The sequence below is a fragment of the Cupriavidus basilensis genome, assembly GCF_029335485.1.
Taxonomy (GTDB): Bacteria; Pseudomonadota; Gammaproteobacteria; order Burkholderiales; family Burkholderiaceae; genus Cupriavidus; species Cupriavidus basilensis_E.
The window spans coordinates 1-47,782 of sequence record NZ_JARJLM010000531.1 but is presented as its reverse complement, the minus strand read 5'-3'; the positions used below and the strand labels follow the sequence as shown (position 1 = coordinate 47,782).

Sequence of the window (47,782 nt, the reverse complement as noted above, 5' to 3'; positions counted from 1 at the left end):
CTTGGCCTTGTAGGCGGCCAGTTCGGCGCGGGTGGGGAGCTTGCCGTGCACCAGCAGGTGGGCGATCTCTTCAAACTCGCAGGTCTCGGCGATGTCGAGGATGTCGTAGCCGCGGTAGTGCAGGTCGTTGCCGGTACGGCCGACCGTGCACAGGGCGGTATTGCCGGCGGTCACGCCCGACAGGGCGACGGATTTCTTCGGCTTCGGGGCGGCTAGCGGTTGCGCTTCGGACATGAGGGAGTCTCCTTGGGGATGCTGTGCTGACTGACTTGGCTTGATACGTGGTTGCGGACGTGATGGCCGTCGGGCCGCCGCGCTTACTTGGCCTTGCCCTGGGCGAACAGGGCATCCAGTTTTTGCTCAAAGGCGTGATAGCCGATGCTTTCGTACAGTTCGGCGCGGGTCTGCATGGTGTCGACCACATTCTGCTGCGTGCCGTCGCGGCGTATCGCAGCGTACACGTTTTCGGCAGCCTTGTTCATCGCACGGAAGGCCGACAGCGGGTACAGGATCATCGACACGCCGGCACTGCCCAGTTCATCGCGGGTGAACAGTGGCGTGGCGCCAAATTCGGTGATATTGGCCAGCACCGGCACCTTCACCGCTTCCACGAACTTGCGGTACATGGCGAGGTCGGTCATGGCTTCGGGGAAGATCGCGTCGGCGCCGGCTTCCACGCACGCCACGGCGCGCTCGATGGCCTTGTCCAGGCCTTCCACGGCCAACGCGTCGGTGCGCGCCATGATCACGAAGTTTTCGTCGGTGCGGGCATCGACGGCAGCCTTGATGCGGTCCACCATTTCGCCTTGCGAGACGATTTCCTTGCCGGGGCGGTGGCCGCAGCGCTTGGCGCCGACCTGGTCTTCGATATGCATTGCGCCCGCGCCGAACTTGATCAGCGATTTGGTGGTGCGCGCCACGTTGAAGGCCGAGGCGCCGAAGCCGGTGTCGACGTCCACCAGCAGCGGCACGTCGCACACGTCGGTGATGCGGCGGATATCGGTCAGCACGTCGTCCAGGTTGGAAATGCCCAGGTCCGGCAGGCCCAGCGAGCCCGCGGCCACGCCGCCGCCCGACAGGTAGATCGCGCGGTAGCCGGCGCGCTTGGCCAGCAGGGCATGGTTGGCATTGATGGTGCCGACCACCTGCAGGGGGTGTTCGTCGGCCAGGGCCTGGCGGAAGCGGGCGCCGGCGGAGCGGGCGAGGTCGGAGGTGGAGAAGGTCATGATCTTCGCTTTAGGAGTGGACGGCTGGTAAGCGCAAAGGGTATGCCAGGGCGCGCAGGACGTACATCCAGGCTTTCACGGCGACCGCCCGGCAGGCAGTCAGCCCTTGTCGGGCTTGGTCTGGCGGCGATTCTCAGGCTTCAGTCACGAAATCTGGTGATGTTTTTTGCTCATGTGTTGCATTTCAATAATGAAATTACGTATTTCAAAATTGAAATGCAGGCAGCCGGCGCGCATAATGGCAAGATTAGCCTTCCCCAGGCCTCCGCACCGTTTTTTTCGCTGCCATGACGCTCGGCCTTCCAGCGCCCCTCAATGCGCCTGTCACTGTCAATGCCGCCCGCCCGCGCATCTGGGCGATCGGTATCAGCCGCCTGTCGCGCGCTTTCGCCGACCTGATCCCCGGCTATGCGGCCCAGGCCGAATTCCGCATCGTGGGCAAGGGCTATGCGGCTGCCGCCAGCGCCATCGCCCGCGAAGCCCGCGAGGGCCGGCTCGATGCCGTGGTCGCGGGTGGCTCCAACGGCGCCTATCTGCGCCAGCACGTGGACGTGCCGGTGGTGTTGGTCAAGGTGACCGGGTTCGATGTGATGAGCGCGCTGGCCACGGCAAGGCGCATCTCGCCGAAGGTGGCGCTGGTGACCCATGCCGCGGTCTATCCGGAGGTGGACGAGTTCGTGCGGGCCTTCTCGCTGTCGGTTCCGGCCTACACCTACCTGACCGAGGACGATGCCGCGGCGCGCGTGAAAGCCCTCAAGCAGGAAGGCGTCCAGGTGGTGGTAGGGCCCGGCATGGTGACCGACCTGGCCGACCGGATCGGCCTGATCGGCGTGTTCCTGTACTCGGGCAATTCGGTGCGGGGCGCGCTGGAGGATGCGATCGAAGCGGCCCGCCTGCGCCGTATCGAGTCCGCCCGGCGCGACTACGTCAATACCATCCTGGCCCACCTCAACGAAGGCGTGGCCGCGGTCGACTCGGAAGGGCGCATCCAGACCTATAACCCGGCCATGGAACGTTTCCTCGGTACCGCGCCGGCCGCCGCGCTGGGCCGCAAGCTGCAGACGCTGGCGCCGGCGCTGTCCCTGGACGGCGTGATGCAAAGCGGTAGCAAGGAACTGGAGGCCATCCACAAGCTCGGCGACAAAATGGTGGTGGTCAACCGTATTCCCATCGTGACCGAGACCGGCACTGCCGGCGCCGTGCTCACCCTGCAGGATGCCAATGCCATCCACCGGGTCGACCGCAACCTGCGCTCGCGCAGCCGCGCGCGGCCGGCGGGGGTGCGCTACAGCCTGGACGACCTGGCCGGCGCCTCTCCCGCCATGCACCAGCTGCGCGAGCTGGCACGGCGCTACGCGGCAGTGGACTCCACGGTGCTGGTGGGCGGCGAAAGCGGCACGGGCAAGGAAGTGCTGGCCCAGGGCATGCACGATGCCAGCCCGCGCCGGGTTTTCCCTTTCGTCGCGGTCAATTGCGCGGCCTTTCCCGAAACCCTGCTGGAAAGCGAACTATTCGGCTACGAGGAGGGCGCCTTCACCGGCGCGCGCCGTGGCGGCAAGGCCGGCCTGTTCGAATCCGCGCACAACGGCACGCTGTTCCTGGATGAAGTCGGCGATATGCCGCCTGCCTTGCAGACCCGCCTGCTGCGCGTGCTGCAGGAAAAGCAGGTGTTGCCGATCGGCGGGCTGGACGCGGTGCCGGTCAATGTGAGGGTAATCGCCGCCACCCACCGCGATCTTGGCGAACTGGTGCGCCAGGGCAGCTTCCGCCAGGATCTTTACTATCGCCTCAACATCCTGCGCATCGAGATGCCGCCGCTGCGCGAGCGTGCCGGCGATCTGCCCGAGCTGGCCGAACTGCTGTACCGGCGGGCCCAGGAACGGTTGGGCCAGCCGGCGCCGCAGCCGCTGCCGCAGGCCGTGCGGGCAAGGCTGTCGGGCTATGCCTGGCCAGGCAATATCCGCGAACTGGAGAACGTGACCGAGCGCATCGCCGTGCTGGTGGCAGGCCGCAGGCTGGTCCCGCGCGACCTGCTCGCGGAACTGCAGGCCGCGGCGCCGGAGCTGTTCGGCACGGAACCGGCTGGCGAGCCGGCGCCCGGGCAAGGCGGCCCACGGGGGATGGCAGCAAGGGATGGCCACGGCGAGCCGGCAGCGGGCTCGCTGGCGGGCGTCGCGCGCGCCAGCCAGGCCGAGCATATCCGGCGCGTGCTGGCCGAATGCGGCGGCAACCGTGCCGCCGCCTGTCACCAACTCGGCATCAGCAGCACCACATTGTGGCGGCGCCTGAAAGGGGCGGGTTAGCCAGCAGCCAGGGCGGCGCTCAGTGCCGCGCCCCGACGGGCGGTGCCTGCCGCGGCACCAGCCCCTTGGCGGCCAGCCAGACCGCATTGAACAGGCGCCCGGCATACAGGTCGCCGCGGTCGCAAAGCAGCGTGACGATGGTGTGGCCGGGCCCCATCTCGCGGGCCAGCCACGCTGCGGCCGCTACGTTGATGCCTGACGAGCCGCCCACCCACAGGCCTTCCTCGCGCAACAGCCGGTAAACCATGTCGACGCAGGTCTGGTCGTCGATTCGTACCGCATCGTCGATCGGCGTGTCCGCCAGGTTGGCGGTGACCCGGCTGGAGCCGATGCCTTCGGTGATGGAGTTGCCCTCCGCCTTGACCACATGGTGCTTGACGAACTGATAGAGCCCGCTGCCGTGCGGGTCGGCCAGCACGATGCGGACGGGCGGATTGCGTTCCCGCTCCTTCAGGAAGCGCGCGACGCCCGCCAGCGTGCCGCCGGTGCCGGTTGAGCAGACAAAGGCATCGACCTTGCCCGCGGTGTCATGCCAGATCTCGGGGCCGGTGGTTTCGTAGTGGGCCTGGCGGTTGGCCAGGTTATCGAACTGGTTCGCCCAGATGGCGTTCTCGGTCACCTTGGCCAGGCGGCCCGCCACTTTCTGGTAGTTGTCGGGATCCGCGTAGGGGGCTGCCGGCACCGGCCGTACCTCGGCCCCCAGCAGGCGCAGGCGGTCCATTTTTTCAGGCGACTGGGTATCGGGTATGACCACGATGCAGCGGTAACCCCGCGCCGCGCAGATATGCGCCAGGCCGATACCGGTATTGCCGGCGGTGCCTTCCACCACCGTGCCACCGGGCTTGAGCACGCCGCGCCGCTCGGCGTCGCGGATGATGTAAAGCGCCGCCCGGTCCTTGACCGATCCGCCCGGATTGAGGAATTCCGCCTTGCCGAGGATCTCGCAGCCGGTCTCGGCGCTTAGTCCTGCCAGCCGGATCAACGGCGTATGGCCGACGGTACCGACGAATCCGTCCCTGAGGTCCATGATGCACTCCGAGTATTGCGCTCCTTACGCACTGGAGCGTTACTCAAAGTGATAGATCGGCATTGGGGGAATGACAAGCCGGGGCCGGAAGCCCGGGTGGAGTTGGGCTCGGCTGCAATTGAAAGTGTTTTTTGAGTTGCTTGCTGGGGCGGCAGATTGCGCAGCGACGTCAGGCCGCGTTCAACCACCGGAAATTGATATCGCCTTCGAGGAATTCCTGGCGAGTGGCGTGAAAGTCACGCACGTATTCGCTGTTGAGGTGCGATTCGAGCGCGTGCCTGGAATTCCATTCCATGTAAAGCACGAAGACTTCGGCATCCTCGGCGTCTTCCCCCACGTGGTAGCGCAGGCAGCCCGGCTCCATGGCGCCGCGCAAGCGCAGCGCGGCGAGCTTGGCTCCCAGGACCTCACGGCGGTGGGCCTTGGCGCGAGCGATACCGACGAGCGTGTACGTTGTGGACATTGTGTGACCGGCAAGCGTGTGGCGTGCCATTGTAGCCGCGCGGCCGGGGAGGGGGGCGAATGCCCGAGGGCGCCGGCTGGCTATTTGGGCGGCTTGACAAGCCGGCTGGCGGGTGATGGCGGGGTGCGGGGCGGTCGCGGCAACGCTGGCATAATCGCCTGTGCTTGCCACCCGTAACGCACATGGATGCGTGGGCATGACGCGGAACGGGCCCGCAACTGTCATGGAAATGCTGTCAAGGATCGTCAATGAGCCAGATCGACCGTCTTCGTCTCCCCGAGAACGATCCCGTTTTCGGCAGCAACAAGGTTTTCGACCTCTTCCAGTATTCCCCCGCCGTCACTGCCAACGGACTGGCCTTTATTGCCGGACAGGTCGGCATCCGCCCGGACGGCTCCATTCCCGTAACGCCCAGGGAGCAGATCCAGGTGGCGTTCGAACGCCTGGAAGCCATTCTCGGGCATCTCGGGCTCGGCTTCACCGATCTGGTGGAACTGGTGTCCTATCACGTCAACCCGGCCGAACAGCTTGCCGATTTCCGTGCCGTCAAGGCGCAGTTCATCCGGTCCGACTTTCCCGCCTGGACGATCCTGGGGGTGGCGTCGCTCGCCCGCCCTGAATTCGTGATCGAAATCAAGGCGGTGGCCGCGGTCCGCAAATAGGCGTGCCGGCGCCGTTACCGCCGCTCAGGAGACGGCCGTTCCTTGCCGGGTGATGACCTGCCCGTTGCGCGCGCCGCTATGTGTGCCGTGCCGCCAGGTGATGGCGCCATTGACGATCACGGTGTCGATGCCCTCGGCCGGGCGGGTGGGCGTCTCATAGCTGGCGGCGTCGCGCACGGTCGCGGCATCGAAGATGGCGATGTCGGCGTGGTGGCCCACTGCGAGCGTGCCGCGCTGGTGCAGGCCGAAATTGCGTGCCGTGAGGCCAGTCATCTTCCAGACCGCCGTTTCCAGCGGGAACAGGCCGATCTCGCGGCAGTAGTGGCCCAGTACGCGCGGGAAGGTGCCCCACAGGCGCGGATGCGGGCTTTCGCCAACCGGAATGCCGTCCGAGCCGATCATGGTCTCGTCGAAGGCGAGGATGCGCTGCACGTCGTTCTCGTCCATCAGGAAATAGACCGCGCTGCCCGGTTGCAGGCGGCGCGCGGCCTCGTCCTTGGGGACGCCCCATTCCCGGGCGATATCGTCGAGGTCGCGGCCCGCGCATTCCGGATGCGGCTGGCTGGCGGAGATCAGCACCCGGCCTTCCAGCATGCCGCGGTCGGCGCGGATCATGGTCGAGCCGGCCGTGTACGGGTAGCAGTCGAGCGAGACGCACTGGTGCCGCATGGTCTCCCGGATGAAGGGCAGCGTGACCTGGCTCCTGCCGAAGTTGGCCGTGTTCTGTACCTTGTGGTGCGACACCACCACCGGCACGTCGAGTTCGCGGCCGATGCGGAAGGTTTCTTCCAGCGACTGCATCACCTGGTCGGACTCGTCGCGCATATGCGTCACGTAGAGCGCCTTGCGCGCGCTCAACGGCCGGCACACCGCGATGATCTCCTCGGTCGTCGCCTTGGCGGCGGGCGGGTAGAAGGTGCCGGTCGACAGGCCGATCGCGCCGGCCTGCATGGCTTCCTCCACCAGCGCCTGCATGGCGGCGATCTCTTCGGCGCTGGCGGCGCGGTCGAGCGCCGGCATGGTGACCGCGCGCAGCGTCGAATGGCCGACCATGGCGGCCACATTGACCGAGCTCGGCGCGGCGCGCAGCGCATCGAGATAAGCCGCGAAGGTGGTGAAGCGGCCTTCGGCCGGCGCGTCGATCAGGCTCAGCGGCATCGGCAGGTCCATGTCGGCGCGCAGCGGCGCGGCGCTGATGCCGCAGTTGCCGGCGATCACGGTGGTGACGCCCTGCGAGATCTTGAAGGGCATGGTGGCCTGCGACAGCACGGCCTGGTCGTCGTGCGTGTGCGCATCGATAAAGCCGGGGGCGACGATGCGGTCCGTGGCGTCAAGCGTGCGCTCGGCCGTATGGCCGGCCAGATCGCCGATTGCCGCGATGCGGCCGCCGCTCACGCCGATATCGGCGCTGAAGCGCGGCGCCTTGGTGCCGTCGATCACGGTACCGCCGGCGATCAGCAGGTCGTAGTGGGTGGAAGCGTTGCCTGGCATGGGATTCCTTTCCTTTCGTGATCGTGATGTTGCGAGGTCGTAAGGTCGCGAAGTTGCGATCAGGGTCAGCCGCTCAGCGGAAGTGGCAGGCCACCTGGTGGCTGCCGCCCGAAGCCGAGGGCCGTCCGGCAAGCTCGGGCGCCTGCTCCTTGCATACGGCCTGCGCAAGCGGGCAGCGCGTATGGAAGCGGCAGCCCGCAGGCGGGTTGGCCGGGCTCGGCGGATCGCCCTGCAGCAGCAGGCGCCGGGCTGGCGTGCGCGGGTCGGGCACCGGCACGGCGGAAAGCAGGATTTCGGTGTACGGGTGGAGCGGCGCAGAGAACAAGGCGTCGCGGTCCGCCAGTTCGACGATCTGGCCGAGGTACATCACGGCGACGCGATGGCTGATATGGCGCACCACCGCAAGATCGTGCGCGACGAACAGGTAGGCGATGCCGAACTCGGCCTGCAGGTCCATCAGCAGGTTGACCACCTGCGCCTGCACCGAGACGTCGAGCGCCGACACCGGCTCGTCGCAGACGATCAGCTTGGGGTTGAGAGCGAGCGCGCGCGCGATGCCCAGGCGCTGCCGCTGGCCGCCGGAGAACTCGTGCGGATACTTCTTGACCGCTTCGGGCCGCAAGCCGACCTTGCCGAACAGCCACTGCACGCGCTCGGCGCGTTCCGCGCGCGAGTGCATGCCGAAGTTGCGCAGCGGCTCGGCGACGATCTCGCCGGCCGTCAGGCGCGGGCTCAGCGAGGCATAGGGATCCTGGAAGATGATCTGCAGGTCGCGCCGGCGCAGCCGCATGGCGTGCGCCGAAAGGCCCAGCAGTTCTTCGCCGTCGAGCTGTACCGAGCCCGAGCTGGGCTCGACCAGGCGCAGCACCGATTTGGCGGTGGTGGTCTTGCCGCAGCCGGATTCGCCCACCAGCGAGAGCGTCTCGCCGCGCGTCACGGTGAAGGAGACGCCGTCCACGGCCTGGATGGGGGGCTTGCGCGGCGTCAGCCAGCGCTGCGGCGCGGTGTAGTGCTTCTTGAGCCGTTCGACCCGGAGCAGGGGCGCGGGCGCTGCGGTGGCGGTTGCGGTGTTCATGCGATGGCTTCCTGTTCGGGTTCGATGCGGGATGCTTCCACCGCGAAGCAGGCCACGAGGTGGTCGCCGCCGTGCCGCGTGAGTGGCGGGATATTGCTGTGGCAGCGTGCGTCGGCATGCCGGCAGCGGGCCGCAAACGGGCAGCCGCGGTGCGCCTCCTGCGGCGAGGGCACCAGTCCGGGGATTTCGGCGAGCCGCTGGCTGCTGGTATTCATCGACGGCATCGAGGCCATCAGCGCGCGGGTGTACGGGTGCAGCGGACGGTCGAAGAGCGCCATCACGCCGGCCTCCTCGACCTTGCGGCCGGCGTACATCACGATCACGCGGTCGCAGCTCTCCGCCACCACGCCGAGATCGTGCGTGATCATCACCACGCCCATGCCGAGTTCCTTCTGCAGCCGGCGGATCAGGTCCAGTATCTGGGCCTGGATGGTCACGTCGAGCGCGGTGGTCGGCTCGTCGGCGATCAGCACCTCCGGGTTGCATGCCAGCGCCAGCGCGATCATCACGCGTTGCCGCATGCCGCCCGAGAGCTGGTGCGGGTACTCGTGGACGCGGCGCTCGGGCTCGGGGATCTGCACCAGGCGCAGCATTTCCACCGCGCGCCCGAGCGCTTCGGCCCGGCTCGCGCCCTGGTGCACCTGCACCGTCTCGGCGATCTGCCGGCCGATGGTCAGCACCGGGTTCAGGGAGGTCATCGGCTCCTGGAAGATCATCGAGATGCGGTTGCCGCGGATGCGGCGCATCTCGCGCTCGCTGAGTTGCAGCAGGTCGGTGCCGCGCAGCCGCACGGCACCGCGGATGCGCGCCGGCGGTGTCGGCAGCAGCCGCATGATCGACAGGGCCGTCACGCTCTTGCCGCAGCCGGACTCGCCTACCACGCCGAGAGTCTGGCCGGCGCGCACGGTGTAGGAGACGCCATTGACGGAACGGGCGGGGCCGGTGAGCGTGTCGAAATGGGTGTGGAGATCGTCGACTTCGAGCAGCGGCTCGCCGGTGGCCAGGGCAACGCGGGGCAGGGTCATGGTGTGGCTCCCGGGGTTCAGAGTTGCCGTGCCAGGCGCGGATCGAGCGCGTCGCGCAGTCCGTCGCCCAGCAGGTTGATCGCCAGCACCGTCGCGGCCAGCAGGATGCCGGGGTAGAGGATGATGTGGAAGGCCACGGCGACGAAGTTGCGGCCCTCGGCCATCATATTGCCCCAGCTCGGCGTCTGCGCCGGAACCCCGACGCCGAGAAAGGACAGCGCTGCTTCGGTCAGCACGGCCGCCGCCGACACGAAGGTGGCCTGCACGATCAGCGGCGCCACCATATTGGGCAGCACGTGGCGCACCAGGATCACCGGCAGGCGGGTGCCGACCGCATGCGCCGCCTCGACAAAGAGCTGCTCGCGCAGCGTGAGCGCGAGCGAGCGCACCAGCCGCACCACGCGCGGCACTTCGGGGATGGTGATGGCCACGATCACGGCCGTGAGGCTGGCCTGCGTGACCGCCATCAGCGCGATCGCCAGCAGGATGCCGGGGATCGCCATCAAGCCGTCCATCACCCGCATCACGAAGGAATCGGCCCAGCGCACGAAGCCCGCGGTGAGCCCGAGCAGCACGCCGAGCGCGGTCGCCAGCAGGCCGACCGAGAGGCCGACGATCATCGATACGCGTCCGCCCCAGAGCGCGCGGCTGAACACGTCGCGGCCCAGCGCGTCGGTGCCGAACCAGTGCTCGGCCGAGGGCGGCTGCATGCGCGCCAGCGGGTCGATGTCCTGGGGATCGATGGAGGCGATCCAGGGGGCGCCGATGGACAGCGCGGCGATCACGATCAGCAGCAGCGCGCCGACGATCAGCGTGGGATGCTTGCGCACCCAGCGCCAGCGCGGCAGCACGAAGGGGGCATCGTCCGGCGTCGCCGCGGTGGCAGCGGCATCGGTCGCGGGCAGGGAGGTCGGCATGATGAAAGCGCCCGGGGGCGACGGAAGGTTCAATGAAGGTTCGATTTCAATACTTGATGCGCGGGTCGAACAGGCCGTAGCTCAGGTCGATCAACAGGTTGATCAGCACGTAGACGCCGGCCGAGATCAGCAGCACGCTCTGGATCACGGGGTAATCGTGGCGCTGCACGGAATCGATCACCAGGCGGCCGACGCCAGGAATGGCGAAGACGGTCTCGGTGACGACCACGCCGCCGATCAGCAGCGCGATGCCGATGCCGACCGTGGTGGCGATCGGGATGGCGGCGTTGCGCAGCGCGTGGCCCAGCACCGGCAGCACGCCCAGGCCCTTGGCGCGCGCGGTGCGGATGTAGTCCTCGTGCAACACCTCGAGCACGGTGGCGCGCGTCATGCGGGTCACCAGCGCGATATAGACCATGGCGAGGTTGACGCAGGGCAGCACCAGGCTGCGCAGCCATTGGCCGATGCCGTCGGCAAAGCGCGCGTATCCCTGTACCGGGAACCACGGCAGCTGGATGGCGAAGGCATAGACCAGCAGGTAGCCGACCAGGAACACCGGCAGCGAAAAGGCCAGCACCGCGAACAGCATCACCAGCCGGTCCACCCAGGTGCCGGCGCGGTAGGCCGCCAGCGTGCCCAGCGGCACCGCTACCAGCAGGGTCAGCAGCATGGTCAGCGCGGCGATGGAGGCAGTCGGTTCCAGCCGCTGCGCCAGCAACTCGGCGACCGGCACCTGGGTGAAGATCGAGGTGCCGAGATCGCCGGTCGCGAGCCTGCCGAGCCATAGCGTGAACTGCTGCCAGAGCGGCCGGTCCAGGCCCAGCGCCCCGCGCAGCCTGGCGATGTCGTCGGCGGTCGCGAGGTCGCCGGCGATCAATGCCGCGGGGTCGCCCGGCGTCAGGTGGATCAGCAGGAATACCACGACGGCCACCACTGCCATCACGGGGAGCGTCGCGGCCAAGCGTCGGAGAAAATAGCCCATGTCGTCGTGTCGCCTCGGTCGGTGGTCCTGTTTTTCTTGTCTTACTTGTCGAGCATCCACACCGTGGGCATGCCGGCCCACAGCTTGTCCACGCCCTTCAGGCTGGCGCGTGCCGCGAAGGCGGCCGAATACTGACCCGCGTTCACATAGGGCACCGCCTCGTAGGCGCGTTTCTGGAAGGCCTCGAGCAATTCCTTGCGCTTGGCCGGCACGGTCTCGCGGATCCAGGCGGTGCGCAGTTCGTCGAGCGGCTTGTCGCAAGGCCAGCCGGGCAGGCTGCCGCCGCAGGCGGCGCTGAGATAGGCATTGGTGACCGGCGAATTCGAGTCGAACTCTCCCGCGACCGTCACATACATATTCCAGCCGCCGGCCTCGGGCGCATCGCGCTTGGCGCGGCGCGCGCCGATCGAGGCCCAGTCCATGTTCTGCATGTCCACGTTCATGCCCATGCTGCGCATGGTCTGCGCCGCCATCAGGGCCTCGGCGTTGAGCTGGGGCACGTCGGTCGGCACCAGCAGCACCACCTTTTCGCCCTTGTAGCCGGATGCGCCAAGCAATTGCTTGGCGCGGGCGATGTCGGCCTTGCGGTAGGGCTCGGCGCCGGCGGTGGTCGCGTTGGGGCCGCCGCAGATGAAATAGGTGGCGCAGTAGGGCATGCGCATGTCGAGCGGGTAGCCCATGGCGGCGGTGAAACGGTCCTGGCTCACTGCCTGCAGGAAGGCCTGGCGCACCTTGGGATTGTTGAAGGGCGGATGCAGCTGGTTCATCACCAGCACGCCCTGGTAGGCGCCGCCCGAGCCGATCTTGATGCCGGTGTCGGCGCGCAGCGGGGCGATATAGTCCGGCGGCACCTGTTCGATCACGTCGACCTCGCCGCGCTTGAGCGCCGCGATGGCGCTGTTGGCGTCCGGCAGGTAGAGCCATTCGACGCGGTCGAAATGGCTCTTCTTGCTGCCTGCGAGACCGCTGGGCGGCTCGCTGCGCGCCACGTAGTTCGGGTTGCGCACGAACACTGCCTTGTTGCCTGGCACCCATTCGTCGCGCTTGAAGATGAAGGGGCCGGAACCCAGCACCTCGGGCAGCGGCGAGGTGGCGGGCATCCTGGCCAGGCGCTCGGGCAGGATCACCGGTGGGAAGCCCGACGGCTTGGCCAGCGCGTCGAGCACCATGCCGAAGGGCTGTGCGAGCGAGAGCGTGAAGCTGCGCGCGTCCACTGCCTTCCATTCGGCACCGGCGTCGCCCATGGCGCGGCCGAGGTTGTCGCGCGCGCCCCAGCGCTGCAGCGAGGCGACGGCGTCGGCGGCGGTGACGGGGCTGCCGTCCGAGAACTTGAGGCCGGGCCGCAAGGTGAAGCTCCACTGCTTGCCGTCCTTCGAACTGCTGTACTTCTCCACCATCTGGGGTTGCGGCCTGCCATTCGCATCCTGCGCGAACAGCGTGTCGTAGACCATGTAGCCGAAATTGCGCGTGATGTAGGCGGTGGTGAAGGTCGGGTCGAGGATCTTCAGGTCGGCGTGCGCCACGACCTTCAGCGTCTTGGTCTGCGCCAGGACGGGGAAGCTGGCGCCGGCGAGGACAAGGGCGCTCGCGGCGAGGGCCGCTAGCAGGGAGCGATTCGGTTTCATCTGCAGGTCTCCGTTGTTGTCGTTGTGATATCGAACCGGCGGGCGGCGCTCAGGCCGCGGCGCCGTCGAGCGGCCATTTGGGCCGGCGGACCTTGCGATAGGGCAGGGTCGACAGGTCGAGCGTCACGGCGCCGGGCGCCCCCGCGTAGATCACGTGTTTCGCCACCTTCGAGAAGGACGCATAGAAGTGCTGCGAGGACTTGACCACGACGATCTTCTTGCGCGCGAGGTCGCAGCCCAGCTGTGTGAAGAGGTCCGTGCCCATGGCCTGGTTGCGCAGGGTGATCAGCACGATCTCGATGCCGCCTGCTTCCACCAGCGCGCAGTCGCCCATCTGCACCGGCGTGTTCGACAGGCCGGTCATGACCATGTCGGCCCGCAGCGCCTTGACCGTGCAGTCCAGGTCCAGCGGATCGCCCGAAAGCGGGCTGATCTTGCCGCCGATGCGCATGGCCAGGCGCGCGCCGGCGCCGGCATCGAAGGCGATGCGCACCGCGATCGGGTCCCAGAGCGGGCCCACCGCGGCGCTGCCGATGCCGCGCTCGATCATGCGCCGCAGGATAAAGGTGGAATCGCTGGCCGCGCCGCCGCCCGGGTTGTCGGCGCCATCGGCCAGCACCACCGGGCCGCCGTCGAAGGCCAGCGCCTCGTCCAGCGCGGTGTCGATATCGGGGTAGCGTACCGCGAGCGCCTCGCGCATGCCGATGAGTTCGTCCGCCAGCCGGCGGGCCAGCGCATTGGCCTTGGCCTGGTCGCCGTCAGTGTAGACCAGCACCTTGGTGCCCATCTCGGGCACGTCTCCCCAGGAGAAGCCATGCGCGATGGAGACCGACAGCACGCCGTCCCGGCCTTCCAGCGCCTGGATGCGGTCGACGAAGCCGCGCGCCGGTTCGCGCGAGGTGTGGACGGTGACGATCATCTCGCAGTCGACCACCGAGGCCACCGGCCGGATCTTGCCCTCCACCTTGGCCGCGCACAGGTCGACCAGCTCCAGGGCGCGCTCCAGCACGTCGGTATGCGGGTATTCCTTGAACGCGATCAGCAGGTCGGCGTGGTTCACCATGTCCGGCGTCAGGTGGCTGTGCGGATCCAGCTCCGCGCCAATCACCACTGCGGGGCCGACGATGGCGCGCACCCGCCGCAGCAGGTCGCCCTCGCAGTCGTCATAGCCATCCGCCACCATCGCGCCGTGCAGGCCCAGCAGCACCATATCGACCGGCAGCGCGGCGCGCAGGTCCGCCAGCAGTTCCTCGCGCAGGGTTTCGTAGGCGTGGCGGGTGGTGGTGCCGCTGGGCTGCGCGCCGGCCACCAGACCCTCGAGCAATTGCCAGCCGCGCTCCTTGCCGCGCATCCGTGCGGCCCACAGCGGTCCCGAGAAGAACGTCATCTGGTCCGGATGCTGCCCGGCCGGGAAGTAGCCGCGATCCCGGAACGAGGCAAGGCCGGTGGGCATCGGGCCGAAGGTGTTGGTTTCGGTAGCGAGGGAAGCACTGAAGACACGCACGATGGTGAACTCCTGTGTGTGGAGGTTGGGGGGAGACGCTGAGGTATCTGGCGAAGCGTTCCGGCTCCGCCGCCCGGCCCGGTGCGACGGATGCGCTGGCGATGCAGCCACCGGTTACCGGCAAGCGGCGAAGACCATGCGCATGGAAGCGGCGGGGCTCGGCGGACTCATGGGCCCGCCTGCTTTGGAATGGGACTGAGTGTATTTAAGAATTTGCGAATATGCAAATTGCGAATGCGCAAATTCTGGTCTAGAGTGCGCTTCATCAGGGTTGTTCCCGATGTGGCCGGCTGATAGCATCCGATCCTCGCATCCCGTCCAACGGCAAAAAATGGAAGCACGCTTGAAAACACAGATCGGTCCAGGGCGCAAGGGCGAGGAGGGTGGCGACAGCGACGAATCCCGCACGCTCGATCGGGAGACCTTCGGCAAGCGCCTGCGCAGCGCGCGCAAGGGCTTCGGCTGGACGCTCGCGCATCTGGCGGCGTTGTCGGGCGTGTCGATCACTACCATCTCGCGTGCCGAACGCGGGCAACTTGCGCTTGGCTATGAGAATTTCGCTGCGCTGGGCCGGGCGCTGCAGATGGACATGGGCTCGATGTTCGCGGGCGCCGGGGTGCAGCCTGCGCCGTTCCAGGGGCCGGTGGTGACGCGGGCAGGCGAGGGCGTGACTTACCGTGGAACGTCGTTTTCCTATGAGTTCCTCGGCACCGAGGCGGTGGGAAAGCAGATGATCCCGGTTGTCAGCACGGTCCATGCACGCCGCATCGCGGGGCCCGAGGACTTCGCGCGCCATCCCGGCGAGGAATTCGTCTACGTACTCTCCGGCGAGATCGAGGTCCATTTCGACAACGGCGAGATGGTGCACCTGGCGCGCGGCGATTCGCTGTATTTCGATGCCGGCCAGGGGCACGCCTATATCAGCCTGAGCCGGCAGCTTGCCCGGATCGTGGGCGTGATGACCAGCGAGAGCAGTTTCATGAAATCGGCGCAGGCCGGAGAGAGGGAGGCCATGCCGAAGCGCATTGCCGAGCCGGCTTCGGAGAAGGCCGCCGGCGGCAAAGGCAAGGGCCGGGGCAAAGCGCGATGAGCCAGGCATGAGCGCTCTCGCGCAGACGCCGCCGCGGTATCCGGACGAGTCCATTTGCAGGCAGCGTTCCCGCCGTCTTGCGCGGGGTGCCTAAAGTTCTCCCGCCCCCTGCCGTTAAGCGGCCACGCCCTATTCAATCCTTACATGGGGACGCGAGGAGCTGGCATGCTGAAACGGATCAGGACCCAACAGCTACAAGTCGGAATGTTCGTGGCCCGGCTGGGCGGACCGTGGATCGATCACCCGTTCTGGCGTTCGCGTTTCCTGGTTAGCAGCCAGGAGCAGATCGACCAGATCGTGGCCTCCAAGGTCGACGAGGTATGGATCGACCTGCTCAAGGGCCACGGCATGCCCGTCACCACGCCACTGGCCACGTCCGGTTCGCTGGCGGTCAGGCCGGTGCCCGACGAGCCGGTTGGCGCGGTGCCGCAATCGGCGGTACCGCTGGAGGTGGAGTTCGGGCTGGCCCGGGAGGTGCTGAAGAACGGCAAGACGGTGGTCGGCTCGATGTTCACCGACGCCCGCATGGGCCGCGCGCTGGAGGTGGAAGGCGCCCTGATGCTGGTCGACTCCGTATCCAATTCCCTCACGCGTCATTCGCAGGCCCTGATCGCGCTGGCACGGCTGAAGGTCCGGGACGACTACACCTATCTGCACTCCTTCGCCGTTTGCGCGCTGATGATAGCGCTCGGGCGCACCCTTGGGCTGGGCCATGGCGAGGTGCAGCAGCTCGGGCTGGCGGGACTGGTGCACGATATCGGCAAGATCGCGGTTCCCGCGCAGGTGCTGCACAAGCAGGGCGAGCTGAGCGCAGCCGAGGTGGAGATGGTGCAGCGCCACCCTTCCGCCGGCTACCGCGTTCTCAACGAGGCCAGGCTCTATAGCAATATCCCGCTGGATGTCTGCGTGCACCACCACGAGCGGATCGACGGGCGCGGCTATCCCTTCGGCCTGCACGGGCACGAGATCAGCATCCATGCCAAGATCGCGGCGGTATGCGACACCTATGATTCGCTGACCTCCAGCCGCCCCGGGCACGAAGCCTGGACGCCGGCGCGGGCGCTCGAGTACATGGCGGTGCGGGTGGATACGCTGTTCGACCGCACGGTGTTCCAGGGCTTTACCCGTTCGATCGGCATCTACCCGCTGGGCACCGTGCTGCGGCTGCGCTCCGGGCGGCTGGCCGTGGTGTTCGCGCAGAACGACAACGAGCCGCTGCGCCCGCGCGTCAAGGTGTTCTACTCGGTCAGCGAGGCCACCCACCTGAACGCGGAAACGCTCGACCTGAGCCGGGCCGAAGACACCGTGGTTGGCTTCGAGGATCCCGCGCAGTGGGGCTTTCGCGACGAGCAGTTGCTGGAGCTGTGCGCGGCGTGACGGCGTGGCAGCGGGCCGCTCAGGGCGAGGGACCCGCCGCCCGGCCCGCGCGCAGCACATGCTTCATCAGCTTGCCGCTGGGCGTGCGCGGCAGTGTGGCGTGGATCTCGAACAGGCGCGGGATCTTGTAGCGCGCCAGGCGCGGCGCGAGGAAGTCGCGCAGCGCGCGGAAGTCCTCGTCCGCGAGCATGGCGGGATCCTGGCCAGGTTTTGGGACGATGCATGCCGCCACCGTCTCGCCCCATTCCGGATGGGGCCTGCCTACCACGGCCACGTCCTGTACCAGGGGGTGCGCCGCGAGCGCGTCTTCGACTTCCTTCGAGTAGACGTTTTCACCGCCGGTGATGATGACATCCTTGCTGCGGTCGACGATGTAGAGGAAGCCCGCGTCGTCGAGCCGGGCCAGGTCGCCGCTGCCGTACCAGCCGTCGGCGCCCAGCGCGGCGCGGCTGGCGGCGGGATCGTCCAGGTAGCCCTGCATCAACGCCACCGAGCGCATCTGGATCTCTCCGACCTGGCCGGGCAGGGTGGGGCTGCCGTCGGCCGAGCGGACCCGCAACTGCACGCCCGGCATGCCGATGCGGCCGATCGAGCCGGCCCGCTCGAGCGCGTCGCCGGCGTACAGCGCCGTGCCGAGCGGCCCGGTCTCCGACATGCCGTAGACCTGGATGAAGTTGGGCGAACCATAGGCTTCGATCAGCAGGCGGGCCTGTTCCGCGCCGATGGGGCCGCCGCCGTAGATCCACTTGCGCATGGAGCCCAGCCGGTAGCGGCGGAAATCGGGCACCGCGTGCAGCGGCGCCAGCAGCGCGATGGGCGCGCAGAAGGTGGCGGTAACCGCCTCGTCCTCGATGATCTGCAGGAAGGCCGCGGGCTGGTACTCGCGCAGCAGCACCACCGTGCCACCCATCAGCAGCGTGGCCATGGTCCAGTTGTTCAGCGGCGAGGCGTGCCAGATCGGCATGGCGATCAGCATGCGCTCGTCGTGGCCGATGGCCATGCCCGCGGCGGTCGCCAGCGCGGCGGCAAAGACGTTGCGGTGCGAGTGCAGGCAGCCCTTGGGCTTGCCGGTGGTACCGGATGTGTAGAGGATCTCCGCCAGTACGTTCTCGTCCCGCGCATCGCCTTGGGCGGGCGCCGCCGGCCAGGGCTCGGCAACGCTTGCCAGCGTATCGAACGAGGGCGTGCCGGCGCATTCGCCGCCGGTGGCCAGCCGCGCGAAGTCGCCGGGCACGCGTGCCAGCACCGGTGCCAGGCTGGCGTCATGGACACAGGCCCTGATGCCCGCATGCCCCACGATGTATTCCACCTCGGGCGCCTGCAGCTTGTGGTTGACGGGCACCACCACCGCGCCCAGGCGCAGCGCGCCGAACATGGCGGCCAGGAAGCCTGGCGTGTTCAGGCACATCAGCGCCACGCGGCCGCCCGCACGCACGCCGTGCGCATGCAGCACCGTGGCGGCGCGGCGGGACAGGTCGCTGAACTCGGCATAGCCGATGCTGCGCCCCTGGTAGCGCAGCATCGCCTTGTCCGGATGGTTGCGCGCGGACGCTTCCAGCATGGAAACCAGATGCAAGGTGTGTCTCCCCAAGCCGCGTGGACGCGGCGTTCTTTCCAGTGGATGGCGGATGGGTGGCGGTGGCCCGGCTTCAGGCGGCCCAGGCCAGCTCCAGCAGGCGCGCGGCGTCGCCGTTGCCCGCGCTGATCCCCATCACCGCGCCCCAATCCGGGTCGAAACGGCTGGCAATGAAAGCCTGCGCGGTGGCCGCGTCGGCGTGCTGGAGCATCAGGCAGGCCTGGGCCGTGAGCACCAGCCGCGTGGTGGTGCGGCGGGCCTCGGCCTGCTGTTCGTCTTCAGGCAGGCGCAGTGCCGCGCGCAGCGCGGCCACGCTGGCCTGGATACGCGGCTCGCCCGCGCCGACGGTGCTCATCTGTTCCAGTACGCGCAGGTAATCCTCGGGGTTGCGGCCAATGGCGCGCAGCACGTCCAGGCACATCACATTGCCCGAGCCCTCCCAGATCGAGTTGACGGGCGCTTCGCGGAACAAGCGGCCCATCGGGCCGTCCTCCACATAGCCGTTGCCGCCGAAGACTTCCATGGCTTCGCCGGTCATCTCGACCGCGCGCTTGCAGATCCAGAATTTGGAAGCGGGCGTGAGGATGCGGCGCCAGGCCAGCCGGGCGGGATCGTCGGTGGCTTCGAAGGCGGTGGCGAGATCCATGGCGAGCAGCATTGCGGCTTCGCTTTCCAGCGCCATGTCGGCCAGCAGCCTGACCATCAGCGGCTGGCGGATCAGCGGCTTGCCGAAGGCGCTGCGATGGCGCGCGTAGTGCAGGGACTGCACCAGCGCATGGCGCAGGAAGCCCGCACTGGACAGCGAGCAGTTCAGGCGGCTATAGGTGGCCATCTCCAGGATGGTGGGAATGCCGCGGCCTTCCTCGCCCACCATGACGCCCCAGGCTTCGCGGAATTCCACTTCGCTGCTGGAGTTGGAGCGGTTGCCGACCTTGTCCTTGAGGCGCTGGATCTCGATCGGGTTCTTGTTGCCGTCCGGCCGCCAGCGCGGCACGAAGAAGCAGGAGGAGCCGGCTTCGGTATTGGCCAGCACCAGGTGGGCATCCGACATCGGCGAGGAGAAGAACCACTTGTGACCGGTGATGAGGTACTCGGCGCCGCGCCCTTCGCCGCGGCTGGGCACCGCGCGGGTGGTGTTGGCGCGCACGTCGGAGCCGCCTTGCTTTTCGGTCATGCCCATGCCGACGTTGATCGAGCGCTTGTGCTCGATGGGGATATCGCGCGGATCGTAGGCCTGGGTCAGCAACTTGTCGCCGAACTGTGCGAACAGTGCGGGCTCCTTGCGCAGCACCGGGATGCAGGCCTGGGTCATATTGGTGGGGCAGAGCGAGCCGGACTCGATCTGGCAATGCATATAAAGCGAAGCCGCGTACGCGGGCCAGGCCGAGGGGCGCGTGTCGGCAAACGGCAGGTTGGCCAGCCCGCTCCTGCGCGCAATGGTCATCATCTCGTGCCAGCCCGGGTGGAAGCGCACCTGGTCGATGCGCTCGCCGGTGCGCGAGTGCGTGTGCAGCTCGGGATGGTAGCGGTTGGCATCCTCGGCATGGCGGATGGTTGCCTCGGCACCAAGCACCGCGCCCTGGCGCTCCAGTTCCGCCTCGCTCCAGTCCGCGCCGGCGCGCGCGACAGCGCGGCGCAGACCGGGATCGCTGGTAAAGAGGTTGTAGTCCTTGAGTTCGGGTACCTGGTTGGTGATGGCGTGGGTAGCGTGCATGGCGAGCTGTCTCCTTGGGCCGGGCCGGCGGGGCTCGTTGCCGCCCCGTTGTCGCCCGTTAGATTCGAGAGATCATTCTAGATACAATGCCCAGCCTGCATGTTCGGCTTTCGGAGCACCATGAACCCACAGCAGAAAGGCCCGGCAAAGCCGCGGCGCAGGCCGGTGCAATCCCGTTCCTGGCAGACATCGCTGGCCATCCAGGAGGCCTTTGTTCGGCTTTTGGCCGCGCACGATTACGCGCAGGTGACGATCCGCGCCATCGTCGACCTGGCCGGCGTGGGTCTGGGTACCTTCTACGAGTACTTCGGCAGCAAGGAAGAACTGGCGCGGGTGTGCCTGCACCTGCGCGCCAAGCGCATCGTGCTGGCGATGGACGAATGCCTGGCGCAACGCCGGGGCGAGCCCATCGTGGACATCGTGGATGCGCTGATCTCCGTCAATGTGGAACACCACAGGGAGACGCCCGAGCGCTGGGGGCCGATCTACCTGCTGGAGCGGCATCATTCGGGGCGCGCGGCGTATCGGGAGATGTATGGGCGATTCGTGGCGCGGTGGAGCCGGGCGCTGCTAGGCGCCGCCGACGCGCCGCATGCCGCCGTGGTCGAAGAGGCCGCTGTGACGCTGCAGGCCATCGTCTATGGCCTGATTTCGCATGCTTGCATCGATGAGGGGGAGGGGATCGATTTTCCCGGGCTGATGAGGCGGCTGCGCGGCGCGGCACATGGTTACCTGGCTACGCTGGGCGCGCGGGATGGCTGAAGGGAGCGTCCCGCAGCGCATGGCGACGCTGCCAGGATGCGCCAAAGCCGTCTGAAATGGCGACGGCAGGCAGCAAACAAACGGTTGAGGGGGCTCGCTCCGGCTGCCGGCACCTGGTGCCGCCGCCACGGGCCACCAAAACAAAACCGGCGCCATCGGCGCCGGTTTTCCTGTCGCAGGGCAGCGCAAGCCAGCTTACTGGATCTTGGCCTTTTCCTTGAGCGCCTTCATCATCGCCTGGAACTGCTCGCGCTGCCAGTTCTGGTCGCCCATCAGCATTTGCACCAGCTGCGGCTTGACTTCTTCGAACGTGGGGATCTTGGCGTCGCGTACGTCGTCGAGCTGGATGATGTGCCAGCCGAACTGGGTCTTGACCGGGGTGTCGGTCATCTGGCCCTTCTTCAGGGCCGTCATGGCCGCCGAGAATTCCGGCACGTAGCTGCTGCTGTTGGCCCAGTCGAGATCGCCGCCGTTGGCCGCGGAGCCCGGGTCCTTGGACGAGGCCTTGGCCATGTCCTCGAACTTGGCGCCGGCCTTGATCTTGGCGATGATGGCGCGCGCGTCGGCTTCTTTCTCCACCAGGATGTGGCGGGCGTGGTATTCCTTGCCGCTGCCGAACTGGGACTTGATCTTCTCGTACTGCTTGCGCAGTTCGTCGTCGCTGGCGCCGTGGGTCTTGACGTAGTCTTCGAACACCGCACCGGCCAGCACGTTCAGCTTGGCCTGTTCCAGTTGTTCCTGCAGGTCGTCGCGCTGGGTCAGGCCCCGCTTGTTGGCTTCCTGCAGCAGCAGCTCACGGTCGATCAGCATGGTGCGGGCACGGTCGCGCAGCTCGGCGCTGGGAGGCTGGCCGGTGCTGGCAATCAGCTTGTCCAGCTTGGCCGAGGGGATCGCCTTGCCATTCACGACGGCGGCGTTCTGGGCGAGGGCGGGCAAGCTGCCAGCGGCAAGCACAGCCGCCAGGCTGAACGAGAGGACGGTGGTCTTCATGGAATCAGGTCTGAGAGTTGCTCGAGGAATCGCGGGAGGTTTCGCGGGATTCAAGTTCTTGGTCGGTCAGCGCGGTCACGGCCAGCGCGTGAATTTGTGCGGGGAACAGATCGCGCAGCGCATCATACACCATGCGGTGGCGTGCCACCCGGGTACTGCCGGCAAATTGCGCGCTGACAATGGTCACGTGATAGTGCCCGCCACCCGAGGCGGCACCGGCGTGGCCGGCGTGCAGCGCGCTGTCGTCGCGCACCGTAACACTGGAGGGGGAGAGGGCTGCGCGCAGCAGGGCTTCGATTTGTGCGGGTTCGGCGGCCATCGGCGGTTGTGCGTGTCCTGGTGGGAGATCCGGCCGGGGCCGGACAGTCGATCGGGGGCGGGCATGGCCCGCCGGCGGGCTTACTCGGTGGTGTTTTCCTGCATGTGGCGCGACAGCCAGACGCTTTGCGCCAGGATGAACACCAGCATCAGGCCCATGCTGCCGAACAGCTTGAAGTTGACCCAGGCGTCGGTGGAGAACTGGTAGGCCACGTAGAGGTTGACCACGCCCATCACGGCGAAGAAGGCGGCCCAGGCAGCGTTGAGCTTGCTCCAGGCGGCGTCCGGCATGGTCACCTGCTTGCCCAGCATGGCGCGGATCAGGTTCTTGCGCCATACCAGTGCCGACAGCGTCAGCGTGGCGGCAAACAGCCAGTACAGCACGGTGGGCTTCCACTTGATGAAGGTCTCGTTGTGCAGCAGCAGCGTGGCGCCGCCAAACACGGAGATGATCACCAGGCTGACCCACTGCATCGGCTCGACCTTGCGGTGGCGCAGCCAGACCCAGCCGATCTGCACCACCGTGGCGGCGATGGCCACCCCGGTGGCGGCGTAGATGCCCTGGAACTTGAAGGCGACGAAGAACAGGATGACCGGAAACAGGTCGAACAGGAATTTCATGCGGACAGGATTTATCGACGCGAGGTCGAGGGCTGGGTTGGCGGCGAACCGCCGCGCGGGCGGTTCGGGCCTAGCGCGGCGTGTCGGGCGATGTCGGCGCGGCGTCACCCGCTTCGAAGTCGGCGGGGTCGCGCTCGTCGAATTTTAGCGCAGCCGAGTTGATGCAGTAGCGCAGACCGGTGGGAGCGGGGCCATCTTCGAAGACATGGCCAAGATGGCTGCCGCATTCCTTGCAGCGGACTTCCACCCGCACCATGCCATGGGTGCGGTCGGTGTGCTCGTCGATCACTTCGCCGTTGATGGGACGGAAGTAGCTCGGCCAGCCGCAGCCGGCGTCGAACTTGGTGCTGGCTTCGAACAGCGGCGTGCCGCAGCCGACGCAGCGGTAGGTGCCGCGCTCCCAGTGATCCCAGTAGCGGCCGGTGAAGGGGCGTTCGGTGGCGGCCTCGCGGGTCACGCGGTATTCGATATCGGAGAGTTGCTCGCGCCACTCGGGTTCGGTCTTTTGCGTGGTCATCTTCGGCTTTCCTTTCTGCTTTCTGGTTGGCTGGGCACGAACCGGGCGCGTCGCATCTTGCCCGTCTTTCGTCACCCGAGGCCCTTGGTCGTTTCCTGACCGTCAAACCTTACATGCTGCCACCCGCTTATGACGAGCAGCTCACTTCCAGCCCCGCCGCCCAGTCCGGCGGCAGCGCGGCGTAGGCGTCGGCCTCCGGCTGCTCGTCGAAGGGGTGCGACAACACGGCGAGCAGGCGGTCCACCTCGCTGTAGTCGTTTTCGCGCGCACGCTGGATGGCGGTCTCCGCCAGGTGGTTGCGCAGCACGTATTTGGGGTTGACCGCCAGCATGGCGGCGGTTCTTGCCGCGTCGCTGGAATCTTCCGCGCGCAGACGGGCGCGGTAGTTCCCGGCCCAGGCGTCCCAGGCCGCGCGGTCCATGAACAGGTCGCGCACCGGTGCATCCTGGCTGCCGTCGGCAGAGGAGATGCGGGCCAGGTTGCGCCAAAACAAGGTGTAGTCCACGCGCTGGGTGTGCAGCAACTGGAACAGATCGGTCAGCAGGGGCTCGTCCTCCTCGTCGCGGCCGCCTGTCGGGCGCAGGCCGAGCTTGTCGCGGTAGCGCTGGAAGAAGGCACCCGCATAGCGCGCCCGGAACGGGTCGAGGGCGGCGCGCGCGGCTTCGACCGCGGCATCGGTGGCGGCCTTCCCGGCTTCGGCTTCGCCATCGGCCTTGCCATCGGCTTCGCGCCACAGCGGCATCAGCGCCTGGGCCAGGCAGTGCAGGTTCCAGAACGCGACCTGCGGCTGCTGGCTGTAGGCGTAGCGGCCCTGGGTATCCGAGTGGTTGCAGATATGGTTGGCGTCGAAGGCATCGAGAAAGCCGAAGGGGCCGTAGTCGATGGTCAGGCCGAGGATCGACATATTGTCGGTATTCATCACGCCATGGCAGAAGCCCACCGCCTGCCACTGCGCCATCAGGTCGGCCGTGCGCAGGGAGACTTCGCGCAACAGGGCCTGGTAGGGCTGCCTGTCCTCGCGGCATTCCGGCATGAAGCGGTCGATCACGAAATCCGCCAGCTGGCGCAGCGAGCCGATGTCTTCGCGGGCGGCGAAATGCTCGAAATGGCCAAAGCGGATAAAGGATGGCGCCAGGCGCGTCACCACGGCGGCGGTCTCGATGGTCTCGCGCCGTACCGGGGCGTCCGAGGCGACGATGCACAAGGCGCGGCTGGTGGGCACGCCCAGCGCGAACATGGCCTCGGAGCAGAGGTATTCGCGGATCGACGAGCGCAGCACGGCGCGGCCGTCGGCCATGCGCGAGTAGGGCGTCATGCCGGCGCCCTTGAGCTGGATTTCCCAAGGCCCGGTGGCGGTATGGGCCTCGGCCAGGCGGATGGCCCGCCCATCGCCCAACTGGCCCGCCCAGACCCCGAACTGATGGCCCGAATAGACGCTGGCGAGGGGGGCGGCCCACCCGGGCACGTGATTTCCTGCAAAAGTTTCGATGAAGTTACGCTGCGTTGCGGCATGCGCATCCCAGCCGAGCAGCCCGGCTGCGGCGGACGACATGCTGACCAGCCGGGGCGAGGGCAGCGGCGTCGGGGCCAGGCGCGTGAAGAAGCGCGAGCCCAGTTCGGCGAAGCCCGGTGCCGTGACGAAAGGCGGCACCGGCGCCTCGGCATCCGGCTGGGTGGGATTGGCGCCTTCTGGCAAGGCGTGGCTGGCTTCGGTAGGCGCGGAAGGGTTCACTGGAGCGTCACTGTGGGTGGCTGGGCGGCGCGGCACCGGCCTGTCGAATTTCCCGCAAGCGCGCTTGCAGGCTAGGGAAAACGACATGTTGAGGTGCAACATGGCAGGCGTTATTGTACTTCCACGCCGTCATTTGCATGTCTGACCGCAGTTGTCGCCACAATGTTTCCGGATATCCCTTGAATCCCGCTTCCCGCCGCACCGGCGTGGTGCGGGCAGGCAACCACCCGGTATCGCGGATATGGCAGCGCACAACGGAATCCCGTTGACGTTTCATCAAAGGATGGGAACAATCGGCCAAAAAATAGAACGGTTGTTCGTTTTTTGGCGGTTTTTTTGACGGATCTACAAAATCACAGGAGACTATTCCATGGCATTGATGGGTCAAATGATGAGCGAACCCTTGCTCATTTCCTCCATCATCAAGCACGCCGCACGCCACTACGGCGGCACGGAAATCGTCTCGCGACGGACCGAAGGCGATCTGCACCGCTATACCTACCGCGATTGCGAATTGCGCGCCCGCAAGCTGGCCCAGGCCATCGCCGCGCTGGGGGTGACAGCGGGCGAGCGCGTCGGCACGCTGGCCTGGAATGGCTATCGCCACCTGGAGATCTACTACGCGGTGTCGGGCTCGGGCGCGGTATGCCATACCGTCAATCCCCGCCTGTTCCCGGAGCAGGTCGCCTATATCGTCAACCATGCCGAGGACCGGTACGTCTTCTTCGATGCCACCTTCCTGCCGCTGGTGGAAGGCGTGGCGCCGCATTGCCCGAACGTGAAGGGCTGGGTGCTGATGAGCGACCGCGCCCATATGCCGGCCGACGCCAAGGTGCCGCTGATCTGCTATGAAGACCTGATCGACGCGCAGGACGGCAACTACGCCTGGCCGCAGTTCGACGAGAACACGGCATCCAGCCTCTGCTACACCTCCGGCACCACCGGCAACCCCAAGGGTGCGCTGTATTCGCACCGCTCGACCGTGCTGCACTCCTACGCATCCGCGCTGCCGGACGCGCTGGGCTGCTCGGCGCGCGATGTGATCCTGCCCGTGGTGCCGATGTTCCACGTCAATGCCTGGGGCCTGCCGTACTCGGTGCCGCTGGTCGGCGCCAAGCTGGTATTGCCCGGCGCCAGGCTCGACGGCGCCTCGCTCTATGAACTGTTCGAGCAGGAGAAGGTGACCTTCTCCGCTGGCGTGCCGACGGTCTGGCTGGGCCTGCTGCAGTACGTGCAGGCCAATCAACTCAGGTTCTCCACCTTCCGCCGCACCGTGATCGGCGGCTCGGCGGCGCCGCCGGCCATGATCCGTGCCCTCAAGGCGCTCGACGTGGAAACCATCCACGCCTGGGGTATGACCGAGATGTCCCCGCTGGGAACGACCTGCAAGCTGCTGGCGCGCCACGCCAGCCTGCCCGAAGAGGAGCAGCAGAAGATCCAGGAGAAGCAGGGTCGCGTCATCTTCGGCGTCGATATGAGGATCGTCGACGGCGACGGCAATGAACTGCCCTGGGACGGCAAGGCGTTCGGCGACCTGCACGTGCGCGGTCCCTGGGTGATCGAACACTACTACCGCAACGATGCCTCGCCGCTGGTGGATGGCTGGTTCCCCACGGGCGACGTGGCCACCATCGACCCGGACGGCTATATGCAGATCACCGACCGCAGCAAGGACGTGATCAAGTCCGGCGGCGAGTGGATCTCCTCGATCGATATCGAGAACGTGGCGGCGGCCCATCCGGCGGTGCATATGGCGGCCTGCATTTCCTGCTATCACCCCAAGTGGGACGAGCGCCCGCTGCTGGTGGTGATGACGAAGCCGGGCGCCGAGGTGACGCGCGAGGAATTGCTGAAATTCTTCGAAGGCAAGGTCGCCAAATGGTGGATTCCCGATGACGTGGCCTTCGTCACCGAGATTCCGCTCACCGCCACCGGCAAGATGCAGAAGCTCAAGCTGCGCGAACAGTTCAAGGACTACCGCCTGCCGGCCGCCTGACCTGATGACCTGACTGACGCCAAGGCGGCCGCAGAGCCGCCAACCCTTTGCCGGCCAGCGGCCGGCATCCGTAGGACAGGTTTGCAGCGCGTTGAGGTAACGGAGAGGGCGTCGCGGCGAATCGGGATCAAAGACAGCCAACTATAAAACCGAAGGAGACAAGCATGATCAGAATGCGTTCGCTGGTGGCCGCCACGGCTATTCTTGCGGCAATGGGTTCCGGGGTGGCGGCGGCCGACACGGTGAAGATCGCCTTTATCGATCCGCTGTCCGGCCTGATGGCGCCAGTGGGTCAGAACCAGCTCAAGAGCTGGCAGTTCGTCGCCGACATCGCCAACCAGAAGAACTGGGGTGGCGGGCACAAGTTTGAAGTGGTCGGCTTCGACAACAAGCTCTCGCCGCAGGAAAGCCTGACCATCCTCAAGCAGGCCGTGGACCAGGGCATCCGCTACATCGTGCAAGGCAACGGCTCCTCGGTGGGCCTGGCCCTGGAAGACGCGGTGGCTAAGCACAACGAGCGTAATCCGGGCAAGGAGATCGTCTACCTGAACTACGCCGCGGTGGACCCGGACATGACCAATGGCAAGTGCAACTACTGGCATTTCCGGCTCGACGCCAACTCCGACATGAAGATGGAGGCCCTGACCACCTTCCTGGCCAAGGACCCCAGCGTCAAGAAGGTCTACCTGATCAACCAGAACTACTCCTTCGGTCACCAGGTGGCGCGCGCCGCCAAGGAATACCTGAAGCGCAAGCGTCCGGACATCCAGATCGTCGGCGACGACCTGCATCCGCTGGCCCAGGTCAAGGACTTCGCCCCGTACGCGGCCAAGATCAAGGCCTCCGGCGCCGACACCGTGATCACCGGCAACTGGGGCAGCGACCTCGCGCTGCTGATCAAGGCCGGCAAGGACGCGGGCCTGTCCACCAACTACTACACCTACTACGCCGGCACCACCGGCGTGCCGACCGCCATGGGGCCGTCGGAAGCCGGGCATGTCAAGTATGTCGGCTACTACAACCCCAACAACAAGGGCTTCAAGGGCGCGGATGTCATCGAGGGCTTCAAGAAGAAGTACAACGACGACTTCTACGTGATGGCCGCCTACACCGGTATCGCCATGCTGGGCAAGGCGTTCACCGACACCAAGTCGACCGATCCGGTCAAGGTGGCCAAGGCGCTGGAAGGCATGAAGGCCGAAAGCCTGAACGGCGCGGTGGAGATGCGCGGCTCGGATCACCAGGCCCAGCAATCGCTGGTGGTGGCGACCTGGACCAAGGCCGACGGCAAGGAGGTCAGGTTCGACCAGGAAAACACCGGCTTTGGCTGGAAGACCGATGCGCTGCTGGACCAGTACGTGGCAGCGCAGCCGACCTCCTGCCAGATGAAGCGCCCGGGCGGAGCCTGAGCGCGGCGGGGAGCGCGGCCAGTTCCGGCGCGCGCCCCGATCCTGCATACTTCGGTCGGCCCGGGGCGGCGCATGCCACCCCGGGTGGGCAGCGCTCACCCGCGCGCGCCCGATTTCCGACCGGCCGACCGCTGGCCCGCCAACTGGCCGCGAGCGTCAGAATGAAGGATATGTTGTGGAATTCTTCGTCATTTCCATGTTGAACGGCGTCAGCTACGGGCTGCTGCTGTTCATGCTCTCTTCCGGGCTTACGCTGATCTTCAGCATGATGGGCGTGCTGAACTTCGCGCACGCCAGTTTCTACATGCTGGGCGCCTACTTTGCCTACACCATCGCCAGCAAGATCGGCTTCTGGCCCGCGCTGATCTTCGCGCCGCTGCTGGTGGCCGGTGCCGGGGCGCTGGTGGAGCGCTTCGGCCTGCGCACCGTGCACAAGTACGGGCATGTGGCCGAGCTGCTGTTCACCTTTGGCCTGGCCTACCTGATCGAGGAAGGCGTCAAGCTGGTATGGGGCCTGGCCGCCGTGCCTTACCGCATCCCGGCCGAGCTGGACGGGCCGCTGTTCACGGTCTTCACCTCGTCCTTCCCCAAGTACCGCGCGTTCATGATGCTGGTGTCGCTGGCGATGCTGGTGGCGATCTACCTGGTGCTCACCCGCACCCGCATCGGGCTGGTGATCCAGGCCGCGCTGACGCACCCCGAGATGGTCGAGGCGCTGGGACACAATGTGCCGCGCGTGTTCATGATGGTATTTGGCGGCGGCGCCGCGCTGGCGGGGCTGGCCGGGGTCATCGGCGGCAACGCCTTTGTCACCGAGCCGTCGATGGCGGCGGCCGTGGGGTCGATCGTCTTCGTGGTGGCGGTGGTGGGCGGCATGGGCTCGCTGGTGGGCGCCTTTATCGCCTCGCTGCTGATCGGCGTGCTGCAGACCTTTGCCGTCACGCTGGACGCCTCGCTGGCCGGCCTGCTGGGTTCGGTCGGCCTGCATGTGACCGACAGCACGCCGCTGTCCTCGCTGTGGAGGCTTACCGTGGCGCAGGTCGCCCCGGTATTGCCGTATCTGTTGCTGGTTGTGATGCTGATCTTCCGGCCGCGTGGTTTGATGGGTACCCGGGAGAGCTGACAGCATGGAGACGACAATGCAACAACGCCGCGAGGCGGCCGCGACGGGCCGCACCATGCGCTATCGCCCGCTGAACCTGGCGCGCTGGCTGATCTGGGGCCTGACCGCGGCCCTGATGCTGGTGATGCCGCTGTTTTTCACCGGCGGCTTCGCCATCACGCTGATGTCCCAGATGGGCATCATGATCATCTTCGCGCTGTCCTACAACATGCTGCTGGGGCAGACCGGCATGCTGTCGTTCGGCCATGCCGTGTACGCGGGACTGGGCGCCTTCATCGCCATCCACGTGCTGAACATGGTGGGCGCGGGCAAGGTATGGCTGCCGGTCTCGCTGCTGCCGGTGGTGGGCGGCCTGGCCGGCGCCTTCTTCGGCGTGCTGTTCGGCTATGTCACCACCAAGAAGTCCGGCACCACCTTCGCCATGATCACCATGGGCATCGGCGAAATGGTGTTCGCCAGCTCGCTGATGTTCCCGGATTTCTTTGGCGGCGAAGGTGGGATATCCACCAACCGCATGGTGGGCGAAGCCGTGTTCGGCATCACCTACGGCCCCGGGCGGCAGGTGTACTACCTGATCGCGGTGTGGTGCCTGCTGTCGATGGTGGCCATGTATGCCTGGACCCAGACGCCGCTGGGCCGTATCGCCAACGCAGTGCGCGACAATCCGGAGCGGGTGGAATTCATCGGCTACAACACCCAGCGCGTGCGCTACCTGGTGCTGATCCTGTCGGCCTTCTTCGCCGGTATCTCGGGCGCGCTCTCGGCCATCAATTTCGAGATCGTGTCGGCCGAGAACGTCAGCGCGGTGCGCTCCGGCGGGGTACTGCTGGCGGCGTTCATCGGGGGCGCGGGCGTATTCTTCGGCCCGGTGATCGGCGCCGTGGTGTTCATCCTGTTCGCGGTGGCGCTGTCCGACCTGACCAAGGCATGGCTGCTGTATCTCGGCCTGTTCTTCGTGCTGATGGTGATGTTCGTGCCGGGCGGCATCGCCAGCCTGCTGACGATGCAGGTACCGCTGCTGGCGCACCGCAAGCTGGGCCGCATGCTGCCGGACTACGGCCGCGCCGCGGCTGCCGGGCTGGTGCTGCTAGCGGCGGTGATCCTGACCGTGGAGCTGGTCTACAAGGTACAGGTGGACAGCGCCAACGGTACCGACATGTCACTGATCGGCATCGGCTTCGATGCCGGCACCGTCGCGCCATGGCTGGTGGCAGCGGTGCTTTGGGTGGGCGGCCTGCTGGCCTGCCGCGCCGCGAAGGCGCGCGTGCGCGCCACCTGGGACAAGGTACAGGCCGAAATCACGGGAGGTACGGCATGACCGCGGCATTGGAACTGAACGATGTGCGCAAGAAATTCGGCCAGACCGAAATCATCCGGGGGGTGAACCTCACCATCCCCAAGGGCGAGCGCCATGCGCTGATCGGCCCCAACGGGGCCGGCAAATCGACCACCTTCAACCTGATCTCGGGCCGCTTCGCGCCCAGTTCGGGCACGGTCAGGCTCAACGGCCAGGAGATCGGCGGGCTGCAGCCCTTCGTGATCAACCGCATGGGGCTGTCGCGCAGCTTCCAGATCACCAATATCTTTCACCGGCTGTCGGTGTTCGAGAACCTGCGCTGCGCGGTGCTGTGGTCGCTGGGCTACAAGTATTCTTTCTGGCATCGCCTGTCCGAGCTGCGCGACGCGCGCGAGCGGGCGGACGAAGTGCTGGAACTGATCGGCCTGCAGCACCGCCGCAACACCCAGGCCAGCCTGCTGACCTACGCCGAGCAACGCGCGCTGGAGATCGGCATCACCATCGCCGGCGGCGCCGAGGTGATCCTGCTGGACGAACCCACCGCCGGCATGAGCCGCTCGGAGTCCGACCACGCGGTGGAGCTGATCCGCCGTGTCACCGTGGGCAAGACCCTGGTGATGGTGGAGCACGACATGAGCGTGGTGTTCGGCCTGGCCGACCGCATCTCCGTGCTGGTCTACGGCGAGGTCATCGCCACCGACACCCCCGAGGCCATCCGCGCCAACCGCAAGGTCAAGGAAGCCTACCTGGGCACGACCCTGGACGAACCTGCCACTGAGGGAGCGCACTGATGGGCAAGCGCATGCTGGACGTGCAGGGATTGCACGCCTACTACGGCAAGAGCCATATTCTCCACGGCGTCGACGCGCATATCGACGAAGGCGAGATCGTCGCCCTGCTGGGCCGCAACGGGGTGGGGCGCTCGACCATGGCCAAGGCCATCCTCGGCATGGTCAAGGCGGAGGGCTCGGTGCGCTTTCGCGACGAGGAGATCCTCGGGCGGCGCACCTTCGAGATCGCCCACCTGGGCGTGGGCTACGTGCCGGAGAACCGCGACATCTTCCCCACGCTCACGGTGCGCCAGAACCTGCAGCTAGGGGAGAAGCGCAATCCGCGCCAGTCCAAGCCCCGCTGGACGGTGCAGGACATGTACAACATGTTCCCGCGCCTGAAGGAGCGGGAGAATACGTCTGCCGGCGTGCTCTCCGGCGGCGAGCAGCAGATGCTCACGCTGTGCCGCACCCTGATGGGCGACCCCGACCTGGTGCTGATCGACGAGCCCACCGAAGGGCTGGCCCCGATGATCGTCACGCTGGTGGGCGACTACCTCAAGGTCCTGAAGGAGCGCGGCGTGTCGGTGCTGCTGATCGAGCAGAAGCTGGCCATCGCGCTGGATATTTCCCAGCGGGTCTATGTGATGGGGCACGGGCATATCGTGTTCGAAGGCACGCCAGGGGATCTGAAGGCGAATGCCGCCATTCGCAAGGAATGGCTGGAGGTGTAGGGGGGCCGCCGCCAGGATGGCCCGGAGGCCTTCGGCCATCCGGCGCCTTCCTCACGCCCGAGCCGAGCAGCGGGCGGCGGCACGCTAGAACGACACCTTCAACCCCAGCTGCCCGCCGAGACTGGTGAGGCCAGAACCGTCGACGCTCTGTTCGACGCCGATCCGCGCATTGACCACGACGTTCTTGCGAACCTGGCCTTCAATCCCGGTCTGCAAGCTCAGCGCCGTGCCCGGCAGGTCATTGCTGAAGCCGACGTCGCCCTGGGTCGGCGTGCTGAAGCGCGTACGGGCATGGGCACCCACGCGCTGCAGCAGATTGCCGCTTACCCAGGCAGTACCCGGCGCTTGATCTGACCACCGCAGGTCCTTGCTCAGCCGTGCCCCCAGGCGCAGCAGCGCGGTGTCGGTGCTGGGGAACATCACCCTGCTGGCAGCATCCGCGCTATCGTGCAGGTCCAGAGGTTGATACACCAGCTGGGCCTGCGGCTGGACATGCAGGCCGGGCGCCAGATCGTAGCGGCGACCGGCTTCCAGCTGCCAGAGGGCAATCTGCCGATAGCGCCGGCGGGATACGCGTGGGAGATTCGCCCCCACACAGCCCCCTGCCGGAGGCTGCGAACCGCCGTGCCTGGCACATTGGGCAAGAGGTCGACGATTGTGGAGCTATTGCCATCGGATAAATCCTGAGGATGCGCCGAACAATCTGATCGTCCTGCGGGCAGGTTCCCCAAGGGCTGGGACCATGACATCATGGCGTTCCTCAGGATCCTCATACGATCGAGCATGCGTCCGGAAGCTGATAACAAGCCCAGGCTCTTTGAAGTGGCCTTCTTTTTCTCCTTCTATGGCTTCTCGATCTTTTTCGCCGGAGGCTGGCTCCTGTTCGACGCGCTTGACCTGAGTGCCAACTGGCCAAGGTGGCTGCGCCTCTCCTGCGTCAGCGCATTCGCCTGCGTCGGCGCCTATGTCATTGGACGCCTGTTCCGGTCGCTATTCCACCTATTGGCGGTCGGCCTCGTGTTGGGCGTTGCGGCGGCAATCGGCCTTCTTTGGTGATTCCGCCGCAATGGGATCGCGTACCGCCGTCTCGCCCTGACTCAGTTCGCCATGGGTGCAATTCCGGCTTGCGGGGGGGCGGGGATGAGGCTGCGCACAAGCGCCAAGCCGGATGGAGGCAGCACAGGTGGTCAGTCGCTGACCGGGGAGGGGGAACAGCGGCAATGCTCGTGGCGGCTGCGTGACGCTTGCCAACGGCGCCATGTACAAGGCAGCGCCTGTTTCATCCGCAAGGACCGGCGCTGCGCAAAGCGCGCCGCGCCGGCCAGGCTCAACGGGCCTTCAGGAACTCCCCGACCTCGAGCAGCACCAGCTCGTTGTCGTCCGCCTTGTTCGGCTCGCGGCTGCTGGAGAAGGGCAGGTTGTTGTCGTTGCCGACCACGATATGGGTGGGGTCCACCACATCGACGTTCTCGATGGTGAAGAACGGGAACTTGAGCACGCCGTCGTTCAGCGGCTTGCGGGCCAGGTGATCGGGGTCGGCGATATTGAGCAGGTCGATATAGCCGATCTTGCGTACTGGGCCGCCGGCATTGGCATCGGTCAGCTCGATCTTGTAGACACGCTTGAATTTGGCGATATCGGAGAAGCAGTCGTTGCGCTTCTGGCCTTCCGGGCAGGCTTTGTCGGCCGTGCCTTCGCCGTTGTCGCGCTCGATGATCAGGCCGGTGGTGGCGTCGATCATGTTGAAGTCGCCGATGGCGTTGCCGTTGGCTTCCAGCGGGTACTTCCACGAGCGGCCCGTCCATTTGCCAGCCTGGGTGTCGAACTCCAGTACGCGCAGGGCTTCCTTGCCGTCGACGCGTTCGAAGTCCTTGGCTTCGGCATGCCACACCGGACCTTCGAGCAGTGCGTAGAGCCTGCTGCCGTCCGGCGACGAGGCCATGCCTTCGAAACCCTTGGAGCGCTTGATCTGGAAGTCCACGACACCGCCCGGCACGCCGGGCGTGGTCACGGCGGGGTGGTCGGGCGAGCGGACGACTTTGCCGTCGACCAGTGTGTCGTACACCGCCTGCACCTTGCCATTCAGGTCGGCCTTGATCAGGAAGGGACCGAACTCGTCGCCGATCCAAAGCGAGCCGCCGGCGAACTGGAAGCTCTCGGTGTCGAAGTCCGAGCCCGTCAGGTAGCGTTGGCTGGTGCCTTCGTGGACGATGCGGAAGGGAACCTTCTTGTCCGGGTCGTGCAGGAAGACGGTGCCCAGGCGCTGGAGCTTGCCGTTCTTGAAGTCCACCTTGTAGTGGTTCAGGTAGAGCATGAAGTCCGGCGAGTTGGCCTTGCTGCCGGCGCCGTTGTCGGTCAGCACCCAGAAGGTGCCGTCGGGCATGTGCTTGATGCCGGAATGTCCTTGCAGCGGCTGGCCCTTGAAGGGCAGCGAGACGCCGGTCGGCCGGTTGGCCGACATGCCTTCCACGGCGCCGATCTTTTCCACGCGCGCGCCGGTGGTGAACTTGCCGCTGACCTGCAGGTCTTGCGGCGCATCCTTGGGCGCGGCGACAAAGCTCTGCGCCGGCAGGATGGCATGACCGGAAAGGGTGGCGGGATAGGCCGGTGCGGCGGCCGTCTCGGCGGCAGCGGGCAGGGACCACGCTGCTGCGGTGATGGCGATAACGGCAATGACGGTCGCGGACGGGAGCGTGCGCATATAGGCGATGAAGGTGATGACTCGGAACGAAAGATCGCTACGATGCATGGTCTGCGTGACGACAGCATGACAATTCGCTGGGGGCGGAATTCGCCGCCGGCCATGGTCTTACCGGGGATTACGGGCGCGTCAGCCGCCCTCGGAATCTGCCCCGGCCTGCGCAGCAGCGGCAATGGCGCCGCTGGCCGGAACCGGCCCTGCGAGACGCGCGCGGACGGTCGACTCGATATGTGCATTGTCTCCGGCGGACAACACTCCGATGCCTGAATACCGCCGCCGGCATTGCCAGTTTCGCTGCGCGGCGTTACGATCACTTCCCTCAATCAACCGCACTGCAAAGGAGAGCACATCATGAAACAGTCGATGCATCTTTGCAGGCCGCGCCAGAATTAATCGTTCCGCCCGCTAGCGCCATTGGCGCCATTGCAGCACTGCACGCATCGCGTCGCATGCTTCGCGCGGGGAATCGCATTGCTCGGCCTCGGCCTGCCACATCAGATTCTTCTCTTATCTGGATGGGTATATGGGCAACTGCATCAAGCATCTGTCCGAACGCGTATCGCTGATCGCGTCGGACGACACCTGGATCGAAGGTAACGCGATCCATCAACTTCATCACACTGCAAGTCTTGCCGGCATGGAGCAGGTCGCCGGCATGCCGGACCTGCATCCGGGCCGGGGTTATCCGGTCGGCGCGGCATTCTTCTCCCGCGGGCGGTTGTATCCCGCGCTGGTGGGCAACGACATCGGCTGCGGCATGGCGCTGTGGCGCACGGAACTGGATGCCCGCAAGCTCGGCGCGGAGCCGCTGGAAAAGCGGCTGGGCAATATCGACGGTCCGCTCGACGCGTCCTGGGCCGACACGGTGGCACAGGTCGTGGCAAGCCACGCACTGGAGGGCGCGGGCCACGCGCAGGCGCTGGGCACCATCGGCGGTGGCAATCATTTCGCGGAGCTGCAACGGCTCGAAGAGATCCACGACGAGGCCGCGGTGGCGGCGCTGGGGCTCGAACGCCGGCGGCTGGTGCTGCTGGTGCACAGCGGCTCGCGCGGGCTTGGCCAGGCGATCCTGCAAGACCATATCGAGCGTTTCGGCCATCGCGGCCTGGGCGACGATGGCGGGGACTGCGCCGACTACCTGGCCCGGCACGCGCAGGCGCTGCGCTTTGCGCGCGGCAACCGCGAACTGATTGCGCGCCGCATGCTGGAGCGCCTGCGAGGCGGCGGCGAACGGGTGCTCGACGTCGATCATAATTTCGTGGCTGCCGCCACGATCGGCGGCAATACCGGCTGGTTGCATCGCAAGGGGGCTACGCCGGCCGATGTCGGGGCGGTGGTGATTCCCGGTTCGCGGGGAGACTACAGCTATCTGGTCGAGCCGGTGGCGGACGCACGCAGCCTGTTGTCGCTGGCGCACGGCGCCGGGCGCAAATGGATGCGCGGCGAATGCAAGAGCCGCCTGTCGGCGCGCTTTACCGCGGAGCAACTGAGCCGGACCCACTTCGGCAGCCGGGTGATCTGCCGCGACCGGCAACTGATCTACGAAGAAGCGCCGCAAGCCTACAAGCCGATCGACAGCGTGGTGGCCGCGCTTTGCGACGCGGGCCTGGCCAGGCCGCTGGCGCGGCTGCGCCCGGTGTTGACGTACAAGACGCAAGGGGAGTGCTGCCGATGATCCTGCTACAACTCTCCGCGGCGCAGGGACCGGCCGAATGCTGCCTGGCGGTCAGCCGGGCGCTCAAGCGCTTGCTGCACGAGGCAGCGCAATGCGGCGCGCAGGCCGAGATCCTCGAAGAGGAGGCGGGCGAGCGCGGCGGCACCTTGCGCTCGGTGCTGCTAAGCCTGGATGGCGAACCGGCGCAGGCGCTGGCGCGGCACTGGGAAGGCACGGTGCAATGGACGTGCCCAAGCCCTTACCGGCCCGGACACGCGCGCAAGAACTGGTTTATCGGGGTGGCGCGTTGCGCCGCGCCGTCGCCAGCGCTGGCAGGCGAGATCCGCTTCGAAACCTGCCGGGCCTCCGGGCCGGGCGGGCAGCACGTCAATCGCACCGAGTCGGCCGTACGCGCCGTCCATATCGCCACCGGGATCAGCGTGCGGGTGCAGTCCGAGCGCAGCCAGCATGCCAACAAGCGTATCGCCATGCTGCTGATCGCGCACCGGCTGGCGCAGCAGGCCGAGCAGGGTGAGCTGGCCCGGCGTGCCCAGCGGCGCTTGCTGCACCATCAGGTGGAGCGTGGGGCGCCGGTGCGGGTCTTCAAGGGGGAGCGCTTCGAGCCGGCCTGAGGCCCCGGGTTACGGCACGGCGCCTGCCTTGCGGGCGCCGCGCCGATCGCGTCAAGACAAGGAGCCGCGATCCGAGGTTGACTGGACGTCGTGGCAAGCCTTGCCTGCCAGGGCTGGGGCGGCCCCCGCAAGCCGAAGCGACGCCGTTGCTGCAAAAGTGGAGTCAGGCTGCGCTAAGCATATGGTTTGGGATTGCGCAGCGATCAGGCGATGATCTGCCGCCTGAAATGATGCCGTCGAGCGCGGCCGATGCGATGACGACTGGACGGCAGATTGCAATTGGGCTTGCCCGGAACATCGCCCCTCGTCGAATCAACTTCAGATTCCTCCTAAAAAACAAAAGCGCATTCTTGTAAGAATTAAATATTCGAAATTCCCTTCACGGACATACACGGTAGCCGCGGATTTTCTGCTCAGTGATCTTCTTAAGACGCTGCATCCTCTTTCTCGATTCCGAATCAAACGGAGTGTAGACGTTGAGCCGCAAGCCTGGCTCGCTATCCACGGAAAACAACGAATACCAGAAACTCAACCGGCCGGCCACAGGGTGATCGAACTCCTTGACTTCCTCATCCCGTCCCTTTACGTCGGACTCTTCCCACCATCGTGCGAATGCCTTGCTGCCCGCGACCAGGTCGGAAATGAGCTCGCGAAAAACCGGATCTTCCTTGGACGCGCTTGCATCCAGTCGGAATTTGGCGATTGCGCTTCGAGCATCCTGTTGCCAATTGACCAGCAGGCGCATGTGCTCGGGGTCAAGGAACAGTAGGCGTATGACATTTCTCTTATCGGGATCGACCGCAGACAGATCTCCAAACAGTGCCATCGCCGCCTTATTCCAATAGAGAAGGTCCCACCACGAGTTCTTGATGAAGGCAGGACCCTCCACGCCTTCCACCATCTGCTTCAATCCCTCACTGACGATGGTCTCGCCATGGATCTGCTGCCGTATGGGTGGGCGGACATTGCATAAGAGGAACAACAAATCTCTTTCCGCTGCGCTCAAGCGCAGCACGCGCGCCAGACGCTCGAGAAGCCGGGCGGAAACGCTGATTTCTTTGCCTTGCTCAAGCCACGTGTACCAACTGAGGCTGATGTGACACAGATGCGCCACTTCCTCCCGTCGCAGCCCCGGGGTTCTGCGCATTCCTGCCACATCAATCCCGACCTGGTCTGGTTTGACCTTGGCTCGCTGGGCGCGCAAGAAAGCGGAAAGCTGTTCCCGTCTGTTCGATGCCGAATTCATCTTGCTACCAGGTAGTTGTTACCTGCGGTAATAGTACAAGCAACCTCATTGAATGACTATGTTTGCAGCCGTACTATCTGCCGTATCGCCCTGATTCCCCGCAAGCAACGGCCACACAAATACGGCCCAGGAGACCGCAGTGAGCAACTTTGAGCGCGTAATTTCCGACACAAGGCAAGATTTCGACCGGGTGTATGCAGCCCACCCGCTTATTTCAATGACGTTGAGCGGCATTCCAACGGCGGAAATATCATGCTTAAGGTATCAAGTGACTCACCGTTCCCCGGGTTGCGGAGCCCTTTTTCAATGGAGAATACTTCGATGAGCAAGAATGGAATTTTCTGGAAGATCCAACGGGGTGAATTGCCTGTTCCCCAAGCTGCGGTGACGCTCGGAATGGAAATTCGGGAAGTCGATGAAACTAGTGGAACGATATGCGTGACTTTCGACGGCAAAGCGGACTTCCTCAATCCCGCTGGCCAGATACAGGGCGGATTCCTGATGGCCATGCTGGACGACACCCTGGGTCCGGCACTGACCGCCACACTGGAGGAGGGTGAATTCGCGCCAACGCTGGAAATGAAGGTGCAATTTCTGGCGCCCGCGCTGACAGGGCAACTGACGGGCCGAGGGCGTGTCATCTCCCGCGGCGGAACGATCGCATTTCTCGAGGGCGAGTTGTATCAGGCCGAGCGGCTGATTGCAAAGGCCACCGCAACCGCCGTCGTGCGCAGACTTCATCGGCAGCATGTGTCTTGAACGCGCTCGCCGCCGGGAGCCCCGGTAAAGTCGCCCCACCATTTGTCATGCTGCCGTCACGGAGCCCATGCATCGTAGCGGTCTTTCGCCTCTATTGGCACCAGGCCGGTACGGCCCTTGTCTTGACGCGATCCATTCACTCGCTATCGGTGTCCTCGTCGTCGGCTTCATCCAGCACGTCTCGGACAGCCGCTTCAATAACCTCGAACGACGCTTCCGGAACGCGATCTGCAAAACGCTTGCGTTTCTTCCTGGAGATGACGCCGTCGTTGTCAAGGCAGATGACCACCAGCGTCGCCAGATCGTTGCCGCGGACGTCGATTTTCTCGTTCACCCGTCGCATCACCTGATCGTAGCGCTCAAGGAAGACCGTTTCCTGGCGCAGTTCCACATCCAGCGCCTGCGCCGCCATCCGGAAGCCGAACTCGACGCAGGCCGTGGCATCCCAGTAACGAAAGATCGCATCGTCCGTCCTGAACTCGAACTGGTATTCGCCTTCATCAATCCAGGTCACCTTTACCCGCTCGCGAGCCTGGCGTGAGTACGCCTGAAGCGCAGCGAGGTAGTCAGCTTCATTTCGCTTCATGGCCACCGACACAGGCAGGAGCAGTCCCTTCGCGAGCTTGCCTGACGTGCACAGGGCCTTGTGAAAAAGGAATCGCGATAGCCGTCCATTGCCATCCATGAACGGGTGAATGAAGACAAAGCCGAACGACGCGATGCTCGCGGCAACGATGGGGTCGGTCTGGCTGGGTGCGTCGTTGGCGAATGCCATCCACGCATCCATCAGCGGCTCGACCAATTCCGGCCATGGCGGCACGTAGGTCACGCCACTGGCGCCGCGCCCAGGGCCGCGCAGCCAGTTTTGCTCGCCCCGAAACTGCACGGCCTGATCGAGCGGATTGGTCACGGTCGACGACTGCAGTTCAGCCAGGTAGTCCTCGCTCAGTCGCCGGCCTTCATGGGCCTGGTGAAGGAGTTGGACAAAGGCGCGCGCCTTGTCTTCGCTCGGGGTCTCTTGCTCGATCGCGTAGGAATCCTCCGTTTCGTGCAGATAGGCCCAGGCTAGCGCGCGGTCGAGCATGGCTGGTCCCAGGCTCTTCAGGAACGCGTTGGCGCGCCCCAGGATGTCGGAGGCGATCGCGGCCTCGATTGCCGGCGTGCGTTCGACCGTGGCGCAGTACGCCAGGGAGCCCAGACCGTTGAAATCTACCCGCCACCGCGCATCGCGCCGCGAGGGGCCCGTGATATAGCGAGCTGGATCGAATACGCTCGCATAGCCGACCGTGATCTCCGGTCGCCCCTCCAGCCGCTGGCCATTGAAGTGCTCCCAAAGGAATGCCGCGACCCGGATGTACTGGCCGTTGGGTGTTTGTTTCAGCGCTGCCAGCATTTGCGCGGCGGGAATTGCCGGCAGCACTTGGGCCAGTATCTGGAGATTGACGCCTTCATGCTTCAGGGCGAACAAAATGTGATCCAACGGATCCTCGGACTGTGGCGCCACCTGCGCCGGAATGGCCAGCAGCCCGTTCCCAGGCATCACTTTCGTCACCGGCCGCACCTGCGCCGGCTGTGCTAGCGCAAAAGCGGTCAGGCCGCCCTTCCGGCGAAGAAGCTCATATCCCACTGCGCTCATATTTTTCTCATCGGGCCATGTTTTTTCGCATTGTTGCACAAAGTATTCTTTTTTTTATCAAAAGTTACTCATACGTTACTTATAAATTACCTTGAGCGTCTGACACAGACCGGAGGTGGCAGTTGGATTTTTATCAGTCCGCAGCGATTCTTATCAATTCTAATGTGGTTTATCGGATTTTTATCAGCCAGGATAGGAGCAGTCATACCAGCGGGGTAGTACAAATTCCAATCCACGAGTGCGCTCCCTTTGCATGCACGAACGCCGGACGGAAGTATTCCTTGCGCGCCGCAGCCGGACACAGCAACCACGATCCAGTCAGTTCGGCGTGCAATGGAATCCACATGGATTTGCAGCAAGTGCCGGTGTGGCCATCCTCGATATTGACAAATTATCCATATCTGGATAACCTGTCCATATGAAAAAACGCACGCCGGAACGCACGCTCGAGCAGCAAGCGCTGCTCGATCAACTCAAGCAGGTGGCCCAGGGTCTGAGCGAGACCTTCGCTCCCTTTTGCGAGGTGGTCGTCCACGATCTGCTGGATCCCAGGCACGCCATCCTAGCCATCCACAACAACCTGTCGGGCCGCGCGGTGGGCGATCCCGCCACCGAACTTGGCCTTGCCCGGATTGCCGATCCGGCATATCCGCAGGTCATCGCCAATTATGCCAATCAGTTCGCGGACGGGCGCCAGGCCAAGAGCACCTCGATCGGCATCAAGGATTCGACCGGCAGCTATGTCGCCGCCCTGTGCATGAACGTCGACCTTACGCTGTTCCGCAGCTTGCAGAATGTGCTCGGGCAGTTCGGCAGCGTGGATTCGGGCGCGGCCATGAAGGAGTCGCTCGACCCGGCCGGCGCGGACGCCATCCGGGCGCGCATCGACCAGTTTGCCGCGCGCCTTGCCACCACGCCGCGCTCCCTGAAGGCCGAGGAACGGCGCGCGCTGCTGCGCGAACTCAAGGAAGCGGGATGCATGGAGGTTCGCCGCGCCATGGAAATCGTGGCGCTGCATCTCGGCGTGTCGCGGGCTACGGTGTACAGCTATGCCAAGTGACGCGCGCCTGCTCCTGCTCGACAAGAACCAGGTCGAGGCGCTGCTGCAGCCGGCCGACGTACTGGATGCGGTGAGGGAAGCCTTTGTCCTGCATAGCCAGGGAGAGGGCCGCGTCTTTCCGCTGGTGCGGGAGCCGCTGGCGACGGGCGGCGTGTTCGGCATCAAGTCGGGCGACGTCCAGTCACAGGGCCTGCTGGGTTTCAAGGCAGCCGGATTCTGGCCGGCCAACCGTGCCCTGGGTGGCGAGCCGCATCAGGCCACGATCCTGCTGATCGATCCTGCCACCGGCCGTCCGCAGTGCGTGATCGATGGCAATGCCGTCACTACCATGCGCACGGGCGCCGCCGGCGGTCTGGGGCTGCAGTTGCTGGCGCGCCAGGACAGCCGGCGTCTCTGCCTGTTCGGTACCGGCGTGCAGGCGCGGATTCAGCTGACGTTTGCGCTTGCGCTGCTGCCATCGCTCAAGCACGTTCGCTATGTCACGGTGACGGATCAGCCCGATGCCGGTTTCGAGCGCGCCTTCGGCGAGCGCTGCGACATCTCCCACGCCACCGACCGCAACGCGGCGGTGGCGGCCAGCGATGTGGTGATTACCGCCACGCCTGGCGGTGGCGCGCTGTTCGACCTGCAGGCAGTGCAGGCCGGGACGCACCTGAACTGCGTGGGCGCGGACACCAGGGGCAAGCGCGAGCTGCCCGATGGCCTGCTGGCGCGTACGCGCCTGTTTGTCGACGACCGGGACCAGGCCCGCCAGATCGGCGAAACGCAATGGGCGCCCGATACGCCTTGCACGGAGATCGGCGACCTGCTGAGCGGCAAGGCGCAAGTGGACCGCCACGCCAGCGACATCACCGTTTTCGATATGACGGGCCTCGCGCTGCAGGACCTGACCGTGGCGCGCCTGCTCCACCAGCGCGCCGCCGCGGCGCAGGCCGGCACCAGCGTCCATTGGCCCTGGTAGGGTTTTCCATTCCAACGCGATTCCAACGCGATTCCAACGAGACTTACGATCATGCTGAACCTGCCCACTTTCGACGATGTGTCAGCCGCCGCGAAGCGGCTCGAGGGCCACGCCCACCGGACTCCCGTGATGCGCTCCCGCACCGCCGACAACGCGCTGGGCGCGGAGCTTTTCTTCAAGTGCGAGAACCTGCAGCGCATGGGGGCGTTCAAATTTCGCGGCGCCTTCAATGCGCTGTCGAAGTTCGACGAGCGCCAGAGGCGGGCAGGGGTGGTGGCCTTTTCCTCGGGCAACCACGCGCAGGCCATCGCGCTGTCGGCTTCCCTGCTCGGGATCTCGGCGACCATCATCATGCCGCACGACGCGCCGGCCGCGAAAGTAGCCGCCACCAAGGGCTACGGCGGCAAGGTGGTGATCTATGACCGCTATACAGAGGACCGCGAGGCGATCGGCCGCAAGCTGGCGGAGGAGCAGGGGCTGACCCTGATCCCGCCGTATGATCATCCGGACGTCATCGCCGGCCAGGGCACTGCCGCCAAGGAATTGTTCGAGGAAGCCGGCGCGCTCGACGCGCTGTTCGTCTGCCTCGGCGGTGGCGGCTTGCTCTCCGGCTCTGCGCTGTCCGCGCGCGCGCTGGCTCCGCAATGCAAGATCTACGGCGTGGAGCCCGCCACCGGCAACGACGGCCAGCAGTCGTTCCGCTCCGGCTCGATCGTGCATATCGATACGCCGAAGACCATCGCCGACGGCGCGCAGACGCAGCACCTGGGCAACTACACCTTCGAGATCATCCGCCGCGATGTCGACGATATCGTGACCGCGAGCGACGAGGAACTGGTCGATTGCATGCGCTTCTTCGCCTCGCGCATGAAGCTGGTGGTGGAACCCACCGGCTGCCTCGGCTTCGCCGCCGCGCGCGGCATGAAGGCCGAGCTGCAAGGCAAGCGGGTGGGCATCATCGTCAGCGGAGGCAATGTGGATATCGACCGGTTCGCGGCGTTGCTCGCCGGTTGACCTGCATGATGCGTGTGCCGGGCGGCAGGTACTCACGGCACTGGCTGGCGCACGCCTGAAGCACAGCAGACAATAGCGGCGGCGATAAGCCGCGCCAGCATGATCGACGGGGCCATCGGTGTCTCTGCGGTGGATCGGTCCGTCCAGCTCCGTCGATCGTTGTCCGCGCGAATTAGCCCATCGCGCGGCGCGCACCAGTTCATTCGCTGGCAGCCCGGATGTCGTGATCGCGTCCTGGGCCATGCTCCGGCCATCTCCCCATTCCCCCTCATTTCGGCCTTCGCCGGATGGCACTGACGCGTGGCCATCCAGGCGCGCCGCTGCATGGCTCGCGGCCGGCTCCTGTGCGCTTTTCCGGCGCGTCGGCCCGCGTGCAAGCGCCTTGATGCGGCATGCTCCCACCCCCCAGTTCCGGTCTTTCTTACCGTATTGACGTTTTGTCTATTATTGGATAATCTGTACAAAGCAAGTCGACAGGACAGCGCTGTGGCAACGTCCCCGCGATCTGCCGGCGGCTCACGATCCAACCCTAAGTCAAGCGGAACCCCATGACACCCAATCCTTCCTCGCCGGCCATTCTTTGCGCCGACAGCAGCAAGATCACGCCGCCCGCCGGGCATTACTCGCATATCTGCGTGGCCGGCGGCTTTGTCCATATTTCCGGCCAATTGCCGGTTGACGCAAGCGGGGAAGCGCCGGGCGAGCGCCCGTTCGCGGATCAGGTGCGGCTGGCGCTGGCCAATGTGGATGGCTGCCTTGCCGAGGGAGGGGTGGACAGGCGCAGTCTTGTCCAGGTTCGCGTCTACGTGACCGATATCGCCCTGTGGCCGGAATTCGACCGTCTCTACGGCGAATGGATCGGCGAGCATCGTCCGGCCCGTGCCGTGGCGGGAGTATCCGCGCTGCATTACGGCGCGGCCGTCGAAGTCGAGGCTTTGGCGTTGGCGCCTGGCGCCCGCCAACTCAGGCTGGCATAGCGCCCGCCGGCGAGGGCAACAAAGGCCGCCCCAGGACACATTCAGCCCTGGGCGTCGATATCGGAAACCGGTCAGGAGGCGACATGAAGAAAACCACCAACAAACTTACCCGCTGGATCATGCTGAGCATGGCCCTTGGCGTCATCGTCGGCTACGCCTGCCACCATGTGGCGGCGGATGCCGCCGAGGCCAAGGCGATTGCCGGCAATTTCTCGATCATTACCGAGATTTTCCTGCGCATGATCAAGATGATCATCGCTCCGCTCGTGTTCGCGACGCTGGTCTCCGGTATCGCCGGCATGGACGATACCAAGGCGATCGGCCGCATCGGCGCCAAGGCATTGACCTGGTTCGTCGTCGCGTCGCTGGTTTCGCTTAGCATCGGGCTGCTCTTCGTGAACCTGGCGCAACCCGGTGTCAACCTGAATATGGTCTTGCCGGACGCGGGCGCGAGCACGAATCTCAAGACCGGCGCGCTGAACCTGAAAGAGTTCGTCACGCATATCTTCCCCAAGAGCATCTTCGAGGCGATGGCGACCAACGAGATCATGCAGATCCTGATCTTTTCGCTGTTCTTCGGTGTTGCGCTCGGCAGGGCCACCGGCGGCTCGGGCCAGTTCGTGAAGCGGTCCGTCGACGAACTGATGGACGTGATGCTGCGCATCACCAACACCGTGATGCTGTTTGCCCCGGTCGGCATCTTTGCCGCGCTCGCCGCGGCAGTTACGGTGCAGGGGCTCGACGTGCTGCTGACCTATGGCAAGTTCATCGGCGCGTTCTATCTCGCGCTGCTGGCGCTGTGGGCTGTGCTATTCGTCGCAGGCTACGCGGTGCTGAAGCGCCGCATGTTCGATCTTGCCAAGGGCATCCGCGAACCCATGATGATCGCTTTCTCCACGGCCAGCAGCGAGGCCGCCTACCCGAAGATGATCGAGCGGCTGCAGCGCTTCGGGGTGAAGAAGCGCCTGGTCGGCTTCGTTCTTCCCCTGGGCTATTCATTCAACCTCGACGGTTCCATGGTGTACCAGGCGTTCGCGGCCGTCTTTATCGCGCAGGCCTTCAATGTCCATATGTCCCTCGGTCACCAGATCACCATGCTGCTGATCCTGATGGTCAGCAGCAAGGGCATGGCCGCCGTGCCGCGCGGCTCGCTGGTGGTGGTGGCCGCCATCCTGCCGATGTTCGGCTTGCCGGAAGCCGGGCTGTTGCTGGTGATGGGAATCGACCAGTTCCTCGATATGGGGCGCACGGCCACCAACGTACTGGGCAACAGCATTGCCACCGCCGTGGTCGCCAAATGGGAGGGGGAGCTGGGTCAGGAAGGCGATATCGAACCGTTTGCCGACGAGGCCTTCCCAGGCCACGGGACCGCGGCGGGACAAACACTGCCCGTCGCGCGGGGCGTCGCCTGACGGCGCGGCGCAGCGAACGCCATGGTGGCCACGGCGTTACCCGGAAAGGTAATTTGCTAATGAGAAGTCGGGGCATGCACTTATAAGAAAGAGTTTGTTTCACTGGTACCGTATGCGTAATACGCTGCGCGCTTTGCCTGAAACCTCGCCATGTCCTTTCCTACTTCTTTGACAGCCCGCACGTTCGCTGCGCTGATTGCCTTCGCTGCCATCGCGGCTCCCCAGGGTGCGCGAGCCCAGAGCCCGATACTGGAGCAGATCCGCGAATCGGGCACGATCATGATGGGCTATCGCGAGGGCGCGCTGCCGTTTTCTTTCTCCGACATCAAGGGACAGCCCTCGGGCTACGCGGTGGACCTGTGCCTGCGCGTAGCCGAGGCCGCGCGCCAGAAGCTTGGCCTGAAAGACCTGAAGGTACGCTGGCTTCCGCTGACGGCGCAAAGCCGCGTGCCTGCGGTGATGAACGGCCTGGTGGCGGTCGACTGCGCGCCCAACACCAATACGGCTGAGCGCCAGAGACAGGTGGCCTTCAGCGTATCCCACTATGTGTCGGTGGTACGCATGCTGGTGCGCGCGGATTCGGGCATCCAGTCCTTCGGCGACCTGCGCGGCAAGGTGGTGGTCACCAGCGTTGGCTCCACCGGTGACCGCCACGTGCGCCGGCTGAAGGCCCAGTATGCGTACAACGATGTCTATGCGAAGGATCACAATGAATCCTTCCTGCTGCTGGAGTCCGGCCGTGCCCAGGCCTTCGTGCTGGACGACGTGGTGCTGTACGGGCTGCGCGCCAATTCGAAGAATCCGGCGCAGTACACCGTTGCCGGACCGGCGCTATCGGTCGAGCGCAACGCGCTGATGCTGCCGAAATCCGATCCCGAGTGGAAGCAGCTGGTCGACCAGACCTTGACGTCGGTCTTCGCCGGCCCCGATGTGGTGGCATTGCAGAAGCGCTGGTTCCAGCAGCCCATCGGACCGCGCGGCATCAATCTCGCATTGACGCCGTCGCCCGAGGTGCTGGCCGCCTGGAAGCATCCCACCGACGAGGCGACGGAATGAGGCCGGCACACCCTGCCTGCGGCATGCGCGGAGCCGGCCAATGAACGAAATCCTGCCGGGCTACGACGATGTGGTAGCCGCTGCCGGCCGGCTGGCCGGGCACGCGTGGCGCACGCCAGTGCTGCGCTCGCCCGCGATGGATGCCTGGGTGGGCGCCGAGCTGTTTTTCAAGTGCGAGAACCTGCAGCGCACCGGAGCCTTCAAGTTTCGCGGCGCATTCAACGCGCTGGCGCGCTTCGACGCCGGGCAGCGCAGCCGTGGCGCCATCGCCTTCTCCGGCGGCAATCATGCGCAGGGCATCGCGCTGGCCGGGCAGGTGCTCGGCATTCCGGTGACGGTGGTGATGCC

47 protein-coding genes are annotated in these 47,782 nt (G+C 65.8%); 23 read left to right on the top strand and 24 right to left on the bottom strand.

Annotated features, from left to right (window positions below):
• Both P3W85_RS32880 and prpB read right to left on the bottom strand, forming a co-directional pair.
• Window positions 1-234 (bottom strand): citrate/2-methylcitrate synthase (locus tag P3W85_RS32880; protein ID WP_276267835.1); only part of this gene is annotated, 234 nt, incomplete at its 3' end.
• An 83-nt stretch (window positions 235-317) separates the two neighbouring features.
• Entirely contained in the window at window positions 318-1,226 is a 909-nt protein-coding gene (gene prpB / locus P3W85_RS32875; RefSeq protein ID WP_017229720.1) for a methylisocitrate lyase, read from the bottom strand.
• Between the two features lie 42 nt (window positions 1,227-1,268).
• On the opposite strand from prpB, the gene P3W85_RS32870 reads away from it, so the two are divergent.
• Window positions 1,269-1,517: a hypothetical protein gene (locus tag P3W85_RS32870; protein ID WP_276267834.1), complete on the top strand. Its 249-nt coding sequence runs from the start codon at window positions 1,269-1,271 to the stop codon at window positions 1,515-1,517.
• Window positions 1,514-3,529 (top strand): propionate catabolism operon regulatory protein PrpR, encoded by a 2,016-nt coding sequence (gene prpR, locus P3W85_RS32865; RefSeq protein WP_276267833.1) that lies wholly within the window; start codon window positions 1,514-1,516, stop codon window positions 3,527-3,529. Before P3W85_RS32870 ends, prpR begins: the two co-directional genes overlap by 4 nt.
• Before the next feature lie 19 nt (window positions 3,530-3,548).
• Here the strand turns inward: prpR and P3W85_RS32860 are convergent, their stop codons facing one another.
• Entirely contained in the window at window positions 3,549-4,556 is a 1,008-nt protein-coding gene (locus P3W85_RS32860) for a cysteine synthase A (protein WP_017227669.1), read from the bottom strand.
• A gap of 169 nt (window positions 4,557-4,725) precedes the next feature.
• Window positions 4,726-5,019, bottom strand: a complete 294-nt coding sequence (locus tag P3W85_RS32855; RefSeq protein ID WP_017227670.1) for a putative quinol monooxygenase — start codon at window positions 5,017-5,019, stop codon at window positions 4,726-4,728.
• Window positions 5,020-5,267: 248 nt separating this feature from the next.
• Between P3W85_RS32855 and P3W85_RS32850 the strand changes: the two genes are divergently transcribed.
• Window positions 5,268-5,681 carry a RidA family protein gene (locus P3W85_RS32850; protein WP_017227671.1) on the top strand — a complete coding sequence of 138 codons (414 nt, stop codon included), beginning with the start codon at window positions 5,268-5,270 and terminating at the stop codon, window positions 5,679-5,681.
• Window positions 5,682-5,705: 24 nt separating this feature from the next.
• Here the strand turns inward: P3W85_RS32850 and P3W85_RS32845 are convergent, their stop codons facing one another.
• The 7 genes from P3W85_RS32845 to P3W85_RS32815 form a co-directional block, all read right to left on the bottom strand.
• A complete protein-coding gene (locus tag P3W85_RS32845) occupies window positions 5,706-7,172 on the bottom strand; it encodes an N-acyl-D-amino-acid deacylase family protein (protein WP_276267832.1) in 1,467 nt (488 codons plus the stop codon).
• Between the two features lie 73 nt (window positions 7,173-7,245).
• Entirely contained in the window at window positions 7,246-8,247 is a 1,002-nt protein-coding gene (locus P3W85_RS32840) for an ABC transporter ATP-binding protein (protein WP_276267831.1), read from the bottom strand.
• A complete protein-coding gene (locus tag P3W85_RS32835) occupies window positions 8,244-9,272 on the bottom strand; it encodes an ABC transporter ATP-binding protein (RefSeq protein ID WP_276267830.1) in 1,029 nt (342 codons plus the stop codon). The genes P3W85_RS32840 and P3W85_RS32835 overlap by 4 nt, the downstream gene beginning before the upstream one ends.
• Window positions 9,273-9,289: 17 nt before the next feature.
• The gene (locus P3W85_RS32830) at window positions 9,290-10,189 is read right to left on the bottom strand and encodes an ABC transporter permease (RefSeq protein WP_276267829.1); all 900 of its coding nucleotides are present in this window, start codon (window positions 10,187-10,189) and stop codon (window positions 9,290-9,292) included.
• A 46-nt stretch (window positions 10,190-10,235) separates the two neighbouring features.
• On the bottom strand, window positions 10,236-11,171 hold the full coding sequence (locus P3W85_RS32825) for an ABC transporter permease (RefSeq protein ID WP_276267828.1): 936 nt from the start codon (window positions 11,169-11,171) through the stop codon (window positions 10,236-10,238).
• Window positions 11,172-11,212: 41 nt separating this feature from the next.
• Entirely contained in the window at window positions 11,213-12,796 is a 1,584-nt protein-coding gene (locus P3W85_RS32820) for an ABC transporter substrate-binding protein (protein WP_276267827.1), read from the bottom strand.
• Window positions 12,797-12,845: 49 nt separating this feature from the next.
• Window positions 12,846-14,300: a M81 family metallopeptidase gene (locus P3W85_RS32815; RefSeq protein ID WP_276267826.1), complete on the bottom strand. Its 1,455-nt coding sequence runs from the start codon at window positions 14,298-14,300 to the stop codon at window positions 12,846-12,848.
• A gap of 343 nt (window positions 14,301-14,643) precedes the next feature.
• On the opposite strand from P3W85_RS32815, the gene P3W85_RS32810 reads away from it, so the two are divergent.
• The gene (locus P3W85_RS32810; protein ID WP_276267825.1) at window positions 14,644-15,390 is read left to right on the top strand and encodes a helix-turn-helix domain-containing protein; all 747 of its coding nucleotides are present in this window, start codon (window positions 14,644-14,646) and stop codon (window positions 15,388-15,390) included.
• Between the two features lie 165 nt (window positions 15,391-15,555).
• Window positions 15,556-16,767, top strand: coding sequence for an HD-GYP domain-containing protein (locus tag P3W85_RS32805; RefSeq protein ID WP_276267824.1), 1,212 nt, complete (start codon window positions 15,556-15,558; stop codon window positions 16,765-16,767).
• 19 nt (window positions 16,768-16,786) lie between these two features.
• Here P3W85_RS32805 and P3W85_RS32800 read toward each other — a convergent pair whose 3' ends face one another.
• Window positions 16,787-18,343, bottom strand: a complete 1,557-nt coding sequence (locus tag P3W85_RS32800) for a class I adenylate-forming enzyme family protein (RefSeq protein WP_276267823.1) — start codon at window positions 18,341-18,343, stop codon at window positions 16,787-16,789.
• 73 nt (window positions 18,344-18,416) lie between these two features.
• On the bottom strand, window positions 18,417-20,057 hold the full coding sequence (locus tag P3W85_RS32795) for an acyl-CoA dehydrogenase family protein (RefSeq protein WP_276267822.1): 1,641 nt from the start codon (window positions 20,055-20,057) through the stop codon (window positions 18,417-18,419).
• Between the two features lie 120 nt (window positions 20,058-20,177).
• Here P3W85_RS32795 and P3W85_RS32790 point away from each other — a divergent pair, with 120 nt between their 5' ends.
• On the top strand, window positions 20,178-20,819 hold the full coding sequence (locus tag P3W85_RS32790; protein WP_276267821.1) for a TetR/AcrR family transcriptional regulator: 642 nt from the start codon (window positions 20,178-20,180) through the stop codon (window positions 20,817-20,819).
• A gap of 195 nt (window positions 20,820-21,014) precedes the next feature.
• Here P3W85_RS32790 and P3W85_RS32785 read toward each other — a convergent pair whose 3' ends face one another.
• The 6 genes from P3W85_RS32785 to P3W85_RS32760 form a co-directional block, all read right to left on the bottom strand.
• On the bottom strand, window positions 21,015-21,809 hold the full coding sequence (locus P3W85_RS32785; protein WP_017227910.1) for a peptidylprolyl isomerase: 795 nt from the start codon (window positions 21,807-21,809) through the stop codon (window positions 21,015-21,017).
• A gap of 4 nt (window positions 21,810-21,813) precedes the next feature.
• Window positions 21,814-22,128: a BolA family protein gene (locus P3W85_RS32780; RefSeq protein ID WP_276267820.1), complete on the bottom strand. Its 315-nt coding sequence runs from the start codon at window positions 22,126-22,128 to the stop codon at window positions 21,814-21,816.
• Window positions 22,129-22,208: 80 nt separating this feature from the next.
• Window positions 22,209-22,748 (bottom strand): septation protein A, encoded by a 540-nt coding sequence (locus P3W85_RS32775; protein ID WP_017227912.1) that lies wholly within the window; start codon window positions 22,746-22,748, stop codon window positions 22,209-22,211.
• A 70-nt stretch (window positions 22,749-22,818) separates the two neighbouring features.
• Window positions 22,819-23,265 carry a peptide-methionine (R)-S-oxide reductase MsrB gene (gene msrB / locus P3W85_RS32770; RefSeq protein WP_276267819.1) on the bottom strand — a complete coding sequence of 149 codons (447 nt, stop codon included), beginning with the start codon at window positions 23,263-23,265 and terminating at the stop codon, window positions 22,819-22,821.
• Between the two features lie 127 nt (window positions 23,266-23,392).
• On the bottom strand, window positions 23,393-25,084 hold the full coding sequence (locus tag P3W85_RS32765) for a protein adenylyltransferase SelO (protein ID WP_430869667.1): 1,692 nt from the start codon (window positions 25,082-25,084) through the stop codon (window positions 23,393-23,395).
• Entirely contained in the window at window positions 25,005-25,427 is a 423-nt protein-coding gene (locus tag P3W85_RS32760) for a hypothetical protein (RefSeq protein ID WP_276267838.1), read from the bottom strand. The genes P3W85_RS32765 and P3W85_RS32760 overlap by 80 nt, the downstream gene beginning before the upstream one ends.
• Here P3W85_RS32760 and P3W85_RS32755 point away from each other — a divergent pair.
• The 6 genes from P3W85_RS32755 (at window position 25,368) to P3W85_RS32730 (ending at window position 32,326) form a co-directional block, all read left to right on the top strand.
• Window positions 25,368-26,993 carry a 3-(methylthio)propionyl-CoA ligase gene (locus P3W85_RS32755; RefSeq protein WP_276267818.1) on the top strand — a complete coding sequence of 542 codons (1,626 nt, stop codon included), beginning with the start codon at window positions 25,368-25,370 and terminating at the stop codon, window positions 26,991-26,993. The genes P3W85_RS32760 and P3W85_RS32755 overlap by 60 nt on opposite strands.
• Window positions 26,994-27,157: 164 nt before the next feature.
• Window positions 27,158-28,402 carry a branched-chain amino acid ABC transporter substrate-binding protein gene (locus P3W85_RS32750; RefSeq protein ID WP_276267817.1) on the top strand — a complete coding sequence of 415 codons (1,245 nt, stop codon included), beginning with the start codon at window positions 27,158-27,160 and terminating at the stop codon, window positions 28,400-28,402.
• Between the two features lie 175 nt (window positions 28,403-28,577).
• Window positions 28,578-29,525 (top strand): branched-chain amino acid ABC transporter permease, encoded by a 948-nt coding sequence (locus P3W85_RS32745; protein WP_017227917.1) that lies wholly within the window; start codon window positions 28,578-28,580, stop codon window positions 29,523-29,525.
• 4 nt (window positions 29,526-29,529) lie between these two features.
• Complete coding sequence (locus tag P3W85_RS32740) at window positions 29,530-30,843, top strand: branched-chain amino acid ABC transporter permease (RefSeq protein WP_276267816.1); 1,314 nt, start codon at window positions 29,530-29,532, stop codon at window positions 30,841-30,843.
• A complete protein-coding gene (locus P3W85_RS32735) occupies window positions 30,840-31,613 on the top strand; it encodes an ABC transporter ATP-binding protein (RefSeq protein WP_017227920.1) in 774 nt (257 codons plus the stop codon). The genes P3W85_RS32740 and P3W85_RS32735 overlap by 4 nt, the downstream gene beginning before the upstream one ends.
• A complete protein-coding gene (locus P3W85_RS32730; RefSeq protein WP_017227921.1) occupies window positions 31,613-32,326 on the top strand; it encodes an ABC transporter ATP-binding protein in 714 nt (237 codons plus the stop codon). Before P3W85_RS32735 ends, P3W85_RS32730 begins: the two co-directional genes overlap by 1 nt.
• A gap of 84 nt (window positions 32,327-32,410) precedes the next feature.
• Here the strand turns inward: P3W85_RS32730 and P3W85_RS32725 are convergent, their stop codons facing one another.
• The gene (locus P3W85_RS32725; RefSeq protein WP_276267815.1) at window positions 32,411-32,920 is read right to left on the bottom strand and encodes an autotransporter outer membrane beta-barrel domain-containing protein; all 510 of its coding nucleotides are present in this window, start codon (window positions 32,918-32,920) and stop codon (window positions 32,411-32,413) included.
• A 189-nt stretch (window positions 32,921-33,109) separates the two neighbouring features.
• Between P3W85_RS32725 and P3W85_RS32720 the strand changes: the two genes are divergently transcribed.
• Window positions 33,110-33,382, top strand: coding sequence for a hypothetical protein (locus P3W85_RS32720; RefSeq protein ID WP_276267814.1), 273 nt, complete (start codon window positions 33,110-33,112; stop codon window positions 33,380-33,382).
• Between the two features lie 271 nt (window positions 33,383-33,653).
• Here P3W85_RS32720 and P3W85_RS32715 read toward each other — a convergent pair whose 3' ends face one another.
• Together P3W85_RS32715 and P3W85_RS32710 are read right to left on the bottom strand one after the other, a co-directional pair.
• Complete coding sequence (locus tag P3W85_RS32715) at window positions 33,654-35,027, bottom strand: esterase-like activity of phytase family protein (RefSeq protein WP_276267836.1); 1,374 nt, start codon at window positions 35,025-35,027, stop codon at window positions 33,654-33,656.
• Window positions 35,028-35,156: 129 nt separating this feature from the next.
• Window positions 35,157-35,396, bottom strand: coding sequence for a hypothetical protein (locus tag P3W85_RS32710; protein ID WP_276267813.1), 240 nt, complete (start codon window positions 35,394-35,396; stop codon window positions 35,157-35,159).
• A gap of 154 nt (window positions 35,397-35,550) precedes the next feature.
• On the opposite strand from P3W85_RS32710, the gene P3W85_RS32705 reads away from it, so the two are divergent.
• Together P3W85_RS32705 and prfH are read left to right on the top strand one after the other, a co-directional pair.
• Window positions 35,551-36,702 (top strand): RNA ligase RtcB family protein, encoded by a 1,152-nt coding sequence (locus tag P3W85_RS32705; protein ID WP_276267812.1) that lies wholly within the window; start codon window positions 35,551-35,553, stop codon window positions 36,700-36,702.
• Window positions 36,699-37,313 (top strand): peptide chain release factor H, encoded by a 615-nt coding sequence (gene prfH / locus P3W85_RS32700; protein ID WP_017223835.1) that lies wholly within the window; start codon window positions 36,699-36,701, stop codon window positions 37,311-37,313. Before P3W85_RS32705 ends, prfH begins: the two co-directional genes overlap by 4 nt.
• 379 nt (window positions 37,314-37,692) lie before the next feature.
• Here prfH and P3W85_RS32695 read toward each other — a convergent pair whose 3' ends face one another.
• Entirely contained in the window at window positions 37,693-38,559 is an 867-nt protein-coding gene (locus P3W85_RS32695; protein ID WP_276267811.1) for a helix-turn-helix transcriptional regulator, read from the bottom strand.
• A gap of 321 nt (window positions 38,560-38,880) precedes the next feature.
• Here P3W85_RS32695 and P3W85_RS32690 point away from each other — a divergent pair, with 321 nt between their 5' ends.
• Complete coding sequence (locus tag P3W85_RS32690; RefSeq protein ID WP_017223836.1) at window positions 38,881-39,318, top strand: PaaI family thioesterase; 438 nt, start codon at window positions 38,881-38,883, stop codon at window positions 39,316-39,318.
• A gap of 136 nt (window positions 39,319-39,454) precedes the next feature.
• Here P3W85_RS32690 and P3W85_RS32685 read toward each other — a convergent pair whose 3' ends face one another.
• Window positions 39,455-40,954 carry a Fic family protein gene (locus P3W85_RS32685; protein ID WP_276267810.1) on the bottom strand — a complete coding sequence of 500 codons (1,500 nt, stop codon included), beginning with the start codon at window positions 40,952-40,954 and terminating at the stop codon, window positions 39,455-39,457.
• A 418-nt stretch (window positions 40,955-41,372) separates the two neighbouring features.
• On the opposite strand from P3W85_RS32685, the gene P3W85_RS32680 reads away from it, so the two are divergent.
• The 7 genes from P3W85_RS32680 to P3W85_RS32650 all read left to right on the top strand — a co-directional run.
• A complete protein-coding gene (locus tag P3W85_RS32680) occupies window positions 41,373-42,014 on the top strand; it encodes a helix-turn-helix transcriptional regulator (protein WP_276267809.1) in 642 nt (213 codons plus the stop codon).
• Complete coding sequence (locus P3W85_RS32675) at window positions 42,004-42,975, top strand: ornithine cyclodeaminase family protein (RefSeq protein WP_276267808.1); 972 nt, start codon at window positions 42,004-42,006, stop codon at window positions 42,973-42,975. Before P3W85_RS32680 ends, P3W85_RS32675 begins: the two co-directional genes overlap by 11 nt.
• Window positions 42,976-43,026: 51 nt before the next feature.
• The gene (locus P3W85_RS32670) at window positions 43,027-43,989 is read left to right on the top strand and encodes a threo-3-hydroxy-L-aspartate ammonia-lyase (protein WP_017223840.1); all 963 of its coding nucleotides are present in this window, start codon (window positions 43,027-43,029) and stop codon (window positions 43,987-43,989) included.
• 548 nt (window positions 43,990-44,537) lie between these two features.
• Window positions 44,538-44,966, top strand: a complete 429-nt coding sequence (locus P3W85_RS32665; RefSeq protein ID WP_276267807.1) for a RidA family protein — start codon at window positions 44,538-44,540, stop codon at window positions 44,964-44,966.
• A gap of 83 nt (window positions 44,967-45,049) precedes the next feature.
• On the top strand, window positions 45,050-46,378 hold the full coding sequence (locus tag P3W85_RS32660) for a dicarboxylate/amino acid:cation symporter (RefSeq protein WP_276267806.1): 1,329 nt from the start codon (window positions 45,050-45,052) through the stop codon (window positions 46,376-46,378).
• A gap of 150 nt (window positions 46,379-46,528) precedes the next feature.
• Complete coding sequence (locus P3W85_RS32655; protein WP_276267805.1) at window positions 46,529-47,434, top strand: amino acid ABC transporter substrate-binding protein; 906 nt, start codon at window positions 46,529-46,531, stop codon at window positions 47,432-47,434.
• A 40-nt stretch (window positions 47,435-47,474) separates the two neighbouring features.
• The coding region (locus P3W85_RS32650) for a pyridoxal-phosphate dependent enzyme (protein ID WP_276267804.1) at window positions 47,475-47,782 on the top strand (308 nt) is incomplete at its 3' end.

Bases quoted from the DNA above. Each gene is read 5' to 3' on its own strand.
- prpB (WP_017229720.1), bottom strand. From the start codon at position 1,226: ATGACCTTCTCCACCTCCGACCTCGCCCGCTCCGCCGGCGCCCGCTTC.
- P3W85_RS32870 (WP_276267834.1), top strand. From the start codon at position 1,269: ATGCCAGGGCGCGCAGGACGTACATCCAGGCTTTCACGGCGACCGCCC.
- prpR (WP_276267833.1), top strand. From the start codon at position 1,514: ATGACGCTCGGCCTTCCAGCGCCCCTCAATGCGCCTGTCACTGTCAAT.
- P3W85_RS32860 (WP_017227669.1), bottom strand. From the start codon at position 4,556: ATGGACCTCAGGGACGGATTCGTCGGTACCGTCGGCCATACGCCGTTG.
- P3W85_RS32855 (WP_017227670.1), bottom strand. From the start codon at position 5,019: ATGTCCACAACGTACACGCTCGTCGGTATCGCTCGCGCCAAGGCCCAC.
- P3W85_RS32850 (WP_017227671.1), top strand. From the start codon at position 5,268: ATGAGCCAGATCGACCGTCTTCGTCTCCCCGAGAACGATCCCGTTTTC.
- P3W85_RS32845 (WP_276267832.1), bottom strand. From the start codon at position 7,172: ATGCCAGGCAACGCTTCCACCCACTACGACCTGCTGATCGCCGGCGGT.
- P3W85_RS32840 (WP_276267831.1), bottom strand. From the start codon at position 8,247: ATGAACACCGCAACCGCCACCGCAGCGCCCGCGCCCCTGCTCCGGGTC.
- P3W85_RS32835 (WP_276267830.1), bottom strand. From the start codon at position 9,272: ATGACCCTGCCCCGCGTTGCCCTGGCCACCGGCGAGCCGCTGCTCGAA.
- P3W85_RS32830 (WP_276267829.1), bottom strand. From the start codon at position 10,189: ATGCCGACCTCCCTGCCCGCGACCGATGCCGCTGCCACCGCGGCGACG.
- P3W85_RS32825 (WP_276267828.1), bottom strand. From the start codon at position 11,171: ATGGGCTATTTTCTCCGACGCTTGGCCGCGACGCTCCCCGTGATGGCA.
- P3W85_RS32820 (WP_276267827.1), bottom strand. From the start codon at position 12,796: ATGAAACCGAATCGCTCCCTGCTAGCGGCCCTCGCCGCGAGCGCCCTT.
- P3W85_RS32805 (WP_276267824.1), top strand. From the start codon at position 15,556: ATGCTGAAACGGATCAGGACCCAACAGCTACAAGTCGGAATGTTCGTG.
- P3W85_RS32795 (WP_276267822.1), bottom strand. From the start codon at position 20,057: ATGCACGCTACCCACGCCATCACCAACCAGGTACCCGAACTCAAGGAC.
- P3W85_RS32790 (WP_276267821.1), top strand. From the start codon at position 20,178: ATGAACCCACAGCAGAAAGGCCCGGCAAAGCCGCGGCGCAGGCCGGTG.
- P3W85_RS32785 (WP_017227910.1), bottom strand. From the start codon at position 21,809: ATGAAGACCACCGTCCTCTCGTTCAGCCTGGCGGCTGTGCTTGCCGCT.
- P3W85_RS32780 (WP_276267820.1), bottom strand. From the start codon at position 22,128: ATGGCCGCCGAACCCGCACAAATCGAAGCCCTGCTGCGCGCAGCCCTC.
- P3W85_RS32775 (WP_017227912.1), bottom strand. From the start codon at position 22,748: ATGAAATTCCTGTTCGACCTGTTTCCGGTCATCCTGTTCTTCGTCGCC.
- msrB (WP_276267819.1), bottom strand. From the start codon at position 23,265: ATGACCACGCAAAAGACCGAACCCGAGTGGCGCGAGCAACTCTCCGAT.
- P3W85_RS32765 (WP_430869667.1), bottom strand. From the start codon at position 25,084: ATGTCGTTTTCCCTAGCCTGCAAGCGCGCTTGCGGGAAATTCGACAGG.
- P3W85_RS32755 (WP_276267818.1), top strand. From the start codon at position 25,368: ATGGCATTGATGGGTCAAATGATGAGCGAACCCTTGCTCATTTCCTCC.
- P3W85_RS32750 (WP_276267817.1), top strand. From the start codon at position 27,158: ATGATCAGAATGCGTTCGCTGGTGGCCGCCACGGCTATTCTTGCGGCA.
- P3W85_RS32740 (WP_276267816.1), top strand. From the start codon at position 29,530: ATGGAGACGACAATGCAACAACGCCGCGAGGCGGCCGCGACGGGCCGC.
- P3W85_RS32735 (WP_017227920.1), top strand. From the start codon at position 30,840: ATGACCGCGGCATTGGAACTGAACGATGTGCGCAAGAAATTCGGCCAG.
- P3W85_RS32730 (WP_017227921.1), top strand. From the start codon at position 31,613: ATGGGCAAGCGCATGCTGGACGTGCAGGGATTGCACGCCTACTACGGC.
- P3W85_RS32720 (WP_276267814.1), top strand. From the start codon at position 33,110: ATGCGTCCGGAAGCTGATAACAAGCCCAGGCTCTTTGAAGTGGCCTTC.
- P3W85_RS32715 (WP_276267836.1), bottom strand. From the start codon at position 35,027: ATGCGCACGCTCCCGTCCGCGACCGTCATTGCCGTTATCGCCATCACC.
- P3W85_RS32710 (WP_276267813.1), bottom strand. From the start codon at position 35,396: ATGCATCGACTGTTTCATGATGTGCTCTCCTTTGCAGTGCGGTTGATT.
- P3W85_RS32705 (WP_276267812.1), top strand. From the start codon at position 35,551: ATGGGCAACTGCATCAAGCATCTGTCCGAACGCGTATCGCTGATCGCG.
- prfH (WP_017223835.1), top strand. From the start codon at position 36,699: ATGATCCTGCTACAACTCTCCGCGGCGCAGGGACCGGCCGAATGCTGC.
- P3W85_RS32695 (WP_276267811.1), bottom strand. From the start codon at position 38,559: ATGAATTCGGCATCGAACAGACGGGAACAGCTTTCCGCTTTCTTGCGC.
- P3W85_RS32690 (WP_017223836.1), top strand. From the start codon at position 38,881: ATGAGCAAGAATGGAATTTTCTGGAAGATCCAACGGGGTGAATTGCCT.
- P3W85_RS32685 (WP_276267810.1), bottom strand. From the start codon at position 40,954: ATGAGCGCAGTGGGATATGAGCTTCTTCGCCGGAAGGGCGGCCTGACC.
- P3W85_RS32680 (WP_276267809.1), top strand. From the start codon at position 41,373: ATGAAAAAACGCACGCCGGAACGCACGCTCGAGCAGCAAGCGCTGCTC.
- P3W85_RS32675 (WP_276267808.1), top strand. From the start codon at position 42,004: ATGCCAAGTGACGCGCGCCTGCTCCTGCTCGACAAGAACCAGGTCGAG.
- P3W85_RS32670 (WP_017223840.1), top strand. From the start codon at position 43,027: ATGCTGAACCTGCCCACTTTCGACGATGTGTCAGCCGCCGCGAAGCGG.
- P3W85_RS32665 (WP_276267807.1), top strand. From the start codon at position 44,538: ATGACACCCAATCCTTCCTCGCCGGCCATTCTTTGCGCCGACAGCAGC.
- P3W85_RS32660 (WP_276267806.1), top strand. From the start codon at position 45,050: ATGAAGAAAACCACCAACAAACTTACCCGCTGGATCATGCTGAGCATG.
- P3W85_RS32655 (WP_276267805.1), top strand. From the start codon at position 46,529: ATGTCCTTTCCTACTTCTTTGACAGCCCGCACGTTCGCTGCGCTGATT.